At 60.3% G+C, this 56711-nt stretch carries 53 protein-coding genes (2 of these 53 only partly in view); 35 read left to right on the top strand and 18 right to left on the bottom strand.

Annotation, left to right across the window (positions count from 1 at the left end; all coding sequences use genetic code 11):
- The 7 genes from pepP to gcvH form a co-directional block, all read left to right on the top strand.
- Positions 1-125: the 3' portion of a Xaa-Pro aminopeptidase gene (pepP, locus tag JFT66_RS08745; RefSeq protein WP_198859113.1), read on the top strand. 1198 nt of this gene lie to the left of the window's left edge; the window shows 125 of its 1323 coding nt (coding positions 1199-1323); its start codon lies off the left edge, out of view; its stop codon occupies positions 123-125.
- A complete protein-coding gene (gene ubiH, locus JFT66_RS08740; RefSeq protein ID WP_034116331.1) occupies positions 122-1309 on the top strand; it encodes a 2-octaprenyl-6-methoxyphenyl hydroxylase in 1188 nt (395 codons plus the stop codon). The genes pepP and ubiH overlap by 4 nt, the downstream gene beginning before the upstream one ends.
- Before the next feature lie 61 nt (positions 1310-1370).
- Complete coding sequence (locus tag JFT66_RS08735; protein ID WP_198859119.1) at positions 1371-2588, top strand: 2-octaprenyl-3-methyl-6-methoxy-1,4-benzoquinol hydroxylase; 1218 nt, start codon at positions 1371-1373, stop codon at positions 2586-2588.
- Positions 2589-2747: 159 nt separating this feature from the next.
- Positions 2748-3752 carry an extracellular solute-binding protein gene (locus tag JFT66_RS08730; protein ID WP_198859112.1) on the top strand — a complete coding sequence of 335 codons (1005 nt, stop codon included), beginning with the start codon at positions 2748-2750 and terminating at the stop codon, positions 3750-3752.
- Positions 3753-3914: 162 nt separating this feature from the next.
- Positions 3915-5531 (top strand): ABC transporter permease, encoded by a 1617-nt coding sequence (locus tag JFT66_RS08725; protein ID WP_198859111.1) that lies wholly within the window; start codon positions 3915-3917, stop codon positions 5529-5531.
- A 156-nt stretch (positions 5532-5687) separates the two neighbouring features.
- Entirely contained in the window at positions 5688-6770 is a 1083-nt protein-coding gene (gene gcvT / locus JFT66_RS08720; protein ID WP_034116327.1) for a glycine cleavage system aminomethyltransferase GcvT, read from the top strand.
- Between the two features lie 52 nt (positions 6771-6822).
- Positions 6823-7206, top strand: coding sequence for a glycine cleavage system protein GcvH (gcvH, locus tag JFT66_RS08715; protein WP_153837399.1), 384 nt, complete (start codon positions 6823-6825; stop codon positions 7204-7206).
- 45 nt (positions 7207-7251) lie between these two features.
- On the opposite strand, the gene JFT66_RS08710 is transcribed toward gcvH, so the two are convergent.
- From JFT66_RS08710 to JFT66_RS08685, 6 genes are all read right to left on the bottom strand, one after another.
- On the bottom strand, positions 7252-8394 hold the full coding sequence (locus tag JFT66_RS08710; protein WP_034116325.1) for a DegT/DnrJ/EryC1/StrS family aminotransferase: 1143 nt from the start codon (positions 8392-8394) through the stop codon (positions 7252-7254).
- 161 nt (positions 8395-8555) lie between these two features.
- Positions 8556-8870 carry a DUF2388 domain-containing protein gene (locus tag JFT66_RS08705; protein ID WP_034116324.1) on the bottom strand — a complete coding sequence of 105 codons (315 nt, stop codon included), beginning with the start codon at positions 8868-8870 and terminating at the stop codon, positions 8556-8558.
- Between the two features lie 68 nt (positions 8871-8938).
- Entirely contained in the window at positions 8939-9385 is a 447-nt protein-coding gene (locus tag JFT66_RS08700) for an NfeD family protein (protein ID WP_034116323.1), read from the bottom strand.
- A 10-nt stretch (positions 9386-9395) separates the two neighbouring features.
- Positions 9396-10316, bottom strand: coding sequence for an SPFH domain-containing protein (locus JFT66_RS08695; protein WP_003195285.1), 921 nt, complete (start codon positions 10314-10316; stop codon positions 9396-9398).
- Positions 10317-10392: 76 nt separating this feature from the next.
- Positions 10393-12087 carry a GspE/PulE family protein gene (locus JFT66_RS08690; protein ID WP_034116322.1) on the bottom strand — a complete coding sequence of 565 codons (1695 nt, stop codon included), beginning with the start codon at positions 12085-12087 and terminating at the stop codon, positions 10393-10395.
- Between the two features lie 84 nt (positions 12088-12171).
- Positions 12172-12510: a hypothetical protein gene (locus JFT66_RS08685; RefSeq protein ID WP_034116321.1), complete on the bottom strand. Its 339-nt coding sequence runs from the start codon at positions 12508-12510 to the stop codon at positions 12172-12174.
- Positions 12511-12637: 127 nt separating this feature from the next.
- Between JFT66_RS08685 and JFT66_RS08680 the strand changes: the two genes are divergently transcribed.
- Positions 12638-13108 (top strand): Lrp/AsnC family transcriptional regulator, encoded by a 471-nt coding sequence (locus JFT66_RS08680; protein WP_003195279.1) that lies wholly within the window; start codon positions 12638-12640, stop codon positions 13106-13108.
- Positions 13109-13207: 99 nt separating this feature from the next.
- On the opposite strand, the gene JFT66_RS08675 is transcribed toward JFT66_RS08680, so the two are convergent.
- Entirely contained in the window at positions 13208-14575 is a 1368-nt protein-coding gene (locus tag JFT66_RS08675; protein WP_153837403.1) for a CYTH domain-containing protein, read from the bottom strand.
- Positions 14576-14733: 158 nt separating this feature from the next.
- Between JFT66_RS08675 and argE the strand changes: the two genes are divergently transcribed.
- Together argE and argA are read left to right on the top strand one after the other, a co-directional pair.
- Positions 14734-15882: an acetylornithine deacetylase gene (gene argE, locus JFT66_RS08670; protein WP_198859110.1), complete on the top strand. Its 1149-nt coding sequence runs from the start codon at positions 14734-14736 to the stop codon at positions 15880-15882.
- A 133-nt stretch (positions 15883-16015) separates the two neighbouring features.
- Positions 16016-17314 carry an amino-acid N-acetyltransferase gene (argA, locus tag JFT66_RS08665; RefSeq protein WP_034116318.1) on the top strand — a complete coding sequence of 433 codons (1299 nt, stop codon included), beginning with the start codon at positions 16016-16018 and terminating at the stop codon, positions 17312-17314.
- Positions 17315-17383: 69 nt separating this feature from the next.
- On the opposite strand, the gene tauA is transcribed toward argA, so the two are convergent.
- Positions 17384-18370 carry a taurine ABC transporter substrate-binding protein gene (gene tauA, locus JFT66_RS08660; protein WP_198859109.1) on the bottom strand — a complete coding sequence of 329 codons (987 nt, stop codon included), beginning with the start codon at positions 18368-18370 and terminating at the stop codon, positions 17384-17386.
- Between the two features lie 370 nt (positions 18371-18740).
- Between tauA and JFT66_RS08655 the strand changes: the two genes are divergently transcribed.
- The 8 genes from JFT66_RS08655 to JFT66_RS08620 all read left to right on the top strand — a co-directional run bounded on the left by JFT66_RS08655 (position 18741) and on the right by JFT66_RS08620 (position 26007).
- Complete coding sequence (locus tag JFT66_RS08655; RefSeq protein ID WP_034116316.1) at positions 18741-20084, top strand: OprD family porin; 1344 nt, start codon at positions 18741-18743, stop codon at positions 20082-20084.
- 272 nt (positions 20085-20356) lie between these two features.
- Positions 20357-20995, top strand: coding sequence for a peroxiredoxin (locus tag JFT66_RS08650; protein WP_198859108.1), 639 nt, complete (start codon positions 20357-20359; stop codon positions 20993-20995).
- Positions 20996-21331: 336 nt separating this feature from the next.
- Positions 21332-21925, top strand: coding sequence for an NADPH-dependent FMN reductase (gene ssuE / locus JFT66_RS08645; protein ID WP_034116315.1), 594 nt, complete (start codon positions 21332-21334; stop codon positions 21923-21925).
- A gap of 94 nt (positions 21926-22019) precedes the next feature.
- Positions 22020-22988 (top strand): sulfonate ABC transporter substrate-binding protein, encoded by a 969-nt coding sequence (locus tag JFT66_RS08640; RefSeq protein ID WP_198859107.1) that lies wholly within the window; start codon positions 22020-22022, stop codon positions 22986-22988.
- Between the two features lie 25 nt (positions 22989-23013).
- Positions 23014-24162, top strand: a complete 1149-nt coding sequence (gene ssuD / locus JFT66_RS08635) for an FMNH2-dependent alkanesulfonate monooxygenase (RefSeq protein WP_034116313.1) — start codon at positions 23014-23016, stop codon at positions 24160-24162.
- Between the two features lie 9 nt (positions 24163-24171).
- The gene (gene ssuC, locus JFT66_RS08630) at positions 24172-24960 is read left to right on the top strand and encodes an aliphatic sulfonate ABC transporter permease SsuC (RefSeq protein ID WP_198859106.1); all 789 of its coding nucleotides are present in this window, start codon (positions 24172-24174) and stop codon (positions 24958-24960) included.
- Positions 24957-25763: an aliphatic sulfonates ABC transporter ATP-binding protein gene (gene ssuB, locus JFT66_RS08625; protein WP_198859105.1), complete on the top strand. Its 807-nt coding sequence runs from the start codon at positions 24957-24959 to the stop codon at positions 25761-25763. The genes ssuC and ssuB overlap by 4 nt, the downstream gene beginning before the upstream one ends.
- 28 nt (positions 25764-25791) lie before the next feature.
- Positions 25792-26007, top strand: a complete 216-nt coding sequence (locus JFT66_RS08620) for a TOBE domain-containing protein (protein ID WP_003176783.1) — start codon at positions 25792-25794, stop codon at positions 26005-26007.
- A 121-nt stretch (positions 26008-26128) separates the two neighbouring features.
- Here JFT66_RS08620 and JFT66_RS08615 read toward each other — a convergent pair whose 3' ends face one another.
- Together JFT66_RS08615 and JFT66_RS08610 are read right to left on the bottom strand one after the other, a co-directional pair.
- A complete protein-coding gene (locus tag JFT66_RS08615) occupies positions 26129-26758 on the bottom strand; it encodes a TetR/AcrR family transcriptional regulator (protein ID WP_153837409.1) in 630 nt (209 codons plus the stop codon).
- A 222-nt stretch (positions 26759-26980) separates the two neighbouring features.
- Entirely contained in the window at positions 26981-28357 is a 1377-nt protein-coding gene (locus JFT66_RS08610) for a glutamine synthetase family protein (RefSeq protein WP_003213894.1), read from the bottom strand.
- Positions 28358-28965: 608 nt separating this feature from the next.
- Here JFT66_RS08610 and JFT66_RS08605 point away from each other — a divergent pair.
- The 7 genes from JFT66_RS08605 (at position 28966) to JFT66_RS08575 (ending at position 37297) form a co-directional block, all read left to right on the top strand.
- Complete coding sequence (locus JFT66_RS08605; RefSeq protein ID WP_034116308.1) at positions 28966-30324, top strand: glutamine synthetase family protein; 1359 nt, start codon at positions 28966-28968, stop codon at positions 30322-30324.
- A 58-nt stretch (positions 30325-30382) separates the two neighbouring features.
- The gene (locus JFT66_RS08600; protein ID WP_153837410.1) at positions 30383-31747 is read left to right on the top strand and encodes an aspartate aminotransferase family protein; all 1365 of its coding nucleotides are present in this window, start codon (positions 30383-30385) and stop codon (positions 31745-31747) included.
- Between the two features lie 209 nt (positions 31748-31956).
- A complete protein-coding gene (locus JFT66_RS08595) occupies positions 31957-33051 on the top strand; it encodes a polyamine ABC transporter substrate-binding protein (protein ID WP_034116690.1) in 1095 nt (364 codons plus the stop codon).
- Positions 33052-33196: 145 nt separating this feature from the next.
- Positions 33197-34291: a polyamine ABC transporter substrate-binding protein gene (locus tag JFT66_RS08590; RefSeq protein WP_034116306.1), complete on the top strand. Its 1095-nt coding sequence runs from the start codon at positions 33197-33199 to the stop codon at positions 34289-34291.
- Between the two features lie 65 nt (positions 34292-34356).
- Positions 34357-35499: an ABC transporter ATP-binding protein gene (locus tag JFT66_RS08585; protein ID WP_034116305.1), complete on the top strand. Its 1143-nt coding sequence runs from the start codon at positions 34357-34359 to the stop codon at positions 35497-35499.
- Positions 35496-36416, top strand: a complete 921-nt coding sequence (locus tag JFT66_RS08580) for an ABC transporter permease subunit (RefSeq protein WP_034116304.1) — start codon at positions 35496-35498, stop codon at positions 36414-36416. Before JFT66_RS08585 ends, JFT66_RS08580 begins: the two co-directional genes overlap by 4 nt.
- Positions 36413-37297: an ABC transporter permease subunit gene (locus JFT66_RS08575; RefSeq protein ID WP_034116303.1), complete on the top strand. Its 885-nt coding sequence runs from the start codon at positions 36413-36415 to the stop codon at positions 37295-37297. Before JFT66_RS08580 ends, JFT66_RS08575 begins: the two co-directional genes overlap by 4 nt.
- Before the next feature lie 141 nt (positions 37298-37438).
- Here JFT66_RS08575 and JFT66_RS08570 read toward each other — a convergent pair whose 3' ends face one another.
- Positions 37439-38080, bottom strand: coding sequence for an HD domain-containing protein (locus JFT66_RS08570; RefSeq protein WP_153871333.1), 642 nt, complete (start codon positions 38078-38080; stop codon positions 37439-37441).
- 159 nt (positions 38081-38239) lie between these two features.
- On the opposite strand from JFT66_RS08570, the gene JFT66_RS08565 reads away from it, so the two are divergent.
- On the top strand, positions 38240-39205 hold the full coding sequence (locus JFT66_RS08565) for a GlxA family transcriptional regulator (RefSeq protein ID WP_198859104.1): 966 nt from the start codon (positions 38240-38242) through the stop codon (positions 39203-39205).
- Positions 39206-39214: 9 nt separating this feature from the next.
- Here the strand turns inward: JFT66_RS08565 and JFT66_RS08560 are convergent, their stop codons facing one another.
- Complete coding sequence (locus tag JFT66_RS08560) at positions 39215-41569, bottom strand: penicillin acylase family protein (protein ID WP_198859103.1); 2355 nt, start codon at positions 41567-41569, stop codon at positions 39215-39217.
- Positions 41570-41596: 27 nt separating this feature from the next.
- A complete protein-coding gene (locus tag JFT66_RS08555; RefSeq protein ID WP_034116299.1) occupies positions 41597-42172 on the bottom strand; it encodes a DUF6436 domain-containing protein in 576 nt (191 codons plus the stop codon).
- 99 nt (positions 42173-42271) lie between these two features.
- Here JFT66_RS08555 and JFT66_RS08550 point away from each other — a divergent pair, with 99 nt between their 5' ends.
- Positions 42272-43213 carry an alpha/beta hydrolase gene (locus tag JFT66_RS08550; RefSeq protein ID WP_198859102.1) on the top strand — a complete coding sequence of 314 codons (942 nt, stop codon included), beginning with the start codon at positions 42272-42274 and terminating at the stop codon, positions 43211-43213.
- A 107-nt stretch (positions 43214-43320) separates the two neighbouring features.
- On the opposite strand, the gene JFT66_RS08545 is transcribed toward JFT66_RS08550, so the two are convergent.
- Positions 43321-44073, bottom strand: coding sequence for a DUF2059 domain-containing protein (locus tag JFT66_RS08545; protein ID WP_153837415.1), 753 nt, complete (start codon positions 44071-44073; stop codon positions 43321-43323).
- A 131-nt stretch (positions 44074-44204) separates the two neighbouring features.
- Here JFT66_RS08545 and JFT66_RS08540 point away from each other — a divergent pair, with 131 nt between their 5' ends.
- The gene (locus JFT66_RS08540) at positions 44205-44837 is read left to right on the top strand and encodes a 2OG-Fe(II) oxygenase (protein WP_034116296.1); all 633 of its coding nucleotides are present in this window, start codon (positions 44205-44207) and stop codon (positions 44835-44837) included.
- Between the two features lie 2 nt (positions 44838-44839).
- On the top strand, positions 44840-45334 hold the full coding sequence (locus JFT66_RS08535) for a DUF523 domain-containing protein (protein WP_034116295.1): 495 nt from the start codon (positions 44840-44842) through the stop codon (positions 45332-45334).
- A gap of 103 nt (positions 45335-45437) precedes the next feature.
- On the opposite strand, the gene JFT66_RS08530 is transcribed toward JFT66_RS08535, so the two are convergent.
- Positions 45438-45932, bottom strand: a complete 495-nt coding sequence (locus JFT66_RS08530) for a transporter substrate-binding domain-containing protein (protein WP_153837416.1) — start codon at positions 45930-45932, stop codon at positions 45438-45440.
- A 134-nt stretch (positions 45933-46066) separates the two neighbouring features.
- Between JFT66_RS08530 and JFT66_RS08525 the strand changes: the two genes are divergently transcribed.
- Positions 46067-46507: a DUF4399 domain-containing protein gene (locus JFT66_RS08525; protein WP_034116293.1), complete on the top strand. Its 441-nt coding sequence runs from the start codon at positions 46067-46069 to the stop codon at positions 46505-46507.
- A 67-nt stretch (positions 46508-46574) separates the two neighbouring features.
- Here the strand turns inward: JFT66_RS08525 and serA are convergent, their stop codons facing one another.
- Positions 46575-47804 (bottom strand): phosphoglycerate dehydrogenase, encoded by a 1230-nt coding sequence (gene serA / locus JFT66_RS08520; RefSeq protein WP_034116292.1) that lies wholly within the window; start codon positions 47802-47804, stop codon positions 46575-46577.
- A 204-nt stretch (positions 47805-48008) separates the two neighbouring features.
- Between serA and JFT66_RS08515 the strand changes: the two genes are divergently transcribed.
- The 4 genes from JFT66_RS08515 (at position 48009) to JFT66_RS08500 (ending at position 52280) form a co-directional block, all read left to right on the top strand.
- Positions 48009-49403, top strand: a complete 1395-nt coding sequence (locus JFT66_RS08515) for an FAD-binding oxidoreductase (protein WP_034116291.1) — start codon at positions 48009-48011, stop codon at positions 49401-49403.
- Positions 49404-49425: 22 nt separating this feature from the next.
- Positions 49426-50091, top strand: a complete 666-nt coding sequence (locus tag JFT66_RS08510; protein ID WP_198859101.1) for a fumarylacetoacetate hydrolase family protein — start codon at positions 49426-49428, stop codon at positions 50089-50091.
- A 232-nt stretch (positions 50092-50323) separates the two neighbouring features.
- Positions 50324-51250: an SdiA-regulated domain-containing protein gene (locus JFT66_RS08505; protein WP_034116289.1), complete on the top strand. Its 927-nt coding sequence runs from the start codon at positions 50324-50326 to the stop codon at positions 51248-51250.
- Between the two features lie 121 nt (positions 51251-51371).
- Positions 51372-52280, top strand: a complete 909-nt coding sequence (locus JFT66_RS08500) for an SdiA-regulated domain-containing protein (protein WP_034116288.1) — start codon at positions 51372-51374, stop codon at positions 52278-52280.
- Here JFT66_RS08500 and JFT66_RS08495 read toward each other — a convergent pair whose 3' ends face one another.
- Complete coding sequence (locus tag JFT66_RS08495) at positions 52281-54227, bottom strand: autotransporter domain-containing protein (RefSeq protein WP_162524795.1); 1947 nt, start codon at positions 54225-54227, stop codon at positions 52281-52283.
- Positions 54228-54544: 317 nt separating this feature from the next.
- Positions 54545-55216, bottom strand: a complete 672-nt coding sequence (rpiA, locus tag JFT66_RS08490) for a ribose-5-phosphate isomerase RpiA (protein WP_005792336.1) — start codon at positions 55214-55216, stop codon at positions 54545-54547.
- A 138-nt stretch (positions 55217-55354) separates the two neighbouring features.
- Between rpiA and ilvA the strand changes: the two genes are divergently transcribed.
- Positions 55355-56711, top strand: the 5' portion of a protein-coding gene (ilvA, locus tag JFT66_RS08485) for a threonine ammonia-lyase, biosynthetic (protein ID WP_034116286.1). It continues 158 nt past the right edge of the window; 1357 of the gene's 1515 nt are visible here — the first part of the coding sequence; the start codon lies at positions 55355-55357; its stop codon lies beyond the right edge, outside the window.

The raw sequence follows: 56711 nt of genomic DNA, 5'->3' as shown, positions 1-56711 counted from the left end.
GGCGTGGCATTGGCGTACGCATCGAGGATGACGTGATAGTGACCAAGCAAGGCTGTGAAATCCTGACCGGCGGCGCGCCCAAGACTGTCGCCGAGATCGAAGCACTGATGGCGGCTGCCCGATGAGCCGGGTCAACCTGGCGATTATCGGCGGCGGCCTGGTGGGCGCCAGCCTGGCATTGGCGTTGCAGGCCGGGGCCAAGGCGCGGGGCTGGAAAATCGTACTGATCGAACCCTTTGCACCGGGTGACAGCTACCAGCCGAGCTACGATGCGCGTTCTTCCGCGCTGTCGTTTGGCGCACGGCAGATCTATCAGCGCCTGGGCCTGTGGCAGGCCATCTCCCCGCGTGCCGAGCCGATCAAGCAGATCCATGTGTCGGACCGCGGGCGTTTCTCCACTGCACGTTTGTCTGCCATGGAAGAGGGCGTTCCGGCCCTGGGCTATGTGGTGGAAAACGCCTGGCTCGGCCAATGCCTGTGGCAAGGCTTGGACAAGGATGTGGTGAGCTGGCGCTGCCCTGCGGAAGTCACGCGCATGGAGCCGCTGCCCGATGGCTATCGCCTGACCCTCAACGATGAAACCGTGCTGGAGTGCGACCTTGCAGTACTGGCCGATGGCGGCCGCTCCGGTTTGCGTGAGCAACTGGGCATTGGCGTGAAAACCCGGCCCTACAACCAGAGCGCGCTGATCGCCAACATCACCCCAAGCGAAGCCCACAATGGCGAAGCGTTCGAGCGCTTTACCGATGAAGGGCCGATGGCCTTGTTGCCGCTGCCGGACAACCGTTGTGCGCTGGTCTGGACCCGCATCGGCATGGACGCCCAGCGCTTGGCCAACCTTGACGAGCGCAGCTTCCTGAGCGAATTGCAGGGTGTGTTCGGTTATCGCCTGGGTACCCTCAAGCAAGTGGGCGCCCGTCACCTGTATCCGTTGACTCTGGTGGAAGCTGAAGAGCAAGTGCGCTCCCACCTGGCGGTCCTCGGCAATGCCGCCCACAGCCTTCACCCGATTGCCGGGCAGGGTTTCAACCTGTCCCTGCGCGATGCCAATGCCTTGGCCGAAGCCTTGCTGGCTGGCCCTGCAGTGCCGGGCGACCTGGCGACCTTGCAAGGCTATCGCGATCGCCAGCGCCTGGACCAGCAACTCACCGTAGGTTTCTCCGACCAGGTCACGCGCCTGTTTGGCAGCGGCCAGCCGTTAATGGCGCTGGGCCGCAACCTGGGCTTGCTCGGCCTGGACCTTTTGCCACCGGCCAAACGCTGGTTCGCCCGCCAGGCCATGGGCCTGGGCACGCGCTCTGATGTTTGAACCGGCCCACTACTTTATTTGCGGCCTGTGCCGCACACGAGACAAGGCTTAAAGCATGGACATGCGCGCAGATGTGCTGATTGTCGGGGCCGGAATGGTCGGAAGCGCCCTGGCGCTGGCGTTACAGGGCAGTGGCTTGCAGGTGCTACTGCTCGATGGCAGCCCGTTGAGCGTCAAGCCGTTTGACCCGAATGCAGCGTTTGAACCGCGGGTGAGCGCTTTGTCAGCGGCCAGCCAGCGCATTCTTGAACGCCTGGGCGTGTGGGACGGCATCGTCGAGCGTCGCGCCAGCCCCTACGGCGAGATGCAAGTATGGGACGGCAGCGGCACCGGGCAGATCCACTTCTCGGCGGCCAGCGTGCATGCCGAAGTGCTCGGGCATATCGTCGAAAACCGTGTGGTACAGGATGCCTTGCTGGATCGCCTGCACGACTGCGACCTCGGCCTGCTGGCCAATGCGCGCCTGGAGCAGATGCGCCGCTCCGGCGATGACTGGCTGCTGACCCTGGCCGATGGCCGCAAGCTGCGTGCGCCGCTGGTGGTAGCCGCCGATGGCGCCAACTCCGCGGTGCGCCGCCTGACGGGCACCGCGACCCGCGAGTGGGATTATCTGCATAACGCCATCGTCACCAGCGTGCGCAGCAGCCAGCCGCACCAGCGCACGGCGTGGCAACGCTTTACCGATACAGGCCCACTGGCGTTCCTGCCGCTGGTGCGCGATGGGCAGGAGGATTGGTGTTCGATCGTCTGGTCGACCACGCCGGCTGAGTCCGAACGCCTGATGGCCCTGGATGATGAAAGCTTCTGCCGGGAACTGGAGCGGGCCTTTGAAGGGCGCTTGGGCACTGTGGTCAGCGCAGACCCACGCGTCTGCGTACCTTTGCGTCAGCGCCATGCCAAACGTTATGTGGCTGAAGGGCTGGCGCTGATCGGCGACGCGGCCCACGTGATTCATCCCCTGGCGGGTCAGGGCGTGAACCTGGGCTTCCTCGATGCAGCGGTGCTAGCTGAAGTATTGCTGGCAGCGACCGAGCGCGGCGAGCGCCTGGCGGATGTGAAGGTGCTGAGCCGTTACGAACGGCGGCGCATGCCGCACAACCTGGCGTTGATGGCGGCAATGGAAGGCTTTGAACGCCTGTTCCAGGCTGATCAACTGCCACTGCGCTGGCTGCGTAATGCCGGTTTGAAAATCGTCGACCAGATGCCCGAGGCCAAGGCGGTGTTTGTACGCCAGGCATTGGGTTTGACGGGTGACCTCCCAGAGCTCGCTAAACCTTGAACTGAAATGCAATCCCTGTGGGAGGGGGCTTGCCCCCGATGAGGCCATTGGCCCTCGCGCATATTCTGGCTATGCAACATCTGGTAACGCCTCCGCCGAGCGTTACCAAATGTGAGTCCTTATCATTTGCTCTCAATTTTCAAATGAGAGACCGCACCCATGTTGGCACCCAAGCGCCTCCTGACTGCCCTGGCACTCACCTTGTTCGGCAGCACCATCGTGCAGGCGGCCGACGAAGTGGTGGTCTACTCCTCGCGTATCGACGAACTGATCAAGCCGGTATTCGACGCCTACACCAAGAAGACCGGCGTGCAGGTCAAGTTCATTACCGACAAGGAAGCGCCGCTGATGCAGCGCATCAAGGCCGAGGGCGAGAACGCCACCGCCGACCTGCTGCTCACCGTCGACGCCGGCAACCTGTGGCAGGCCGAACAGATGGGCATCCTGCAACCCTTCACCTCCGCCGTCATCGACAAGAATATTCCGCTGCAATATCGCTCATCGGCCCATGCCTGGACCGGTTTGAGCCTGCGTGCGCGGACTATCGCCTATTCCACTGACCGGGTAAAACCGGGCGAGCTGACCACCTACGAAGCCTTGGCCGACAAGCAGTGGGAAGGACGCCTGTGCCTGCGCACGGCGAAAAAGGTCTACAACCAGTCGCTGACCGCCACGTTGATCGAAACCCATGGCGCGGCCAAGACCGAAGAGATCGTCAAGGGTTGGGTCAACAACCTGTCCACTGACGTGTTCTCCGACGACATTGCCGTGCTGGAGGCTATCAACGCCGGGCAGTGCGACGTGGGTATCGTCAATACCTACTACTACGGCCGCCTGCACAAGCAGAAGCCCGACCTGGCAGTGAAACTGTTCTGGCCGAACCAGGGCGACCGTGGCGTGCATGTGAACCTGTCAGGTATCGGCCTGACCAAGCACGCGCCGCACCCGGAAGCGGCCAAGGCACTGGTGGAGTGGATGACTACGCCTGAGGCGCAGAAGATCTTTGCCGACGTGAACCAGGAGTTCCCGGCCAACCCAGCGGTACCGCCATCGGCGGAAGTGGCGAGCTGGGGCAAGTTCGTAGCCGATACCTTGCCGGTGGAAGTGGCGGGCAAGCGCCAGGCTGAAGCCATCCGCCTGATGGATCGCGCTGGCTGGAACTGAATGTGTAAATTGCCACAGATCTAAATGTGGGAGGGGGCTTGCTCCCGATAGCGGGGTATCAGTCTAATCATCATTGACTGGCACTCCGCCATCGGGAGCAAGCCCCCTCCCACACTGTTTTGTGTCTTACCTTTAGATAACCCGTTCACAGAGAGTTTGCTCTTGGCCCACCCCGCCCAACGCCGCTGGTACCTGCCGGTCTTCACCGTCGCCGCCCTGGTGCTGCTGCCGCTGAGCGTGCTGTTGCTGTCCTGGCAAAGCATCGATCAACAGATCTGGTCCCACCTTTGGGATACCCAGATGCCCCGTTTGCTGGGCAACACCTTGACCCTGGTACTCGGCGTCGGTCTTGGTGTGACACTGTTGGGCGTCAGCCTGGCCTGGCTGACCAGCCTCTGCGAGTTCCCCGGGCGACGCTGGCTTGATTGGGCCTTGATGTTGCCGTTTGCGATTCCGGCCTACGTGCTCGCCTTTGTGTTCGTCGGCCTGCTGGATTTTGCGGGGCCAGTGCAAACCCTGCTGCGCGATTGGTTTGGAACAGGGCTGCGTTTACCGCGGGTGCGCTCCACCAGCGGCGTAGTCATCGTGTTGGTTCTGGTGTTCTATCCCTACGTCTACCTGTTGGCGCGCACGGCGTTTCTGGCCCAGGGCAAGGGCTTGATGGAAGCGGCGCGGGTGCTGGGGCAGTCGCCCTGGCAAGCGTTCTGGCGCGTGGCCTTGCCGATGGCGCGCCCCGCGATTGGTGCCGGCGTGGCCCTGGCCTTGATGGAGACCCTGGCGGATTTCGGCGCCGTCTCGGTATTCAATTTCGACACCTTCACCACCGCTATCTACAAGACCTGGTACGGCTTTTTCAGTCTTTCCAGTGCCGCTCAACTGGCCAGCCTGTTGCTGCTGGTGGTGATGCTGGTGCTGTATGGCGAACGGCGCGCCCGCGGGGCCAGCCGGCCGAGCAATGAGCGACCGCGAGGCAAGGCGTTGTACCACCTGCGCGGGTTCAAGGCGGCGGCGGCCAGTACTTGGTGCGGCCTGGTATTCGCCTGCGCGTTTGTGATCCCGATGCTGCAACTGGTGGCCTGGTTCTGGCAGCGCGGTCGCTTCGACCTGGATGAGCGCTACACGGGCCTGATCATCCACACCCTCTACCTGGGCGGTATTGCAGCGCTGATTACCGTCAGCGTGGCGCTGATACTGGCCTTTGCCAACCGCTTGGCGCCGACTCGGGCGATTCGCTCCGGCATCAGCCTGGCCAATGTCGGCTATGCCTTGCCGGGTTCGGTGCTGGCGGTGTCGATCATGCTGGCGTTCAGCTACTTGGATCGCGAGCTGGTGGTGCCACTGTCCGGCTGGCTGGGCGGTGCGGGCAAGCCCTTGCTGCTGGGCAGCCTGTCAGCGCTGGTGCTGGCGTATTTGGTGCGGTTCCTGGCAGTGGCCTACGGGCCTTTGGAAAACAGCCTGGCACGCATTCGCCCGTCATTGCCCGAAGCTGCACGCAGCCTTGGAGTGAGCGGCCCGCGACTGTTTTGCAAAGTGTATCTGCCGTTATTGTTGCCGGGCACCTTGAGCGCGGCGCTGCTGGTGTTCGTCGATGTGCTCAAGGAAATGCCTGCGACCCTGCTGATGCGCCCGTTCGGCTGGGACACCCTGGCGGTGCGGATCTTTGAAATGACCAGTGAAGGCGAATGGGCGCGGGCTTCTTTGCCGGCGCTGACCCTGGTGCTAGTCGGGTTGTTGCCGGTCATCGGGCTGATTCGGCGCTCTGCCCGACAAATCGGTTAGGTGCCAGTCCTACGGCTTGAGGCTACAATGCGCGGCATTCGGTGCGCTCCGTCTTTCGGATCGACCTGCTGTATGTGGCTGCGGGCCTTGTAATCCAGGGTGTTCAGCGCATGTGGCAGCCCTGCGCACCTTCGCCAAGCCCGGAAGGAGAAACCCATGGGACAGCGTACGCCTCTGTATGACCTGCATCTCGCCCTCGGCGCGAAAATGGTCGATTTTGGCGGTTGGGATATGCCTTTGCATTACGGCTCGCAAGTTGAGGAGCACCATCAGGTGCGACGCGACTGTGGGGTCTTCGATGTATCTCATATGACCGTAATCGATGTCACCGGCCCTCAGGCCAAGGAATGGCTCCAGCGCTTGCTGGCCAATGATGTCGATCGATTGCACGGCTGCGGCCGTGCGTTGTACAGCGCCATGCTCAACGAGCAGGGTGGGGTGGTGGACGACATGATCGTCTACCGCACAGAGAGCGGCTACCGGCTGGTGGTCAACGCCGCCACCCGCGACCAGGACATGGCCTGGATGCAGGCGCAACTGGGCGACTATCAGGTGCAACTGCATGAGCGATCCGAGCTGGCCATGCTCGCTATCCAGGGCCCCCATGCCAGGCAGAAAATCGCCGAACTGGTGACCCAGTCCCGTGGCACCCTGATCCAGCAACTCAAGCCCTTCGAGGGCCAGGCCGACGGCGACTGGTTTATCGCCCGCACCGGCTATACCGGTGAAGATGGCCTGGAAATTGTCCTGCCTGCCGATCAGGCGCCAGGCTTCTTCAACGATCTGGTGGGTGCCGGCATTTCCCCCATTGGTCTCGGCGCCCGCGATACCTTGCGCCTGGAGGCCGGCATGAACCTGTATGGCCAGGATATCCACCAGGATGTTTCGCCCCTGGCGGCCAATATGGCCTGGAGCATTGCCTGGGAGCCTGTCGGGCGCAATTTCATCGGTCGCACTGCGCTGGAAGCGGAAAAAACTGCCGGCGTGCAATTCAAACTGGTGGGGCTGGTACTGGAAGAGCGCGGGGTTTTACGTGCTCACCAGGTGGTTCGTATCGCCAATGTTGGCGAAGGAGAGATCACCAGTGGTAGTTTCTCGCCTACGCTAAGCAAATCCATTGCCTTGGCGCGTGTGCCGACGGCGACTGCCGACCGGGCCGAAGTGGAAATCCGCGGTAAGTGGTACCCGGTTCGAGTGGTCAAGCCGACCTTCGTGCGCCATGGCAAAACCTTGATCTAACTATTTCCGGCAGGCCAATGGCCGCTGACATTTCTTCTTGAGGACACAGACTATGAGCAATATCCCTGCCGACCTGCGTTTTGCCGAAAGTCACGAATGGGCCCGTCTGGAAGCCGACGGCACCGTGACAGTCGGGATCTCCGACCATGCACAGGAAGCTTTGGGTGATGTGGTGTTTGTTGAGCTGGCTGAAGTTGGCGCCACGTTTGAAGCGCAAGGCCAGGCGGGTGTGGTTGAGTCGGTGAAGGCCGCCTCGGACATCTACTCGCCGGTTGCTGGCGAAGTTATTGAGGTCAACGAAGCCCTGAGCAGCGAGCCGGAGCTACTGAACTCAGCCCCTTACGACGCCTGGATTTTCAAGCTCAAGCCAAGCAACCCGGCCGATCTGGAAAAACTGCTGGACGCTGCCGGCTACAAAGCCGCTATCGGCGAGTAAACGCTTTTCAATGTGGGAGAGGGCAACCCCTCCCACAGTGTGTGATCAGCCTGCTTTCAATACCGCTTTAACCGCCGCCACAGCCCGCTCCACATCCGCCTCTGTCATCGCCGTAAACATCGGCAACGACACGATCAAACGCCCAACACGCTCCGCCACCGGGAACATACCTTCCTTGAAACCCTGCGCCCGATACAGGCTCAGCAGGTGGATCGGCGGATAGTGATAGCCAATGCCGACGCCGTGGGCCTGCATCTGCTCCATGAACGTCGCTCGGGCCGGCAGGCCATCCTGGCGCTCCGGCAGCACCAGTTGGAACAGGTGCCAGTTGCTGTTTTCGAAGTCTGCCGGCGGCAGTTGCGCACCATACTGTTCTTCAAAATCACTGCCGAAGCACTTGAAGTAGTGTCGTGCCAGGTTCTGGCGGTGGGCGGTGATCTTCTCGATATGCGCAAACTGCCCCAGCCCGATGGCTGCGGCAATGTCGGTCATGTTGAACTTGCCGCCCAATACGTCCACATCCAGGCCGTCGAAACCGGTGCGGGTCACGCCCTGCAGGCGATATTTCTCTGCCAGGCGGGCTTCCTCGGCGTTATGCAACACCAGGCAGCCACCTTCGGACGAAGTGATGTTCTTGTTCGCCTGGAAACTGAATGACACGAAGTCGCCGGTGGCGCCAATCCGCTCTCCATCCCAACTGGACCCCAGTGCCTGGGCAGCATCTTCCACGATACGCAGGTTGTACTTGTTGGCCAGCGCGTAAAGCATCGGCATATCCAGGGGTAAACCGGCCAGGTAAACCGGGATGATCGCCTTGGTACGCGGAGTGATCGCTGCTTCAACCTGGGTCAGGTCAATGTTACGGGTGACGGGATCGATATCGGCAAATACGGGAGTGGCGCCCACCTCGAGAATGACGTTGGCCGTTGCAACCCAGGAAATCGGCGTGGTGATGACTTCATCCCCTGGCCCGATACCGGCGATGCGAAGGGCAATCTCCATGGTGCAGGTGCCCGAGTTGAAGGTGCGCACCGGGCGCCCGCCAAAGTACTCCGACAACTGCGCTTCAAATGCCTGCACCTTAGGCCCGCTGGTGATCCAGCCGGAACGCAGGACATCGCCGACTGCCGAGATAGTGGCTTCATCGATGGTAGGTTTGGAAAACGGCAGGAAGGGCAGCTGGCTCATGACGAAGAAGGCATCCGTTTCGGTAGGTGATGAGTAATAGAGGTATCAGTAGCGCATGGTTGCATGGCTCGACTGAATATAGCCTGTCGCGCGTGAACGATTCGTCAGGTTGCAGGCAAAAAAATGCCGCTTGAAAAAGCGGCATTTTTTATCGGGCTTGGTTATTCGGCGACGGCATTCTTCGCGAGGATGGCGTTAGCCAGTTCCATGTCCGTGGCCTTGAGGCCAGGGTTGTCGGCGCGGACTTTCTGCATGGCGGCTTCCAGGTATGGGCCGCGAATGCCGCCGTCGCTGGCAACGAAGCTGCCAGCGTCATCCTGGGCGGCAACGACCAGCTTGTGGTCTTTGAACGTCAGGTACGTCGAGCCGGTGGTGGCGCCCGACGAGATGACATTGCGCCAGAAACTGTCGGCCATGGCTGAACCGACAGGAAGGGAAAGCACAGCGAGGGTGGCGACAGCATATTTGAGACGCATGATGGGTGACTCCGGTGGGTTATCTGTACGTTTTGATTGTAGTTAAGTCAGTCGAGTTCCATGACTGACTAAACAGTTTCAACTTTTAAAATCACTCCCTCCAGGCCAATCACGCGCACTTGAGCGCCTGCGGGTGTGTCGGCACCGGTGACCATCCATACCCCATCGCCGACTTTGACCTTGCCCCGGCCTTCCACAATCGCCTGATGCACCACGAAGGTGCGCCCGACCAGCTCTGTACCACGCTCGTTCAAGCCCGGTTGATCGCTGGTTTTACCGCTGCTGCGTTGGCGTTTCCACCAGTACACGGCGGTCAGTATCGACAACACGGCAAACAGCAGCAGTTGCCATTCCAGCCCGAGCGGCGGCACCAGGAACTTGATTACGCCCACGGCAGCAGCGGCGATGCCCATCCACAGCAGGTAGCCGCCGGCACCGAACACCTCGAGTATCAACAGCACGGTGCCCAGCGCCAACCAATCCCAGAACGACAAATGCAGCAGGAAATCCCACATGGTGATGGCCTCAGCCTTTCTGGTTGCCGAAAGTCGCCTTGACGATCTCGCCGATACCGCCCACGGCGCCAATCACCTGGCTGGCTTCCAGCGGCATCAGGATGACTTTGCTGTTGTTGGCCGACGCCAGCTTGCCCAGGGCATCGATGTATTTTTGCGCGACGAAGTAATTGACCGCCTGCACGTTGCCCGACGCGATGGCTTCGGACACTACTTGTGTCGCCCGGGCTTCGGCTTCGGCCTGACGCTCACGCGCTTCGGATTCCAGGAACGCAGCCTGGCGGCTACCTTCGGCTTCGAGGATCTGCGCCTGCTTCTTGCCTTCGGCCGTCAGGATCGCCGACGCCCGCAGGCCCTCGGCTTCGAGGATCTGTGCACGCTTGATCCGCTCGGCTTTCATCTGGCCAGACATGGCGGCCATCAGGTCGGCGGGCGGGCTGATGTCCTTGATCTCGATACGGGTGATCTTGATGCCCCACGGCGCAGTGGCTTCATCCACGGTGCGCAGCAGCTTTTCGTTAATGCCGTCTCGCTGGCTCAGCATGGCGTCCAGTTCCATCGAGCCGAGTACCGTACGGATATTGGTTTGCAGCAGGTTGCGAATGGCGTGTTCGAGGTTGTTGACCTCGTAGGCGGCCTGGGCGGTGTTGACCACCTGGAAGAAGCACACGGCATCGATCTGCACGGTGGCGTTGTCGGCGGTGATAACTTCCTGGGGCGGGATATCCAGTACGCTTTCCATCACGTTGATCTTGCGACCAATACGGTCCATGACCGGGATGATGATGTTCAGGCCGGGCTTGAGGGTGTTGGTGTAGCGGCCGAAGCGTTCGACGGTCCACTGGTAGCCTTGGGGCACCACTTTAAAACCCATGAACAGGATGGCGATGGCCAAGCCCACGAAAAGAAGCAGTACGGTTCCGATCTGCATAGCGATTCCCTATCTGAAGGTGTCAGTGAACGACGTTAGTCCGATTGTAACGGTCTGGTCACGAATAAAGACGGTTTCACTGCCCAACAAACAAAGCATTTGTTTCTGAATCCCCAGGCGTGACTCGCATTACCTCCGTCATCGTGGTCAGGCCGGCCTTCACTTTATCGATGCCGGCCATACGCAGGTTGTTCATGCCTTGTGCCAGCGCCCCACGGCGCAGCGCCTGTACGTCTGCGTCGGGGGTGACCAGCGCCTTGAGCGCTGGGTCCAATACCATTATTTCGTAGAGCCCGGCCCGGCCCCGATAACCGCTGTCACGACATTCCACACAGCCGACGGCTTCGTAGCCGCCAACGCTTTCCACCTCCGCCGGGCGCTTGCAGTGGGTGCACAGGACTCGCACCAGGCGCTGGGCCATGACCCCTATGAGCGTAGCCTTGATCAAATAATGAGCAATGCCCAACTCCTGCAGTCGGCTGATAGCGCTGGGCGCATCGTTGGTATGCAGGGTCGATAGCACCAGGTGCCCGGTCAACGCGGCCTGGATCGCCATCTCTGCGGTTTCCTGGTCACGGATTTCGCCGATCATGATGATGTCCGGGTCCTGGCGCAGCAGGGCGCGGATGCCGCTGGCAAATGTGAGATCAATGTTGTGTTGGACCTGCATCTGATTAAAAGCCGGCTCGACCATTTCAATCGGATCTTCCACCGTACACAGGTTGACCTCACGGGTCGCCAGTTGCTTGAGGGTGGTGTAGAGGGTGCTGGTCTTGCCCGAGCCGGTCGGGCCTGTGACCAGGATGATGCCATTGGCTTGCCGGGTCATGGCGTGCCAGCGTTGCTGGTCAGCGCTCGACAACCCCAACTGGTCAAAATCCTTGAGCAGCACCTGTGGGTCAAAAATCCGCATCACCAGCTTTTCGCCAAACGCCGTCGGCAGGGTCGAAAGGCGCAGCTCCACCTCGACGCCTGTCGGGTTCCTGGTCTTGACTCGGCCGTCCTGGGGTTTGCGTTTCTCGGCCACATTCATTCGCCCGAGGCTTTTCAAACGACTGACCACTGCCGTGGTGACCTGAGGCGGGAATTGATACACGTCCTGCAACAGCCCATCGATGCGAAAGCGCACCCGGCCCTGGTCGCCGCTGGGTTCAATGTGTATGTCGCTGGCCCGTTGGGCAAAGGCGTATTGCAACAGCCAGTCGACGATGTTGACGATATGCGCGTCATTGGCATCCGGTTCCTTGTCGCTGGCGCCGAGGCTGAGCAGTTCGACGTTGCCGGGTGTCGTCATCTTTTGATCGGCGCTACGGACTGACTTGGCCAGCCGGTAAAACTCGTTGATGCAGCGCTGGATATCCCGGGGGTTGGCAACCACGCGCCTGATCGAGCGCTTGAGCACTTGGGAGAGCCCGGCTTCCCAGGCGCTGACATGGGGCTGGGCGCTGGCGACCGTGACACTCTGCGCATCTACCGCCACTGCAAGGATGCCGTGGCGCTGGGCGAAGGCATGAGACATCAACGGCACCACTGCCGCCACATCGATTTTCAACGGGTCGATGCGCAAGTAAGTCTGGCCGGCATGTCGGGCCAGCCATTGGGTCAAGGTCTCAAGGCAAGGGCCTTCGGCCGCGATGCACTCCAAGGGATGTTGGTTGCAGGGTGCTGCCGAAATTTTCTGCGCCGCCTGCGCCGTGATCAACCCTTGCTCGATTAACGCCGGCAACAACTGATGCAGTTCCAAGGGGTGATCGTGGGAGGCGACGGACATGCAGGGTTTCCTGGGAAGCTGGGAGGTGTAATCCCAGGCTAGCCAGCCTCTGAAAATCCTCCTCCCCGTGTGTTTTACAGGCTGTTACCCCGCGGTTGCCGCCAGCGCTTGAAGCCGCTCGGAATCAGCTGGCCAAAGCTCCAGGTCGCATACGCTGATCAGGTTTCGAATCTTTTCACCGATCACTTGGGCGCGGTGCCAGCTCAGGCCATGCATCACGATATCGATGTTCATCAGGTCGGCGTCCCGGCTCGCACTGACCTGGGCAGGTGTCAGCGATTGCAGCGCGAAATAGTTCAGCACCCGGCACAGCACGTCCGGCTCAGCTTCGGCGACGATGCGATAGTGCGCCTGGCAGTGGGCGCTGGTGACGGCCCACGCATCGGCGCGGGTGACAGGGTGGGCGGTTTCAACGACATGCATGCTGACTCTCCAGATTTGACTGGAGAAATTTTTACATTCGACTCGGGAGATTTCTTATCTATGATGAGCTGATTTTGCGATTATTCGAATCAATCAATTCAAAATAAGCCTATCAGCAGGTATTTCTATGCACAGTGAGTTGGACGCCTACGACCGCCGCATCCTGGCCCTGCTGCAAGAGGATGCCTCGCTCTCCAGCGCACAGATCGCCGAGCAGGTTGGCCTATCACAGTCACCGTGTTGGCGGCGCATTCAGCGGCTCAAGGAAGAGGGCGTGATCCGTGGCCAGGTCACCCTGCTGGACCGCAAGAAAATCGGGCTCAACACGCAGATTTTCGCCGAGGTCAAACTCAACGCCCATGGTCGCTCCAACTTCACCGAGTTCACCGAAGCGATTCGCGGGTTCCCGGAAGTGTTGGAGTGTTATGTGCTGATGGGGGCGGTGGATTTTCTGTTGCGCATCGTCACCTCGGATATCGAGGCGTATGAGCGGTTTTTCTTCGAGAAGTTGTCGATGGTGCCGGGGATCCAGGAGGTCAACTCGATTGTGGCGTTGTCCGAGATCAAGTCCACCACCAGCCTGCCAGTATTGCGCTGACAGGAAGGGCCTCATCGGGGGCAAGTCGAATCGTCGCACCGCCCCTCCCACATTGGAACGCATTCCCCTGTGGGAGGGAGCTTGCTCCCGATGGCGATATTACAGGCGCAGAAGCGTCTTCCAGGCCCGATTCTGATACACCGCAATCGCCTGATGCATACGCGCATCCAGCGACTCATCGGTAATCGGCTGGTTAGCCAGGTGCGCCAGCTTGTTCAGCTCGCCGTACAAGCGGTCCAGCTCGGGAATATCCACCACGTGACGCGCATGGTGCAGCCAGGCCTGGATGCGTTCGATGCGCGGCAGTTGCTCGGCCAGGTCTTCCGGCTGTTGCTGGTAGCGCGACAGTTGCAGGGCTACGGCGTCGTCGGCCAGCAGGCGCGGCAGCCAGTTGGTGATTTGCGCAGCGCCCTGGCGGTTGCCGCGCACGTTGCGCTCGGCGGTCCAGGTACGGGCCAGCAGCCAGCGCGAGGTGTTCAGTGAGAACAGGCCCCAACGCACGTCTTGCAGCTCTTCGACGAACTGCTCCGGCGCGGCTTTGCGAATGTCTTCATCGTCGTCACCGGCCTGGACCAGCGGGCGCCAGTCTTCCAGCAGTGCATCCAGCGCGCTGCGCAGCTCGCTGGTGGATTGACGCGGTGCGGCCTGGCCGAGGCTGCCGATCAGGGCACGCAGCTCGCCGAGGTTTTCGACCCAGTCCTGCAGCAGGCGCCAGTGGCCGTTGAAACGGTATTGTTCGGCCAGGCGCTGGCTGCTGCCCAGCAGGTGCCACATGATCGCAGCGAAGGCATCGTCCAATGGCATTTCTGCGTGGATCTGCGGGGCGGGCAGGCTCAGGGAGTAGCTGCTGGCGTCGTACAGGCGGTAGCCACGCTCGGCCTTGCTGATATCACAGGGCATCAGCGCCAGGGTCGCGGCCAGCTCGGCGGCCAGTTCCAGCAGGGCAGCCGGTTCGCCTTCGCGCAGCTCCAGTTCCAGCTCGCAGATTTCTTCCTTCTGCTTGCCGACCACTACATGGCCCAGGTCCAGGGCGGCTTCGATCACCACCTTGGCTTTGCCGCGGCCCCAGGCGATTTCGGCGCGCTCGCGGACGAAATCGGTGGTGAAGATCGGCTTGAGGGTTTTCTTGTCCAGCTCGGCCAGTTGCTCAGGCCAGCATTCGCCGTCTAGTTTCTTCACGTCGAGCTTGGCTTTGGGCAGTTCCCAGTTGTACTCGTTGCGTTCCGACAAGCCGGCGACGCTTTGGCCACGGGTCTTGAGGGTCTGGATAATGTCGTCACCGTCCTTGCGCAGGCGCAGGGCAACTTTGGCCTGGGCCAGGTCACGCTCGGGGGTGTCGAAGTACTGGTTCATCAACTCACGGCGTTCCCAGCCACTTTTGTTGCGTTTTTTCAGTAGCGGGTGCTCACGCAGCGCGGCGAGTGTTTCGCGGCTGACGCGGAGCTTGATTTCGGTTTCTTTCTGCATGGCCGGAAAATCCAGGATCGGGAGCGCAGCCGGGGAAAAGTGTGGCTGCCAAGGTCGTGCAGTGTACAGGACTGAGCCCGGCAACGTGCCGCAACGGTTTATTGTGTCGTGCAGATGCCTCTATAGTGAGGTTCATCCGGGAAGTTGGGAGACCGCGCATGCCGTTACCGTCCATGAAAGAGCAGTTCGCCGCCTTGATCGCCGCACCGTCGGTGAGTTGTACCCAAGCGTCTCTCGACCAGACCAACCGCCCGGTGATCGATTTGCTCGCCGCTTGGCTGGGTGACCTGGGCTTTGCTATCGATATCCAGCAAGTCAGCCCTGGCAAGTTCAACCTGTTGGCCAGCTTCGGCAGCGGCCCCGGTGGTTTGGTGCTGGCGGGCCATAGCGATACCGTTCCTTATGACGCGGCGCTGTGGAAGACCGATCCGCTCAAGCTGACGGAAGTCGACGGCCGCTGGGTAGGACTGGGCAGTTGCGACATGAAGGGCTTTTTCGCCCTGATCATAGAAGCTGTGTTGCCGCTGCTGGACCAGCCGTTCAAGCAACCGCTGCTGGTCCTCGCCACCTGTGACGAGGAAAGCTCCATGTCCGGTGCCCGTGCGCTGGCCGAGGCCGGGCGCCCGCTGGGCCGGGCGGCGGTGATCGGCGAGCCGACGGGCCTCAAGCCGATTCGCCTGCACAAAGGCGTGATGATGGAGCGCATCGATATCCTCGGCCGCAGCGGTCACTCGTCGGACCCCAGCCTGGGCCACAGCGCCCTTGAAGCCATGCACGATGCCATCGGCGAACTGCGCGGCCTGCGTCTGGCCTGGCAGCGCGAGTACCGCAACCCACAATTCAGCGTGCCGCAGCCGACCATGAACTTCGGCTGCATCCACGGCGGCGACAACCCTAACCGCATCTGCGGCCAGTGTTCACTGGAGTTCGATCTGCGACCTTTGCCGGGCATGGATCCCGAGGTGCTGCGTGCGGCTATTCGGCAGAAGCTCGAACCCCTGGCCGAGCGCCACAAGGTCAAGATCGATTACGCGCCATTGTTCCCCGAAGTCCCGCCTTTCGAGCAGCCCGAAGACGCTGAGTTGGTGCGGGTGGCGGAACGATTGACCGGTCATCGTGCCGAAGCAGTAGCGTTCGGCACCGAAGCGCCTTATCTTCAGCGCCTTGGTTGTGAAACCCTGGTGCTTGGCCCCGGCGATATTGCCTGCGCCCATCAGCCGGGCGAGTACCTCGAAATGTCACGCTTGACGCCTACAGTGCTTCTATTGCGGGAACTGATCGAACACTACTGCCTGAAACCTGCATAAATTAACCCCTGCCCATTCGTACATAAGGAGAGCGAGCGTGTCGCCAAGCCTGTTCCGACGATAACCATCAGCCCGCTGTGCGTTTTTTCGACTCATCCTTTTTCGGCTGCTTTTTATTACAGGCCCAGGTTCCATGCCCGAATACGTCAATTGGCTTCGTCACGCTTCGCCCTACATCAACGCCCACCGCGACTGCACCTTTGTGGTCATGCTGCCCGGCGACGGTGTGGAACACCCGAACTTCGGCAATATCGTCCACGACCTGGTGCTGCTCCATAGCCTGGGTGTGCGGCTGGTGCTGGTACATGGTTCGCGCCCACAGATTGAAACCCGCCTGCAGGCACGCGGCCTGACCCCGGCTTACCACGAAGGCTTGCGCATCACCGATGCCGCGACGCTGGAGTGTGTGATCGACGCGGTGGGCCACCTGCGTATCGCCATTGAAGCGCGCCTGTCCATGGACATGGCCTCGTCACCGATGCAAGGCTCGCGCCTGCGGGTGGCCAGCGGCAACCTGGTGACCGCGCGTCCGATCGGTGTACTTGAGGGCGTGGACTACCACCACACCGGCGAAGTGCGCCGCGTCGATCGCAAGGGCATCAACCGCCTGTTGGACGAACGCTCCATCGTGCTGCTGTCGCCGTTGGGTTATTCGCCCACCGGTGAAATCTTCAACCTGGCCTGTGAAGACGTCGCCACCCGCGCTGCCATTGACCTGGGCGCCGACAAGTTGCTGTTGTTTGGTGCCGACCTGGGCCTGATCGATGAAAACGGTCGCCTGGTGCGAGAGTTGCGCCCGCAGCAAGTGCCTGCGCACCTGCAACGCCTGGGCAGCAACTATCAAGCCGAGCTGCTCGATGCCGCCGCGCAAGCCTGCCGGGGTGGAGTAGGGCGCAGCCATATCGTCAGCTACGCCGAAGACGGCGCCTTGCTCACCGAACTGTTCACCCGGGACGGCGGCGGTACGCTGGTGGCCCAGGAACAATTCGAATTGGTGCGCGAAGCGGCGATTGAAGACGTCGGCGGTTTGCTCGACCTGATCAGCCCGCTGGAAGAGCAAGGCATTCTGGTACGCCGTTCGCGGGAAGTGCTGGAACGTGAGATCGAACAGTTCAGCGTGGTCGAACGCGAGGGCATGATCATCGCTTGCGCGGCGCTGTATCAGATCGCGGATTCGGATGCAGGTGAGTTGGCGTGCCTGGCAGTGAACCCGGAGTATCGCCACGGCGGGCGCGGTGATGAACTGCTGGAACGCATTGAGACTCGGGCGCGGGCTCAAGGGTTGAAGACGTTGTTCGTGCTCACCACCCGCACCGCGCACTGGTTCCGGGAGCGTGGGTTTGTGCCGAGCAGCGTGGATCGCCTGCCGTCGGCACGGGCCTCGCTGTACAACTATCAGCGTAATTCGAAAATTTTCGAGAAAGCGTTGTAAACCCGACCCAGCAAACAATACATATCCAAATGTGGGAGGGGGCTTGCTCCCTCCCACATTTGATGGTGTTCAGTCTTGGATAAATTTGTCGGTCACATACGCCGAATAGTCAGGCAACACTGTCTCCACCTTGCCCTGCTCTTTCAAGAACTTCGCCGTCTCCCCAATCGCCTTCGCCGTGCCGCCTTTAAGCAGCGCCTCGGTTTGCTGCGCTTGTGCATCCGGAAACGTCGTACCGGCCAATAGCTCTGGAATATCGTCGGCGTTGGAGCCTGTCAATTTAGCGATTTTCTGCACCGGCTCGGAGTCCACCGTCCAGCTGTCTTTATGGGCGGCATAGTCAGCAAAGGCGTCCAGGGTGACCTTGGCAAACTTGGCCACTACGTCAGGATGTTTTTCCGCGAAATCCTTGCGCGCTACCCACACTTCAAACGTCGGTGCACCCCACTGGCCCACCTGCGCCGCATCTGTCAGGGTTTTGCCGGTCTTGTGGATTTCGCCCAAAGCCGGTGACCACACGAAGGCACCGTCGATATCGCCGCGTTTCCAGGCGGCGGCGATCTCGGCCGGTTGCAGGTTAACCACCTTGACCTGCTGGGTGTTCAGCCCCCAATGCTTGAGCGCGCCGAGCAGGCTGTAATGGGAGGTTGAGACGAATGGCGTGGCGATGGTTTTGCCGATCAGGTCTTCGGGCTTGTCGATGCCACTGCCATTACGCACCACCAAGGCTTCAGAAGCGTTGATCTGTGCCGATACGATAAACGCCACGATCGGTAGATTGCGCGAAGCCGCCGCTGCAAGCGGGCTGGAGCCGAGGTTGCCGATTTGTACATCACCCGAAGCGATGGCCGTGACCACCTCCGGCCCGCTGTTGAACCGGCGCCAGGCAATTTTCTCGCCAATGGTTTTTTCGTACAGACCGTCGGCCTGGGGGACTTTGCTGGGGTCGATGCCGGTTTGATAGCCGACGGTTAGATCGGCCGCATTGACACCAAAAGAAAGTATTAGCGATACAAAAACTGTAACAAATTGACGGGAGGATGTGCGTTTGGCCATGATGGCGTCGCCTTTTTGATCGTGAGTGACGTATGTAACCTTGCGGGCACACTAAACGATCTAAAAAAGCACTGGTAAATACCCTTTAGGAATTAGCTTATGGAGCGGTGCGTCTATGCTGAGCAGCCCGCTGCATGGAAAGTCTTATTCCTGGATCGTATGAAAAAGAATGAAATAATTCTTTTTGGGTGTATGAAAAACTCATTACCCTGCAGGGACCAAATCAACTGCGATTAGACCAAGGTAGTAGACACACAAGGTTACGATTGACTTGGTAGTCACTATCTGGCGCTAATCGCGCATCTGTGGATCCAGGGCGTCAGACCCGGGACCAAAGAAATACAAAAATTAGAAATGAGAGGAGCGGTACATGAATAAGTCCACCTTGGCATTGGCTGTAGCCCTGGGCGCGGTTGCCCAGCAAGCAGGCGCTGCTGGTTTCATCGAAGACAGCAAGGCCACACTGGGCCTGCGTAACTTCTACATCAACACGGATAACCGTGAAGGTACCGCCAACCCGAGCAAGAACGAAGAATGGGGCCAAGGCTTCGATCTGCGCTTCATCTCCGGTTATACCCAAGGCACCGTTGGCTTCGGTCTCGACGCTATCGGCCTGTTGGGTGTTCGCCTGGATTCCGGCGGCGGCACCAACGGCGCCACTGCCAGCTCCTACGGCGGCACCATCTTCCCGAGCAAGTCCAATGGCGAAGCCGTTGATAACTACTCGAGCCTGGGCCTGACCGCCAAAGCGAAGATCTCCCAGACTGAACTGAAACTGGGTACCTTGCAGCCTAAGCTGCCGGTCATCGTCACCAACGATGGTCGTATGCTGCCGCAGACCTTCCAGGGCGGCCAGATCACCTCCAGCGACATCAAGGACCTGACCCTGGTTGCCGGCCAGATCGAAAAAGCCAAGGGCCGTAACTCCAGCAACAACGAAAGCCTGTCCATCTCCGGCGCCAACAGCCGCGGTGTGAACTGGCGTTCGAGCAACAAGTTCTACTACGCCGGTGGCGACTACAAGATCACCAAGGATCTGACCGCCCAGTACTACTACGGCAACCTGGAAGATTTTTACAAGCAGCACTTCCTGGGCCTGACCCACAACTGGGCCATCGGTCCTGGCGTGCTGAAGTCTGACCTGCGCTACTTCAACAGCTCCGACGACGGTAACAATGGCAACCAGTCTGCCTACTTCTCGTCCGGTAACTACGGCGGCGTCAACTCCGGCCGTGGCAAGGTGGATAACAACCTGTACAGCGGCCTGTTCCTGTACTCCGTTGCCGGTCACACCTTCGGTGGCGGTTACCAGGTCAGCAACGGCAGCAGCGACTTCCCTTGGTTGAACCAGGGTGACGGCTCGTCGGCTTACATCACCACCGACATGCAGATCCAGAAGTTCGCCCGTGCCGGCGAGCGCACCTGGCAAGCTCGCTACTCCTACGATTTCGCCAAGGTTGGCGTACCTGGCCTGACCGCTGGCGTCGTGTACCTCAAGGGCGATCATATCGACACCGTTGCCAGCAACCGTGCCGAGTTCACCGGTCAGTCCGAGTGGGAACGTGACATCACTGTTGCCTACGTCGTACCGGAAGGTCCGCTGAAAAACGTCGGCGTGGCGTGGAAAAATGCTATGTGGCGCAGCGATATCGCCAGCGCGCGTAACCAGGACGAAAACCGTGTAATCGTCAGCTACTCGATCCCGCTGTTGTAAGACCGTAAAACCTTGCCCGGCGCGATGCCGGGCAAGGTGTCTTGCTTTTCAAGTCGGGCTCAACCCCCGCAAGCCCTTCCTGAACCCTCTTTTTACAGCGTCTCAAGGCCTTCTCGAACCTTGGAAGCAATGGTGCTCCTCGCCCGTTGACGCGTCCAATGAACACATTTTTAATATTCCTTTATCGTCTAGATAAATCGATATTTATTCTTTTTAAATAATCCAAGATCCATGCACAGTGGGCTCCATAAGCACTCACCAGGAGCCACACCATGAGCCTAAGACTGGGCGACATCGCCCCCGACTTCGAACAGGATTCCAGCGCCGGCAAGATTCGTTTCCACGAATGGCTGGGAGATAGCTGGGGTGTGTTGTTTTCCCACCCGGCGGACTTCACGCCGGTGTGCACCACCGAGTTGGGTTTTACCGCCAAGCTCAAGGACGAATTCGCACAGCGTGGCGTCAAGGCCATCGCCCTGTCGGTAGACCCGGTGGACTCGCACCACAAGTGGATCGAAGACATCAACGAAACCCAGAACACAATCGTCAACTTTCCGATCCTGGCCGACGCCGACCGCAAGGTCTCGGACCTCTACGATCTGATCCACCCGAACGCCAGTGACACCCTTACCGTGCGCTCCTTGTTCGTGATCGACCCGAACAAGAAGATCCGCCTGACCATCACCTACCCGGCCAGTACCGGGCGCAACTTTCATGAAATCCTGCGGGTAATCGACTCGCTGCAACTAACCGACAACCACAAGGTTGCCACCCCGGCCAACTGGCAGGATGGGGATGAAGTAGTGATCGTGCCGTCGCTTAAGGATGAGGAAGAGATCAAGCAACGCTTTCCGAAGGGTTACCGCGCCGTGAAGCCTTACTTGCGCCTCACCCCACAACCCAATCGTTAACACAGGTCAAATGTGATACAGGACCAGTGTGGGAGGGGGCTTGCTCCCGATAGCGGTGAATCAGTCACCGAATGCATTGACTGGCACTCCGTCATCGGGAGCAAGCCCCCTCCCACATGTTTAAGCGCATTTTCAACGCTCACAATGCAGGGGTTTTCAGGCCGTTTCCACGGCCTTTTTTTTCGCCTGGCGATTGATAAAACTCTTATGTGTTTATGGAATAAACAAATGAATAAATAAGATTTATAGATATATAAATCTGCTGTTAAGGTCTGTTCCATCTTGGCGCCATCGCCACACAGCGAACCGCCGACACTTGCCCAAGGAATTCCCTACATGCTGGTCGTAACACTTGGAGGCAGTCCCAGCCAGCGTTCGCGCTCCGGGGTGTTGCTGGATAAAACCCGTCAATGGCTGCAACAGCAGGGCGTGGAAGTGGTGAGTTACCAAATACGGGACTTCCCGGCAGAAGATTTACTGCACGCCCGGTTCGACAGCCCCAAGGTCATCGACCTGCTGCAGCAAGTTGCCAATGCCGACGGCCTGGTGATTGCCACGCCGGTGTACAAGGCGTCGTTTTCCGGCGCGTTGAAAACCGTGTTGGACCTGCTGCCCGAACGCGCCCTGGCGCATAAGGTGGTACTGCCAATAGCAACCGGCGGCAGCATCGCCCACATGCTGGCAGTGGACTACGCCTTGAAGCCGGTGTTGTCAGCCCTCAAGGCCCAGGAATTGCTTCACGGCATTTTTGCCGAAGACAGCCAGATCGCGTATGGCGAAGGCAGCGCCCAGGCGCAACTGGTGCCGGTGCTCGAACAGCGTTTGCACGAGGCCCTGGAGCAGCTCTACAGCGCCATGGCTCGGCGCCCGAAACCGCTGGACCCTGATGTGTTGAATGAACGTTTGTTGAGTGCTCGCTGGAGCATCTGAGCCTTACCCGGATATCGAGAAACACTCACCTTACTCAGCCGCCAACGGCCAAGCAGGTGCAGCCAAAACCCTAATCGCAAATGTGGAGAGCGCCATGCGCACTGTCATCTTGCGTCGTGGTCTGGTCGCACTGTTTGCTGCGGCTGTGTCCTTCGGCGCCATTGTTCAAGCCCAAGCCGCCGAGACCCTGCGGATCGGATATCAGAAATACGGCACCCTGGTGCTGCTCAAAGCCAAGGGCACCCTGGAAAAACGCCTGGCCGCCCAAGGCGTGCAGGTGCAGTGGACCGAGTTCCCCGGCGGCCCCCAGTTGCTCGAGGGCTTGAACGTCGGCTCTATCGACTTCGGCGTCACCGGTGAAACCCCACCGGTCTTCGCCCAGGCTGCCGGCGCCGATCTGCTCTATGTCGCCTACGAACCGCCCGCGCCTACCAGTGAAGCGATCCTGGTGCCCAAAGACTCGCCGATCAAATCGGTGGCTGAGCTCAAAGGCAAGAAGGTGGTGCTCAACAAAGGCTCCAACGTGCACTACCTGCTGGTGCGTGCCCTGGAAGATGCCGGCCTCAAATACACCGACGTGACGACGGTGTTTCTGCCACCCGCCGATGCCCGTGCCGCGTTCGAGCGCGGCAGCGTGGACGCTTGGGTGATCTGGGACCCGTACCAGGCCGCCGCCGAGAAACAACTGCAAGCCCGCGCCCTGCGTGACGGCACCGGCATTGCCGACAACCATCAGTTCTACCTGGCCACCAAGCCCTACGCCGAAAAGCATCCGCAAGTGATCGAGGCATTGGTGGACGAAGTGCGCGCTGCGGGTGAATGGGCCAAGGCCAATCCTGAGCAAGTCACCGCACAGGTCGCGCCGCTGCTGGGGCTGCCCGCTGATGTCACCCTCACCTCCATGAAGCGCCAAGGCTTCGGCGCGCTATTCCTGACGCCAGAGGTGGTCGCGGCCCAGCAGAAAATCGCCGACAGCTTCTACCAACTCAAATTGATCCCCAAGCCCTTGAGCATCAAGGACGTGATCTGGACGCCACCCGCCGCTGTTGCCAAAGCGCCGTAACCCGACTTCTTCAGGAGACAACTCCATGAGCCTCAATATTTTCTGGTTCCTGCCTACCCACGGCGACGGTCATTACCTTGGCACCGCCGAAGGCGCTCGCGCCGTCGATCACGGTTACCTGCAACAAGTGGCCCAGGCCGCTGACCGGCTGGGTTTTGGTGGGGTGTTGATCCCTACCGGCCGCTCCTGCGAAGACTCGTGGCTGGTGGCCGCCTCGCTGATTCCAGTGACCCAGCGTCTGAAATTCCTTGTCGCGCTGCGCCCCGGGATTATTTCCCCGACGGTGGCCGCACGCCAGGCCGCAACCCTGGACCGCCTGTCCGGTGGCCGTGCGTTGTTCAACCTGGTGACCGGCGGTGACCCCGAAGAGCTGGCCGGCGACGGCCTGTTTCTCAGTCATGAAGAGCGCTACCAGGCCTCCGTGGAATTCACCCGCATCTGGCGCCGCGTGCTGGAAGGCGAAACCGTGGATTACGACGGCCAGCACATCAGCGTCAAAGGCGCCAAGTTGCTCTACCCACCGATCCAGCAACCGCGCCCGCCGCTGTACTTCGGTGGTTCCTCCGAAGCCGCCCAGGATCTGGCAGCCGAACAGGTGGAAATGGTCCTGACCTGGGGCGAGCCGCCGGCTGCGGTTGCGGAAAAAATCGCACAGGTTCGCGCCAAGGCCGAGAAACTCGGGCGTACCCTGCGCTTTGGCATTCGCCTGCATGTGATCGTGCGCGAGACCAACGAAGAGGCATGGAAAGCCGCCGACAAACTGATCTCCCATCTGGACGACGACACCATCGCGCGTGCCCAGGCGTCCCTGGCGCGCTTCGATTCGGTCGGCCAGCAGCGCATGGCAGCCTTGCACGGCGGTAGCCGTGACAACCTGGAAGTCAGCCCTAACCTGTGGGCCGGCGTCGGCCTGGTGCGCGGCGGTGCAGGGACTGCGCTGGTCGGCGATGGGCCAACGGTTGCGGCGCGGGTCAAGGAATACGCGGACCTGGGTATCGACACCTTTATCTTCTCCGGTTATCCGCACCTGGAAGAGTCGTATCGGGTCGCTGAGCTGCTGTTCCCGCACCTGGATATCGAGCGTCCCGAGCTGCCGAAAAGCGCCGGTTACGTCAGCCCGTTTGGCGAGATGGTCGCCAACGACATCCTTCCCAAAGCTGCGTCACAGAGTTGAGGCGCCGTTATGGACGTTGAAAAAATCAGCCATCGCGTGGCGCCATGGGTGCTGCCGATTTTGTTACTGGCGGTGTGGCAGTTGTCGGTGTCGGCGGGTTGGTTGTCGACGCGTATTCTGCCGGCGCCGAGTGCGGTGATTGCAGCCGGGGTCAACTTGGTGGTCAGCGGCGAAATCTGGACCCACCTGGCCATCAGCGGCTGGCGTGCCGGACTGGGCTTTGTGATCGGTGGCAGCATCGGTTTGGCCCTGGGCTTTATCACCGGCTTGTCGACGTGGGGCGAGCGCCTGCTGGACAGCTCGGTGCAGATGATCCGCAACGTGCCGCATTTGGCGCTGATTCCGCTGGTGATCCTGTGGTTCGGTATTGACGAGACCGCTAAGATTTTTCTGGTGGCCTTGGGCACGTTGTTCCCGATCTACCTGAATACCTACCACGGCATCCGCAATGTCGACCCGGCGCTGGTGGAAATGTCGCGCAGTTACGGCTTGTCCGGGTTCAACCTGTTCTGGCAGGTGATCCTGCCGGGCGCGCTGCCGTCGATCTTGGTGGGCGTGAGGTTTGCCCTGGGCTTTATGTGGCTGACGCTGATCGTGGCGGAAACCATCTCGGCCAGCTCCGGCATCGGCTACCTGGCGATGAATGCCCGTGAGTTTCTGCAAACCGACGTGGTTGTATTGGCCATCGTCATGTACGCCATCCTCGGCAAACTGGCCGACCTGGCCGCCCGTGGGCTGGAGCGTGTGTGGCTGCGCTGGCACCCGGCCTATCAAGTGAATAAAGGAGGTGCGGCATGACCGCTCAACAACCTCCACGCCTGTTGAAGGGCATCCCACTGGCGGTGCGCAAGTTGCGCAAGGCCTTTGGTGCGCGGGAAGTGCTCAAGGAAATCGACCTGCATATTCCGGCGGGGCAGTTCGTGGCCGTGGTCGGTCGCAGTGGTTGCGGTAAAAGTACCTTGCTGCGCCTGCTGGCCGGTCTGGACAAAGCCAGCGGCGGCGAGCTGCTGGCCGGCTCCGCGCCGCTGCACGAGGCAATTGAAGACACGCGATTGATGTTTCAGGAAGCGCGTTTGCTGCCGTGGAAAAAGATCATCGACAACGTGGGCCTTGGCCTCACGGGCAACTGGCGCCCCCGAGCACTGGAAGCCCTGGAAGCCGTCGGCCTGGCCGAGCGCGCCAATGAATGGCCGGCGGCATTGTCCGGTGGCCAGAAGCAGCGCGTGGCGCTGGCCCGTGCGTTGATCCACCAGCCGCGCCTGCTGCTACTCGACGAGCCGCTGGGTGCACTGGATGCACTGACCCGCATCGAGATGCAGCAACTGATCGAAAACCTCTGGCGCAAGCACGGCTTCACCGTGTTGCTGGTGACCCATGACGTCAGCGAAGCCGTGGCGATTGCCGACCGGGTGATTTTGATTGAGGACGGCGAAGTCGGCCTCGACCTGACCGTCGACCTGCCACGCCCACGGGCGCGCGGTTCACACCGCCTGGCTGCGCTGGAAGCCGAAGTACTCAACCGTGTGCTGTCGCTGCCCGGCTCACCGCCGGAACCCGAACCTGTTTCACCGTTGCCGACGCAATTGCGTTGGGCGCAATAACTCACTTGTCCTTAGAAGGAACAACACCATGACTATCAAAGCCATCAACGTGCGTAACCAGTTCAAAGGCACCATCAAGGAAATCGTGGTCGGTGACGTGCTGTCTGAAATCGATGTACAGACGGCGTCGGGCATTGTCACTTCGGTGATCACCACTCGCTCGGTCAAGGAGCTGGAGTTGGTGATTGGCAGTGAGGTGATCGCCTTTGTGAAGTCTACTGAGGTGTCGATTGCCAAGTTGTGAGGTGCGTCGTTCTTGAGGTCGCCTTCGCGAGCACGCCCGCTCCCACATTTAGAATGTGTTCACAAATCAAAATGTGGGAGCGGGCTTGCTCGCGAAGAGGCCTGCCCAGTCACCACAAGACTTATCGCTTGGGCAGGTAGGCAGGTAAATAAAGCCCCACATAGGCATCAAACACCCGCATCCCTTCCTCCGCCATACGCGGGGTAATCAGCCCATGCTGATGCACTGAACGCGCATACACGCGGTCGCTCAGCTCCAGTGCCAGGGCAAATACATCCACATCCTTGGGCAAGCTCGTTACTTCGAAGTGGCGGTTGAACACTTCCAGCATCAAGTCCCCCAGCTCCAGATCATGCTGACGATCCGCCTGGGTGACTTCGGTCAGCCCGTGCTGGGCCAGGATCAACTGGCGTGCAGCGGCGTCCTGATCGTAAACGCTGAGCATGCGCTGTTCGACGATGCAGGACAGGTCGCGCCAATGCTTGAGTGACTCGTGCTCGATGGGCGCCTGGATGGCGGCGCGGAAGGCTGCGTGAACGTCAGCGGTCAACGCCTCCAGCAACGCCGGCACACTGGCGAAGAAGTGATACACCGACGACGGTGGAATCTGCGCCCGCTCGGCCACGCTGTAGATCGACAAACTGGCCACGCCTTCGGCGGCCAGCAAGGTGCGGGCGGCGTCGAGGATCGCGTCGATCCGGGCCTGGCTGCGGGCGCGAGGTTTGCGAGGGGCGGCGGGGCGGGTGGGCATGGAAGTCTCCTACAAGGCAGCGGGCATTGTATGAGCAGGGAGGTGTGTTGTCTGCCAGGCCGCCATCGGGAGCAAGCCCCCTCCCACATTTGGATCTGTGAATACATTCAAAATGTGGGAGGGGGCTTGCTCCCGATGAGGCCAACTCGGTCCCCCAAAAGCAACCCATAAAAAAACGCCACTGACCAAAGCCAGCGGCGTTCCTTCAACAGCTGCAACCGCTTACACGGTATGCAGGTACCAGTTGTACTCAAGGTCGGAGATGGAGTGTTCGAACTCTTCCAGCTCACTTTCCTTACAGGCGACGAAGATATCGATGTATTTAGGATCGATGTACTTGGCCATCACCTCGCTGTCGTCCAACTCACGCAGGGCATCGCGCAGGTTGTTCGGCAGGCTTTGCTCGTTCTGCTCGTAGCTGTTGCCTTCCACCGGCGCGCCTGGCTCGATCTTGTTGGTCAGGCCGTGGTGCACACCTGCCAGGACCGAAGCCATCAGCAGGTAAGGGTTGGCATCGGCGCCGGCTACTCGGTGTTCGATACGTACCGCATCGGATGAGCCGGTGGGTACGCGAATCGCTACAGTACGGTTATCCAGGCCCCAGCACGGCGAGTTCGGCACGTAGAACTGTGCGCCGAAACGACGGTAGGAGTTCACGTTAGGGCACAGGAACGCCATTTGAGCGGGTAGGGTCTCGAGCACACCGCCGATCGCGTGACGCAATGCGGCGTTCTGCTCGGGATCCTCGCTGGCAAAGATGTTCTTGCCGTCTTTGTCCAGGATCGAAATGTGTACGTGCAAACCGTTGCCTGCCTGGCCTGGGTAAGGCTTGGCCATGAAGGTGGTGTCCATCTCATGGTCGTAGGCGATGTTCTTGATCAGGCGCTTGAGCAGTACCGCGTAATCGCAGGCCTTGATCGGGTCAGCGACGTGGTGCAGGTTCACTTCGAACTGCGCCGGGGCGCTTTCCTTGACGATGGCGTCGGCCGGAATGCCTTGCTCCTTGGCACCTTCCAGGATGTCCTGGAGGCAGTCGACGTATTCGTCGAGGTCGTCGATCAGGTAGACCTGTGTCGAGTGCGGGCGTTTGCCGGAGATCGGCGAGCGGGGCGGTTGCGGGCGGCCGTTCACGTTCTCCTGGTCGATCAGGTAGAACTCAAGCTCGAAGGCAGCGCAGATGGTCAGGCCGAGGTCGTCAAATTTGCTTACAACTTGGCGGAGCACTTCGCGCGGATCGGCGAAGAAAGGTTCACCTTCAAGTTCGTGCATGGTCATCAGCAGTTGCGCGGTAGGGCGCTTTTGCCAGGGTTCATTGCACAGGGTGTCGGGGATTGGATAACAGATTCGGTCAGCATCACCGATGTCCAGGCCCAGGCCGGTGCTTTCCACCGTCGAGCCGTTGATATCCAAGGCAAATAAAGAGGCAGGCAGGTTAATGCCCTTCTCGTAAACCTTGTGGAGGCTGGTGCGTTCGATGCGCTTACCGCGCACCACACCATTCATATCCGCAATTAGAAGGTCTACGTACAGAACCTCAGGATGATCCTTAAGGAACGCGTTCGCTTCGTTAAGCTGAACGGCACGCGGGGGTACCGACATGATGCAACACCTTTGTTGTTAAAAATATCAATCATTGATCTTTTCTGGTTTCAGTCAACCCGAACGGCATGCCGAAGTCAAGCGAGGGCTTTTTTGCCCTAAAAAAGCGCCGCGAAGGCTTTTTTGCGGTGTTTTGGGGCGGTTTTATGGGTTTCATGTGCTTGGGACTCGCAGGCTTGAGCGGGCCGTGTAGGATTTTTTACGGGGGTGTTGTGTAAAAAAATGAACAAGGCTAAGCTCGATTCAAACCCATAACAGCAATAATACCGGGGTGCTTCATGTTTTTCCTGCCGCCACTTGGCGTCTTGGCCTGCTCCAGACGGGCTTTTTCATCCGTTCATGCGTTCTGCGTGAACGCCTGCGCCCCGGCCAATATTCTTGACGCCCAGGCCGACCTCTTCTTTGCACAATCACTGCCCTCGAAATTGCCTCTCAATGGCTGGCGCCTGCGGGGCTGCTCATGATTCTGCACAAGTTTGGCCTGAGGAATGCAACCCTTGGGCAAATGGCAGGTAAGCTCCTACCCTGAATGAAAAACGACGCGGATGCTGCGTCAACCAACGCCTGGCCTTTTAATGGATGCCAGGAAACCCAGCCCAGAGGCATTTATGAGTAACAACCTCGACCAGCTCACCGATTGGTTGAAAGACCACAAGATCACAGAAGTCGAATGCATGATTGGCGACCTCACCGGTATCACCCGTGGCAAGATCTCGCCGACCAACAAGTTCATCGCCGAAAAAGGCATGCGCCTGCCCGAGAGCGTTCTGTTGCAGACCGTGACCGGCGACTATGTCGAAGACGACATCTATTACGAATTGCTCGACCCGGCCGACATCGACATGATCTGCCGCCCCGACCAGAACGCGGTATTCCTGGTGCCGTGGGCCATCGAACCGACCGCTCAGGTAATCCACGACACCTACGACAAACAAGGCAACCCGATCGAGCTGTCGCCGCGCAACGTGCTCAAGAAAGTCCTCAAGCTCTACGCCGACAGAGGCTGGCAGCCCATCGTGGCGCCGGAGATGGAGTTCTACCTGACCAAGCGCTGCGAAGACCCGGACTTCCCATTGCAACCGCCGATTGGCCGTTCCGGCCGCCCGGAAACCGGTCGCCAGTCCTTCTCTATAGAAGCGGCCAACGAATTCGACCCATTGTTCGAAGACGTCTACGACTGGTGCGAACTGCAGGAACTGGACCTCGACACCCTGATCCACGAGGACGGCACGGCGCAGATGGAAATCAACTTCCGTCATGGCGATGCCTTGTCCCTGGCCGACCAGATCCTGGTGTTCAAGCGCACCATGCGTGAAGCCGCGCTCAAGCACAACGTGGCCGCCACCTTCATGGCCAAGCCGATGACCGGCGAGCCCGGCAGCGCGATGCACCTGCACCAGAGCATCATCGACATCGCCACCGGCAAAAACGTCTTCTCCAATGAAGACGGGACCATGAGCCAGTTGTTCCTCAACCACATTGGCGGCCTGCAGAAATTCATCCCCGAATTGCTGCCGCTGTTTGCGCCTAACGTGAACTCCTTCCGCCGCTTCCTGCCCGACACCTCGGCGCCGGTAAACGTGGAGTGGGGCGAAGAAAACCGCACCGTCGGCCTGCGCGTACCGGATGCCGGCCCGCAGAACCGCCGCGTGGAAAACCGCCTGCCGGGCGCCGACGCCAACCCGTACCTGGCAATTGCCGCCAGCCTGCTGTGCGGCTACATCGGCATGGTCGAAGGCCATACCCCGAGCGCGCCGGTGGTGGGCCGCGGCTACGAGCGCCGCAACCTGCGCCTGCCGTTGACCATCGAGGACGCCCTGGAGCGCATGGAAAACAGCAAGACCATCGAGAAATACCTGGGGCAAAAATTCATCACAGGCTACGTCGCGGTCAAGCGGGCCGAGCATGAAAACTTCAAGCGCGTGATCAGTTCGTGGGAGCGGGAATTCCTGCTCTTCGCCGTCTGATGCGCCGGGCGCGTCGTAGGAAAGGCGCGCCCTCACCTGAAAAGTCTAGGAGATTGGTATGTCCAGCAACAACCCGCAAACCCGTGAATGGCAAGCCTTGAGCAATGATCACCACCTGGCGCCGTTCAGCGACTTCAAGCAATTGAAAGAGAAAGGCCCTCGGATCATCACCAAAGCCCACGGCGTTTACCTGTGGGACAGCGAAGGCAACAAGATCCTCGACGGCATGGCCGGCCTGTGGTGCGTGGCGATCGGTTACGGTCGCGATGAACTGGCAGACGCCGCCGCCAAGCAGATGAAAGAACTGCCGTACTACAACCTGTTCTTCCAGACCGCGCACCCACCAGTGCTGGAATTGGCCAAGGCGATTTCCGATATCGCACCGGCCGGCATGAACCACGTGTTCTTCACCGGTTCCGGCTCCGAAGGCAACGACACCATGCTGCGTATGGTGCGCCACTACTGGGCGATCAAGGGCCAGCCGAACAAGAAAACCATTATTGCCCGCAAGAATGGCTACCACGGTTCTACCGTGGCCGGCGCCAGCCTGGGTGGCATGACCTATATGCACGAGCAGGGCGACTTGCCGATTCCGGGCATCACCCACATCGCCCAGCCGTACTGGTTTGGCGAAGGCGGCGACATGAGCCCCGAGGAATTCGGCGTGTGGGCGGCCAACCAGTTGGAAGAGAAGATCCTCGAACTGGGCGTGGACAACGTCGGTGCCTTTATTGCCGAACCGATCCAGGGTGCCGGTGGCGTGATCGTACCGCCCGCCACCTACTGGCCGCGCATCAAGGAAATCCTCGCCAAGTACGACATCCTGTTTGTTGCCGACGAAGTGATCTGCGGCTTTGGCCGTACCGGTGAGTGGTTCGGTAGCGATTTCTACGATCTCAAGCCGCACATGATGACCATCGCCAAGGGCCTGACCTCGGGCTACATCCCTATGGGTGGCCTGATCGTACGTGACGAAGTGGTCGACGTGCTGAATGAAGGGGGCGATTTCAACCATGGCTTTACCTACTCCGGTCACCCGGTAGCCGCGGCTGTGGCCCTGGAAAACATCCGCATCCTGCGCGATGAAAAAATCGTTAACCGCGTTCACGATGAAACGGCACCGTATTTGCAGAAACGCCTGAGGGAACTGGGCGATCACCCGCTGGTGGGCGAAGTGCGCGGCGTGGGCATGCTCGGTGCGATCGAGCTGGTCCAGGACAAGGCCACGCGCAAGCGTTACGAAGGCAAAGGCGTAGGCATGATTTGCCGAACCTTCTGCTTCGAGAATGGCCTGATCATGCGCGCCGTGGGCGACACCATGATCATTTCGCCGCCACTGGTGATCAGCAAGGCTGAGATTGACGAGTTGGTCAGCAAGGCTCGCCAGTGCCTGGACATGACTTTGGCGGCATTGCAGGGCTAAGTGCTAGGCTCAGCGCGCAGCGGCTTCGTGCGCTGCGTCTGAGCAGGTAAATGAGACACCGATAAATAGAGTGCTTTGGTTGAAAGCCGGCACTAGAACTTGCCAGACTGTCGCCCTGTTTTGTTGCCCTTCGGTTGGGCCGTAGAACATACAAAGCTTGTGGCCCAAAAAAGAAAAAATTGGAGCATCACCAAATGAAGGCATTAGGTTTGAAGAACGCTGGCAAGACCCTCCTCGCCTTGTCCCTGATGGGCGCAATGGCGGGCGCGGCCCAGGCAGACAATAAAGTGCTGCACGTCTACAACTGGTCCGACTACATTGCACCGGACACCATCGCCAACTTTGAAAAAGAGTCGGGCATTAAAGTGGTGTACGACGTTTTTGACAGCAACGAAACCCTGGAAGCCAAGTTGCTGGCAGGCAAGTCCGGTTACGACATCGTCGTGCCGTCGAACAGCTTCCTTGCCAAGCAGATCAAGGCCGGTGTCTACCAGGAGCTGGACAAGTCCAAGCTGCCCAATTACGCCAACCTGAACAAATCCCTGCTCAAAGCCGTGGCGGTCAGCGACCCGGACAACAAGCACGCCTTCCCGTACATGTGGGGCTCGATGGGCATCGGCTACAACCCGGAGAAGGTCAAGGCCGCACTGGGCGTGGACAAGATCGATTCATGGGATGTGCTGATGAAGCCGGAAAACATCGCCAAGCTGAAAAGCTGCGGTGTGAGCTTCCTCGACTCGCCGACCGAAATGTTGCCAGTGGCGCTGCACTACCTGGGCCTGCCGACCGACACCCAGAAGAAGGCTGATCTGAAACAGGCCGAAGACCTGTTCATGAAAATCCGACCTTCGATCGGCTACTTCCACTCGTCCAAGTACATTTCTGACCTGGCTAACGGCAACATCTGCGTGGCTGTAGGTTACTCGGGTGATATTGAACAGGCCAAAACCCGCGCGGCTGAAGCCGGTGGCAAGGTCAAGATCGCCTACGACATTCCGAAAGAAGGCGCTGGCAGCTTCTTCGACATGGTCGCCATCCCTAAGGATGCCGAAAACGTCGAGGCCGCCTACGCGTTCATGAACTACCTGCTCAAGCCGGAAGTCATGGCCGCGATCACCAACAGTGTGCGTTTCCCGAACGGCAATGAGAAAGCCACCCCACTGGTTGATAAAGACATCACCAGCGACCCGGGCATCTACCCATCAGCGGACGTGCAGGCCAAGCTTTACGCCATCGCTGACATGCCGGCTGCGACCCAGCGTGAAATGACACGCAGTTGGACCAAGATCAAGTCGGGTAAATAATCCTTGAACCTGTGGGAGGGCTTGCCCCCTCCCACAAATTAAATGACAGAAAGTTTTGCCGGATCGGTTTATCGAGGGTAAGTTGCGCGCCGGTTTTGTTGTCGGGCAACAACTTTAAGGCCCAACTATTTAAGAGGACCTCCACTTGCCAATTTCTTTATTTCGCAAAGCCATGCTGGTGGGTGCAGGTATCACGCTGGCTGCCAGCGTGCAGGCCGCACCGACGGTGCATATTTATAACTGGTCGGACTACATCGGCCCCGACACCCTGGTCAACTTCGAAAAGGCCAGTGGCATCAAGCCCGTGTATGACGTGTTTGATTCCAACGAAACCCTGGAAGGCAAATTGCTCGCCGGGCGTACCGGCTACGACGTGGTGGTGCCGTCCAACCATTTCCTCGGCAAGCAGATCAAGGCCGGGGCGTTCCAGAAGCTCGACAAGTCATTGCTGACGAACTATGCCAACCTCGACCCGGTACTGCTCAAGCGCCTGGAAAAGAACGACCCGGGCAACCAGTACGCGGTGCCGTACCTGTGGGGCACCAATGGCATCGGCTACAACGTCGATAAAGTGAAGGAAGTACTGGGCGTCGACCATATCGACTCCTGGGCGGTGTTGTTCGAGCCGGAAAACATGAAGAAGCTTGCCACTTGCGGCGTTTCCTTCATGGACTCCGCGGATGAAATGCTGCCAGCGGTGCTCAACTACATGGGCCTGGACCCTAACAGCACCAACCCGGCTGACTACAAGAAGGCCGAGGAAAAACTGCTGAAAGTGCGCCCCTACGTGACCTACTTCCACTCTTCCAAATACATCTCCGACTTGGCCAACGGCAATATCTGCGTGGCGGCCGGCTTCTCCGGCGATGTGTTCCAGGCCAAGGCCCGTGCGGCTGAGGCCGGTAAAGGCGTAAACATCGCCTACGCGATTCCGAAAGAAGGCGGCAACCTGTGGTTTGACGTATTGGCGATCCCCAAGGATGCCAGCAACGTCAAAGAGGCCCACGCCTTCATCAACTATTTGCTGCAACCTGAGGTGATCGCTCAGGTCAGTGATCAGGTCGGTTATGCCAACCCTAACCCAGGGGCGGACAAGCTGATGGAACAATCGATACGCACTGACGCAGCGGTTTACCCACCGCAGGCGGTTCTCGAGCGGACATTCGTCAACTTTGAGTTACCCCCGAAAGTGCAGCGTTTAATGACCCGTAGCTGGACCAAGGTCAAGACGGGCAAGTAAGGCTCAAACTATCCAAGGCTGGCCCGTATTGGGTGAGCTGCACTCTTTTTTTGGGAGTTTCGTAAATGGCAGTTGCCTCCGGCGCCTATAAGAAAGCCCTCGAGGGCGACCAGACACCGAAAAAGGTGCTGGTCAAAATCGACCGGGTCACGAAGAAGTTCGACGAGACGATTGCCGTGGACGATGTGTCCCTGGAAATCAAGAAAGGCGAAATCTTCGCCTTGCTCGGCGGTTCGGGTTCGGGCAAATCCACCTTGCTGCGCATGCTTGCGGGTTTCGAGCGCCCAACCGAAGGTCGCATCTACCTCGATGGGGTGGACATCACCGACATGCCGCCCTACGAGCGGCCGATCAACATGATGTTCCAGTCCTACGCCTTGTTCCCGCACATGACCGTGGCGCAGAACATCGCGTTCGGCCTGCAACAGGACAAGATCCCCAAGGCCGAAGTCGACGCCCGCGTGGCCGAGATGCTCAAGCTGGTGCAGATGAGCCAGTACGCCAAGCGCAAGCCGCACCAGTTGTCCGGTGGCCAGCGCCAGCGTGTGGCGTTGGCGCGGTCCTTGGCCAAGCGCCCGAAACTGCTGCTGCTCGATGAGCCGATGGGCGCGCTGGACAAGAAACTGCGCTCGCAGATGCAGCTCGAGCTGGTGGAAATCATCGAGCGCGTCGGCGTGACCTGCGTGATGGTGACCCACGACCAGGAAGAGGCCATGACCATGGCCGAGCGCATTGCGATCATGCACCTGGGCTGGATCGCCCAGATCGGCAGCCCGATCGATATCTACGAAACCCCTACCAGCCGCCTGGTGTGCGAGTTCATCGGCAACGTCAACATCTTCGACACCCAGGTGGTAGACGACGCCGAAGGCCACGCAGTGCTCAAGTGCGCTGACCTGGACCGCGATATCTATGTGGGCTACGGCATCGCCACCTCGGTGGAAGACAAATCGGTGACCTACGCCATTCGCCCGGAAAAACTGCTGGTCACCACCGAAATGCCGACCTGCGAGCACAACTGGTCCAGCGGCAAGGTGCACGACATCGCCTACCTGGGCGGCCACTCGGTGTTCTACGTGGAGCTGCCGAGCGGCAAGCTGGTGCAGTCCTTCGTCGCCAACGCCGAACGCCGCGGCCAGCGCCCAACCTGGGGTGACCAGGTGTACGTCTGGTGGGAAGACGACAGCGGCGTGGTGCTTCGCTCATGAATATGAAGAAATTCAAGCGGCGCTTGGATCGCATCGTCCCCAATGGCAAGCAGGTGGTCATCGGGATTCCCTTCCTGTGGCTGTTTCTGTTTTTCGCACTGCCGTTTTTCATCGTATTGAAAATCAGCTTTGCCGAAGCCGATGTGGCGATCCCGCCCTATACCGAGATCTACACCTACGTTGAGCAAAAGCTACAAGTGGTGCTGAACCTGGCCAACTACAGCTTGCTGGCGGGCGACGAGTTGTACATCGCCGCGTACCTGGGCTCGCTGAAAATGGCGTTTTTCAGCACGCTGCTGTGCCTGCTGATCGGCTACCCGATGGCCTACGCCATCGCCAGTGCGCGCAAAGAGATGCAGACCGTGCTGGTGCTGCTGATCATGATGCCGACCTGGACCGCGATCCTGATCCGCGTGTATGCGTGGATGGGCATCCTCAGCAACAACGGCCTGCTCAACGGCTTCCTGATGTCCATCGGCTTGATCAACGAGCCGCTGCAGATCCTCAACACCAACATCGCGGTGTATATCGGCGTGGTCTATTCGTACCTGCCGTTCATGATCCTGCCGCTGTACGCCAACCTGGTGAAGCACGATCAAAGCCTGCTGGAAGCCGCCTCCGACCTGGGGTCGAGCACCTTCAACAGCTTCTGGAAAATCACCGTACCGCTGTCCAAGAACGGCATCATTGCCGGTTGCATGTTGGTGTTCATCCCGGTGGTGGGCGAGTTCGTGATCCCTGAACTGCTCGGCGGCCCGGAAACCCTGATGATCGGTAAAGTATTGTGGCAAGAGTTCTTCAACAACCGTGACTGGCCGGTGGCGTCTGCCCTGGCGGTGGTGATGCTGGCGATCCTGATCGTGCCGATCATCCTGTTCAACCGCAGCCAAGCCAAAGAGATGGAGGGCAAGATATGAAGCGCTTCAGTTTCTCGAGTTTCATGCTGGTGGCGGGGTTGCTGTTCATCTACCTGCCGATGCTGATCCTGGTGATCTACTCGTTCAACGAATCCAAGCTGGTGACGGTGTGGGGCGGGTGGTCGATCAAGTGGTACGTGGGCCTTCTGGATAACACCCAGTTGATGGGTTCGGTGGCGCGCTCCCTGGAGATCGCCTGCTACACGGCGGTAGCCGCGGTGGCGTTAGGCACCCTGGCGGCATTCGTGCTGACGCGCATCAGCCAGTTCAAGGGCCGCACGTTGTTCGGCGGCCTGGTGACGGCGCCGTTGGTGATGCCGGAAGTGATCACGGGTCTGTCGCTTTTGCTGCTGTTCGTAGCCATGGCGCAGATGATCGGCTGGCCTCAGGAGCGTGGCATCGTCACCATCTGGATCGCCCACACCACCTTCTGCGCCGCCTATGTGGCGGTGGTCGTGTCGGCGCGCTTGCGTGAACTGGACCTGTCGATCGAAGAAGCTGCGATGGATTTGGGCGCACGGCCATGGAAGGTGTTTTTCCTGATTACCATCCCGATGATCGCGCCATCGCTGGCGGCGGGCGGCATGATGTCTTTCGCGCTGTCTCTGGATGACCTGGTACTGGCCAGCTTCGTGTCGGGCCCGGGTTCGACGACCTTGCCGATGGAAGTGTTCTCGGCGGTGCGTCTGGGGGTCAAGCCCGAGATCAATGCCGTGGCCAGCCTGATTCTGTTGGCGGTATCGCTGGTGACCTTCCTGGTGTGGTTCTTCAGCCGCCGTGCCGAAGAACACCGCAAGAAAGCCATCCAGCAAGCGATTGAAGAAGCTGCGGCGGACGGCTGGCAACAGCCGGACAAGCGCCGGGCGCCTGCGCCGGTTTAATCAGGTTTGCCTGAAGAAACCGGATCAAAATGTGGGAGCGGGCTTGCTCGCGAATGCGGAGTGTCAGTCACCAGATGTCTAGACTGATCCACCGCATTCGCGAGCAAGCCCGCTCCCACATTTGATTGCATTTCAGGCTGATTACGCAGCCCACGGCGACTTACGAATCACCTCGACAAAATTCATCGGCTTGAACCCCGGCTCCTGATCCACCAGCACATCCGTCTTCACGTTGCCAAACGTGGTCTGCGGGCGATGACGCAAGCCGTCGGCGAACGCGCAGATGATGCACTCCTTGAACCCTTCACCGCGTGGATGCGCATGCACCACCGCTTCGCGCTGTACGCTGCTGAATGCGGCGTAGTCCATGCCCAGCACGTCCATTTCCACACCGGCAGTCACCAGTGCCACGGTGGGGCGCAGGTGCCGCGGCACGCCAGGCGTGGTGTGCAGTGCGATGGATAGCCACACTTGTTCGATATCGTCATCGCTCAGCCCATAAGGTTTGAGGAACGCAGCGGCGGCGTTGGCCCCGTCCACTTCGAAACGCTCGTTGTCACTGCGATGGCCCTCCACCAGGCCGAGGTCATGGAACATTGCGCCCACGTACAGCAACTCCGGGTTGTAGGTCAGTTGCTTGCGCTCACCGCTCAGGGCACCGAACAGGAATACCCGGCGTGAGTGGTGGTAGAGCAGGTCTGATTCGACGTCGCGGATGTATTCGGTGGTGGCCTTGGCCAAGGCGCTGTCGGGGATCTGGATGCCGGCGATGGTGGTGCTCATGGTGGTTCTCCTCTGGAAAGCATCCAGTCTGGTCGCGCGGGCGCGACGCAGCTATCGCGGCGAGGGAGCGTTCTCGGCCAATGTGCCGGCACATCGCGCCAAGGCTGCACCCTCCCACAGGGGATTTGCGTTTTTCCAGTTATAAAAAGGTGTGTCTTCATGAGCAAAACCGTCGCGATCCTGATCTTCCCCGGCGTCCAGTCACTGGATGTGACCGGGCCGATGGATGTGTTCTGCGAGGCCAACCGCTTCCTGGCGCCCGAAGACCACTATCACCTGGAAGTCATCGGCTTCGGTCACGGCACTATGGCTGCCTCCAACGGCCTGTCCTTGCAGGCTCACAAACACTACAGCGAAGCCCTGCAACCCTACGACCTGCTGCTGGTCGCCGGTGGCCCGCTATTGCCTTTCGAAGACTTCGGCCCCCAGTTTGATGACTGGCTGCGCGCTGCCGCCGCCAAGGCAAAACGCTTTGGTTCGATCTGCAACGGCGCCTTCATGCTCGCCCGCGCCGGCCTGCTGGATGGGAAAACGGTCACCACCCATTGGGGCGATGCCGCCGACCTGGCGCGCCGGTGTCCTACGGCCAAGGTCGAAGCCGACCGTCTCTACATGCAGGACGGCAACCTCTACACCTCGGCTGGGGTCACGGCGGGTATCGACCTGTCGCTGTACCTGTTGGCCCAGGATCACGGCCCGGAAGTCGCATTGAGCGTGGCCAAGCGCCTGGTGGTGTTCACCCAGCGCTCGGGCGGGCAATCGCAGTTCAGCCCGTTCCTTACGCCCCATGCCGAAACCACCTCGGCGGTGGCGCTGGTGCAGTTGTACGTGCTGGCGAACCTGACGGGGGACTTGACCATTGCCGACCTGGCCAAGGCAGCCAATATGAGTGCGCGCAACTTCTCCCGGGTGTTCGCCCGTGAAGCGCGGATTACGCCGGCGGAATTCGTCGAGCGGGCGCGGGTGGATGCGGCGCGGGTGATGCTCGAAAGCGGCCATGCGCCGCTCAAAACTGTGGCCTATCAATGCGGGTTCCGCGATGCTCAGCACATGCGCAGCGTGTTCAACCGACGGCTGGGCGTCACGCCGCAACAGTTCAGGCTTAACTTTGCGGCGCCGGTGTAGCCATCATGTCTATCTGGCAGGCAGCAGCTTGAGGGTGCCGCGCGTATTGGCCGTGACTTCCTCGTCACTGAAATGCGCCTGCTCGTAGCCGCCTTCGATATAGGTTTGCGCCTGATCGCCATAGTGGGTGTCAAACGGCACGCCGCTTTGCCCCACGGGGTTGATGGTCAGGGCATGGGTCGGGTCGGCGAAATCGATCAAGCGCCGCGTTGACGGCCCGTAGGTCACCGCCCAGGGTGCCGGGCCGATCGGGGCGGTCTGGTTGTTCGGCACTTCGTGGCTGCCGGGTGCCGGGAACGGGCCGACGTTGAAGACCTTATCCAACGGCTTTTGCGTGCCCAGCGGGTGGCCGTGGGTCAGGGTGTGCGCCATGCCCCATTGCCACTGCGCCGGATCATCGCCGAAGGTGGTCTTGAGGTGCGTGAGGCTGTTGTCCCAGGCGAGCTTGACGATATCGGCGCGCTTGCCGTTCCACCAGGGCGAATCCGCCGAGGCGGCCAGGCGCGGTAGCGCGGCGTCGATCACACGGGTACCGAGCAGGGTCTTGAACAGTGCGTCGCCCAGTTTGGGGTGGAAGGTCGCGTCGGCGAGGCTGAACAGAAACTGGTTGAACAGCGTGGCGCTGGTGGAATCTAGCGGGTAGTCACCTTTCCAGTTGGCCAGTTGCTCCACCAGCTTCAATTGCGCCGGGTCCTTGACCACCTCGCGCAGCACCGGCAACAGCGGCGCCAGCAGGCGTGGGCCATAGGCGGTGGTGGTGCCCAGTTGCAGGGCCTGGCTGTTGGTCACATCCCACTTCACGCTCTTGTCGCTCAACTGCGCGTTCAACTGTTGGCCACGGTCAGCCAGGTTGTAATAACCGGGAATTTCCATGCCGGTAGGCGAGGCCGGCTGGGCATTGGCGGACACCACATAGCCGCGTGCCGGGTTTTCTTCCTGGGGGTTGGCACTGAACGGGTAGAAACCCAGTTTGTCGGCCTGGGCGGTACTGCCATCGAGGATGAACGCCGGGTTGACGCCGGCGGGGCGGATTGGCAACTGCGCCGCCGCCCACCAGCCGATATCGCCCTTGGCGTTCGCCCACACGATGTTCAGGCCCGGCGCCGAGACCTTGGCGGCCGCGGCACGCGCCTTGGCCAGGGTATCGGCACGGTTGAGCTGGTAGAAGCCTTCGAGGATCGGGTTCTCGGTGTCCAGGAACGCCCACCACATGGCAATCGGCGTACTGCCGGCGTTCTCGCCGAGCACGTCATTGATGATCGGGCCATGGGGTGATCGGCGCAGGGTGAAGGTTACCGGCGTCTGGCCCTTGACCTGGATCTGTTGCTCGCTGCGAGTCATGTCGACCCATTGGCCGTGATACCACACCTGGTTGGGGTTGTCCGGGTTGACCTTCTCGGCAACCAGGTCGAGGTCGTCGTTCTGGAACATGGTCAGGCTCCAGCCGAAGTCCAGGTTGTGCCCCAGGAACGCCACCGGCACCAGCGCGTTGTGATAGCCGTACAACTCAAAACCGGGCGCCGACAGCTGCGCCTCGTACCACACCGATGGCACCGAGAAGCGGATATGCGGGTCACCCGCCAGCAACGGCTTGCCGCTTTGGGTATGACTACCGCTGACGGCCCAGGCATTGCTGCCTTCGAACTGCGGCAGGCCGTTGTCGGCCAGGGCTTGTTCGCTCAGGGCGGCGATGGCGCCGAGTGCCTGCCAATCGCTGGCCGCCAGGTTAAGCGCGCCCTTGGGTTGCCAATCGAGGTCGAAGACTTTCAGATAGTCACTGCCCAACCGGTCGCGCACGTAGGTCAGCACCGGCTCGGTACGAAACGCCGCGGCAAAGCTGTAGGCCATGAACCCGGCGACGCTGATGCTGTCCTCGGCGGTAAAGGCGCGCTTGGGGATGCCCAGCACGTCAAACTCCATGGGGCTGGCGTGGTTGGCCTGATATTGGTTGATCCCGTCCAGATAGGCTTGCAGGGCTTTTGAGGCGGCTGAGTCAGGGGCCATGTGCTCGGCGTAGCTTGAGGCGCGTTCGCGAATACGCAGGCTGCGAAACAGCTTGTCGGTCTCGAGCATTTTCGGCCCCAGCACTTCGGCCAGCTCGCCACGGGCCAGGCGCCGCATGATCTCCATCTGGAACAGCCGGTCCTGGGCATGTACATAGCCCAGCGCGCGATACAGGTCGGCCTCGTTTTCGGCGCGGATATGCGGCACGCCACGGTCGTCGTAGCGCACCGTGACCGAGCCCTGCAGGTGGGCCAGGGTAACCGTGCCCTGGCGCGTGGGTTGCTTGCTGTAGACATACCAGCCGGCGCCCAGGGCGCCGAGCACAATCAGAACCGCGAAAACCTGCAAGACGCGCTTCATGAACATTCCTTAGCAAAAGTGGACGGGCTACAGATCCTTAGGCCACGAACAATAGCAGCCTACCGCGAGGGTGTGAGTGGCATTCAGTTCGCGTCCGGTTCCAAGTGCCTTGAGAATTGGCTCGATAAAACTGTTGCTGGCGTTGCATGTCAGCCCTTCGCTGTAGGGGCCGAAATACGCCAGCTTGCCCGTGCGATCCCAGATGCCCACGGCTGGGCTGGCGGGTATCTGGTCGGCGCCGGGCAGGGCGTCGAGGATTTTCATGTGGCGCAGGTTATCCGGCAACTGGCCGTGGCTGCCCGATTTTTGCAGGGCATAGAACTCCACGCCTTGGGGCGCGTACTGCTCGATCAACTCGCCCAGGTGTTGCTGGTTACCGACATTGCACGGGCAGGCCGGGTCCCAGAAATGCACCAGGCGAATCGGGCCAGGGCCGCTGAGGGCGGCGGGCAGTTGCAACGCATCGCCGGAGAACACCGCCGTGTGTTCGCTGAAGGCGCGCAGGTAGCGGCCCTGGAACCAGTCATACGCGGCCCACAGCACGCCGGCGCAGATAACCAGGATCAGGCTGGCGAACAAGGCGTTTCGGTAGGGCGGTCGCATTCAGAGGTATCCTCGCAGGTCGCGTAGCTTGCCATGCTTGTCCTGACAGATGAATATCGCAGCTCGATATTCATCTTCACCGCAAGTCTGGAAGCCTTTATGCCCGTTACCTTTGACCCTGATCATCTGCGCGAAAGCTTGCGACCCTTGGTGGATGCGCAACCGCTTTGCGCCGAGGCGAGGGTCTATCAACGTTTCTATGGGCTCGACCTGGCCGCCCGCAAGGTGCCGGCCGTGAGCCGCCTGGGGCGCTTGGAGGTGGATGGCTTTGAAGTGGTGGCCCAGGTGTGGTGGCCGCCTGTGCCTGTGGCGACGATGTTTATGTTCCACGGCTTCTACGACCACATGGGGCTGTACCGCCATGTGGTGGACTGGGCGCTGGACCAGGGCTTCGTGGTGATCGCCTGCGACCTGCCGGGGCATGGCTTGTCCAGCGGCGCGCGCGCCAGCATTGATGAGTTTGCGGTGTATCAGGACGTGGTGCAGGCGTTGTTCGCCGAGGCCAAGGCGCTGCAATTGCCACAACCCTGGCACCTGTTCGGGCAAAGCACCGGCGGCGCCATTGTGGTGGATCACCTGCTCAACCACGGCGCCGACAGCCCGGCGCAGGGCCAGACCTTCCTGCTGTCGCCCCTGGTGCGGCCGCGTGCCTGGGGTTGGTCGCAGGTCAGCTACTACCTGCTGCGCCTGTTCGTCAAAGGCATCGCCCGGCGCTTCAGCGATAACTCCAACGACCCCGCGTTCAAACCGTTCCTTGAGGCCGACCCGCTCCAGCCTCGTCAACTGCCGACCGCCTGGGTGGGGGCCCTGGCGCGCTGGATCAAGCGCATCGAAGCCGCACCGCGCAGCCCCCGGCGGCCGGTGATCGTGCAGGGTGAGGAAGATATGACGGTGGATTGGCAGCACAACCTGCAGGTGCTGCGGGGCAAGTTCGACCGGCCCGAGGTGCTGATGCTGCCGCGGGGCAGGCATCACTTGGCCAATGAGATTCCAGAGATTCGTAAGGAGTACTTCAGTTTTCTCACGGATCAACTGAAGTAACACAGGCCAAATGTGGGAGCGGGCTTGCTCGCGAATGCGCAGTACCAGTCACCTGATTTGCTGACTGACACACTGCATTCGCGAGCAAGCCCGCTCCCACATTTTTGCTACTGCGCCAGGCTGGATGTGCTTTGGCCTACTGCAAGCCCTGCGCGAATGGCTGCAAGGGCCGCCTGGTAATACGCCTTTCCCTCCGGCGACTCGGCAAACGTCGCGAACTCTTCCAGCTCCGGGTCGGACAACTCCCGATAGACGTACAGCAGCGTGTTATTCAGATCCTTATCGATCTGCTGCATCAGCCGCTCGCGCTGGCCATTCAACATGCCCTGGGCCTGGCCGCCGCCGAGCAGGCCGGGGATCATCTGGCTCAAGCTGTCGGCCGCCACGCCGGCAATCGCCAGGCTGACCTCCGCGCCGGCTTCACGAGCGGGCAGGGCCTGGGCCAGGTGGCCGATGATCAGGCTGCGGGTGGCTTCGGCCTGGATTTTCGGCAGGCCCTGGGCGTTTTTTGCCAATTGGTCGCGGCGCGTGGCCAGCAACTCGGCGGCGACAATCTTGCGGCCCAGGGGCGATTGGAAAAACGCCAGGGCCGGTTTCGGGTCTGTCAGGTGCTTGCGCAGTTGCGCCTCGGCACGTTGGTCCATGGCCTGGGCGGCAAAGCGTTTATTGCTGTTGTCCACCAGCGCCTGGTACACCACCGGCGGCAGGCTGTTGCGGTAGCGTTGCTGCGCGGCACTGAGGGCGTCATTGAAATGCGCACGTTGCTCGGCCCAGCCGGCGACCTTGTACAGCTGGTCATGGCCGTCTGCCCAAGCGGGCAAAACGCAGAACATCAACACGGAAAAAAACAAACGACGCATATGGACTCCTGTCAGTCGGCCACTATTGTCCGTGTCGGGCGTAGGATTTGTCGAGAAGTCCTATCAGCCACCTGACTAAAGTGTATTCAGACGCTCAGCGGCTCTGTCGGATTCATAGGCGTATGGATACTATGCGCGCCATGCAAATACCCCTCGATCACCCGCTGCTGCAACGCATCGTTGACGACCTGGCCGAAAAAGGCTGGTCGCAGCAGAATGGCTTCCTGCCCCAGGCTCTGACCCTGGAACTCGCTGCTGAGTGCCATAAACGTGCGGCAGAGGGTGAACTGGCACCCGCGGCGGTGGGGCGCGGGCCGGCCCAGGAGATCCGCGAGGGCATTCGCGGTGACCATATCCAGTGGTTGGAGGCGGGTGACGCGGCTGTCTGCGACACTTACATGGCGATCATGGACAGCCTGCGCCTGGCGATGAACCGCAGTCTGTTCCTCGGCCTGGAAGATTTCGAAAGCCACTTCGCGATGTACCCGCCCGGCGCGTTTTACCTCAAGCATGTGGACCGTTTTCGCGACGATGACCGGCGGATGGTCTCGGCGGTGATCTACTTGAACGACGCCTGGCTGCCCGAGCATGGCGGCCAGTTGCGCATGTACCTCAAGGGCGGCGTCGAATACGATGTGGTGCCCACCGGTGGTTGCCTGGTGGTGTTCCTGTCGGGCGAGGTGCCCCACGAAGTCCTGCCTGCCACGCGAGAGCGCCTGTCGTTGACCGGCTGGTTTCGCCGGCGGGGTAACGAGCCGTTTTAACCATGGAAAAGATTCTGGTCAGCCGCTGCCTGCTCGGGCACAAGGTGCGTTATGACGGCGGGGCCAGCGGCCCGTTCGATCAACTGGCGGCGTGGCAGGCCGAAGGCCGGGTGGTTGCGGTGTGCCCGGAGGTGGCGGGTGGTTTGCCGACGCCCAGGCCCTCGGCTGAAATCCCTGGCGGCCAAGGTATCGATGTGTGGGAAGGCCGCGCCCAGGTGCTCACCGCCGAAGGCGAAGACTTCAGCGCCGCATTCCTCGATGGCGCGCGCCAGGCGCTGGCATTGGTGCAGCGCCACGCAATCCGCATCGCCATCCTCAAGGCCAACAGCCCGTCCTGTGGCAATGTGCTGACTTATGACGGCACCTTCAGCGGCGTGAAGGTGAGCGGCGAAGGTGTCACGGCAGCACTGCTCAAGCGCCATGGGGTGCAGGTGTTCAGTGAGCTGCAATTGCCTGAGGCGGCGTTGGCGCTGGCCCATCTCTCAAGCCATACCTAGAACAAAATGTGGGAGCGGGCTTGCTCGCGAACGCGGAGTGTCAGTCAACTAATTTGCTAGCTGACACACCGTATTCGCGAGCAAGCCCGCTCCCACAGGTGATCTAGGGTGCCTTGACTACCGGTGTGTCACCCTCAAACCACTTCTGCGCCAGTGCCTTCAAGCGACCATCCGCCTTCACCCGCTCCAGCGCCTTATCCAGGCTGCTCTTGAACGCTGGATTGCCTTTCTGGAATGGAATCGCCAAGTCCGGCTTCACGCGATAAGGCTCGCTGAAATCGAACCGATCCCGCAGCTCGGCAGTCATAGCGATATGGTTGATAGCCACGTCGTACTTGCCGGTTTCCACGCCTGGCAACAGGTCGCTGTCGTCAGTGGTGATAAATGAGGGGCGTACGTCCATCTCCTTGGCCAGTTGCTCGCCCAACTCCACTTCAAAACCGGTGAGTTTCTCGCCGTCCTTGAAGTTGAAGGGAGGCGTGTTGGCTTCCAGTGCAATGCGCAGTTCGCCGCGATCATTGACGTCATCGATCAGTTCGGCATGAGCCAAGGGGCTCAGGAGGGACAGCAACAGTACAAGGCCAGGCGAAAAGCGCATGGTCACTCCTAAAGAATTCGTGTGAGCGAGGCGCTGTTGAGCATCGCTTTGCTATGGTGTTGAGTGCCTTGGACCGCGATTTGTCGCGAAGTTGTCATAACCCTACAAATTTCACAGAAAAACTGGAGAAACGAATGAAAGCCCTTTTGTCCCGTGCCACCCTGGCCAGCCTGTTGCTGGGTGCTTCGATGTTGGCCACAGCCGCCGACGGTATCCCTCGCAGCGCTCCACCTGAAGGTGCCAAGGTGTTTATCGTCTCGCCGAAAGATGGCGCCACCGTCGATAAAACCTTCACTGTAAAATTCGGCATGGAAGGCCTGAAGCTGGCCCCGGCCACCGACCAGGCGCCAGGCACCGGCCATCACCACCTGCTGATTGACCAAAAAGAATTGCCGGATGCGAAACTGCCGATCCCGGCCACCGACACTGTGATCCATTACGGCAAGGCCCAGACCGAGACCGAAGTGACCCTGACGCCCGGTAAACACACCTTGCAACTGGTGGCTGGCGACAAGCTGCACATGCAGTTCAACCCGACTGTAGCCTCCAAAGTCATCACGATTACCGTCAAGTAAGATTTGTTCAGACAAAAAAATGGGAGACCCCTGCGGGTCTCCCATTTTTTGTGCGGCGTTTAAAGCGTTAGAACAACACGCGGCTACGGATAGTGCCGTTGATGTGCTGCAGCTTCTCTTGCGCCAGGTCCGAGTACTCGGCGTCGACGTCGATCACCACGTAGCCGACCTTCTCGTTGGTTTGCAGGAACTGACCGGAGATGTTGATGCCGTTTTCCGCGAAGACTTTGTTGATCTCCATCATCACGCCCGGGATGTTCTGGTGGATGTGCAGCAGGCGGTGCTTGCCCGGGTGAGCCGGCAGGGCCACTTCCGGGAAGTTGACCGACGACACCGAGGTGCCGTTGTCGCTGTACTTGACCAGCTTTTCAGAGACTTCCAGGCCGATGTTGGCTTGGGCTTCAGCGGTGGAGCCGCCGATGTGCGGGGTCAGGATCACGTTGTCCAGGCCACGCAGCGGGCTTTCGAAGATGTCGTCGTTGGAGCGCGGCTCCACCGGGAACACGTCGATGGCGGCGCCGATCAGGTGCTTGTCCTTGATCGCCTCGGCCAGGGCGTCCAGCTCGACCACGGTGCCGCGTGCCGCGTTGATCAGGATGCCGCCTTTCTTGATCGCGCGGATTTCCTTCTCGCCGATCATCCACTGGGTTTCAGCGGTCTCTGGAACGTGCAGGGTGACGATGTCGGACATACCCAACAGCTCGGTCAGGCTCGACACCTGAGTGGCGTTGCCCAATGGCAGCTTGGTCAGGGTGTCGTAGAAGAACACCTGCATGCCCAGGCCTTCGGCCAGGACCGACAATTGAGTGCCAATCGAACCGTAACCGACGATACCCAGCTTCTTGCCGCGGATTTCGAAGGAGTTGGCCGCGCTTTTGATCCAGCCGCCACGGTGGCAGGAAGCGTTTTTCTCAGGGATACCGCGCAACAGCAGGATGGCCTCGGCCAAGACCAGCTCCGCAACGGAACGGGTGTTGGAATACGGTGCGTTGAACACCGCGATGCCGCGCTCGCGCGCTGCGTTGAGGTCGACCTGGTTGGTGCCGATGCAGAAACAGCCGACGGCCACGAGTTTCTTGGCGTGGTCGAAGATCTCTTCGGTCAGCTGAGTGCGGGAGCGAATGCCGATAAAGTGCGCGTCGGCGATCTTTTCCTTGAGCTGGGCTTCCGGCAGAGAACTGGTGATGTACTCAATGCTGGTGTACCCGGCGGCTTTCAGAACGTCGACAGCCGATGGGTGGACGCCTTCCAGAAGAAGGAACTTGATCTTGCTCTTATCGAGAGAAGTCTTGCTCATCTGCGTAAACCTGTATCCCGGAGAAAATTGGCAGGGAGTCGAGCAGCGCAAGCTGACCCGGACGGCAGGAAAGCCGTCACCGCAGAACGCCCTTTGGGTCTGTCCTGCGGGGGCGGTATGCTAGCATACGCACCCCGCTAAACACCTATTCCTGCGACGTGAAGCGTTCTCAGGATGACCATGAATTGTTCGAGAGTTCTGTCGATGACCCATCCTGCCCTGATTGATGAGCTGAAGACCCTGGTTGAGCCCGGCAAAGTGCTGACCGATGCAGACTCCCTGGAGGCTTACGGCAAGGATTGGACCAAGCACTTCGCACCCGCACCCACCGCCATCGTGTTCCCCAAGACCACCGAACAGGTACAGGCCATCGTACGTTGGGCCAATGCCCACAAGGTCGCGCTGGTGCCGTCCGGCGGTCGTACCGGCCTGTCGGCAGCGGCGGTGGCGGCCAATGGCGAAGTGGTCGTCTCGTTCGACTATATGAACCAGATCCTCGACGTGAACCTCACCGACCGCACCGCCGTGTGCCAGCCGGGCGTGGTCACCAAGCAATTGCAGAACGTCGCTGAAGAAAACGGCCTGTACTACCCGGTGGACTTCGCTTCGTCTGGTTCCAGTCAGATTGGCGGCAATATCGGCACCAATGCCGGCGGGATCAAAGTCATTCGCTACGGCATGACCCGCAACTGGGTAGCCGGCATGAAGGTGGTTACCGGCAAGGGCGATGTGCTGGAACTGAACCGCGACCTGATCAAGAACGCCACCGGCTATGACATGCGCCAGCTGTTTATCGGCGCTGAAGGCACCCTGGGTTTTGTGGTCGAAGCCACCATGCGCCTGGACCGTGCGCCGAAAAATCTCACGGCAATGGTGCTCGGCACCACCGACTTCGACTCGATCATGCCGGTGCTGCATGCGTTCCAGAGCAAGCTGGACCTGACGGCCTTCGAGTTCTTCTCCGACAAGGCCCTGGCCAAAGTCCTCGGCCGTGGCGATGTGCCGGCGCCGTTTGAGACCGAATGCCCGTTCTACGCCCTGCTGGAATTCGAAGCCACCACCGAAGAGGTAGCCAACCACGCCCTGGAAACCTTTGAACATTGCGTCGAGCAGGGCTGGGTGCTCGATGGCGTGATGAGCCAGAGCGAAACCCAACTGCACAACCTGTGGAAACTGCGCGAGTACATCTCCGAGACCATTTCCCACTGGACGCCGTACAAGAACGACATCTCGGTCACGGTCTCCAAAGTGCCGGCGTTCCTGAAAGAAATCGATGCGATCGTCGGCGAACACTACCCGGATTTCGAAATCGTCTGGTTCGGCCATATCGGCGACGGCAACCTGCACCTGAACATCCTCAAACCGGAAAACCTCAGCAAGGATGAGTTCTTCGCCAAGTGCGCCACGGTGAACAAGTGGGTGTTCGAAACCGTTGAGAAGTACAACGGCTCGATCTCCGCCGAACACGGCGTGGGCATGACCAAGCGCGATTACCTGACTTACAGCCGTTCGCCGGTTGAAATCGAGTACATGAAGGCCGTGAAAGCCGTGTTCGACCCGAACGGAATCATGAACCCTGGCAAGATCTTCGCTGTTTAACCGCACCTGAAGGAGTCGTTCCATGAGCTACCAGCACAAGTATGTCGACGGCACCAATATCCACTTCCCTGTGGGTAAAGTGGTGTGTATCGGGCGTAACTACGCCGAGCACGCCAAGGAGCTGGATAACCCGGTGCCCACCGAACCCTTGCTGTTCATCAAGCCGGGCAGTTGCGTGGTGCCGCTGGAAGGTGGTTTTACTATCCCGACCGAGCGTGGTTCGGTGCATTACGAAGCGGAAATCGCCGTATTGATCGGCAAGCCGTTGTCGACCAAGCCAAGCCGTGAAGAAGTGCTGGACGCTATCTCCGGCTTCGCCCCGGCCCTCGACCTGACCCTGCGTGACAAGCAGGCCGAGCTGAAGTCCAAGGGCTTGCCGTGGGAAATCGCCAAGTGCTTCGATGGCGCGGCGGTGATTGCGCCCTTTGTGGTTAGCAGCACCTTCGCGGACGTGACCGATATCGGCATTCGTTTGAGCATCAACGGCGAACTGCGCCAGGACGGCAACAGCGCTCAGATGCTCAACCCGATCGTTCCGATGATCCAGCACATGGCCGGGTGCTTCTCCCTGCAGGCAGGTGACGTGATTCTTACCGGCACTCCGGCGGGCGTAGGCCCGTTGAATGTGGGGGATGAGCTGGTGTTGGAGCTGGCGGGTGTGAACCGTTTCGAGAGCACCGTGCGCTGATTTCCAAATGTGGGAGGGGGCTTGCTCCCGATAGCGGTAGGTCAGCTACAAATAAGCTGGCAGACAGACCGCAATCGGGAGCAAGCCCCCTCCCACATTTGATTCTGTGCATCTGCAAAGTCCGGTGCTTTTGCATTTTTTTCACACACCATCCGGATAATCCCAGCCTCTTGCGCGCAGGCCGTTGAATCCTGTGCTATCCCATACAGCTGACTTTCTGGAAAAGCGCTCAATGGCCGTGCCTCTACCCACTTCGAAAACCTCGCTTCGCTCTCGCTTGTCCATGCGCTGGTATTCCTGGGTATTTTTGGCCGGGGCGATTCTGTATGGGGTTTCCTGGGCCATGCACTGGGACGATCGTGGTGTGCTGTGGTTGCTGGAGAGTTTCGAGAGCCCGGCTGAACGCCAGGAGAGTGTGTGGCTCCCGGACTACCACGCGGTCATCGACGCCAAGTTGTTGCCCGGTATGGAGAAGGACGAGGCCTCGGACCTGTCCTACAATCCCCAGACCAAAACCCTGTTTTCCGTCATGGGCAAAAACCCGTTTCTCGTTGAGCTGAGCTTGCAAGGTGACGTGCTGCGCAAGATGCCGCTTAACGGCTGGAACAACCCGGAAGGGCTGACCGTGATGGAAAACGGCCTGATGGCGGTGGTCGATGAGCGCCAGCACAGCCTGACCATCGTCAATGTCGACGCCGGTACCACGGCGTTGCACAAGGCCGACTTCCCGAGTTATGACCTTGGCCCGTCTGCGGACCAGAACAAAGCCTTTGAAGCCATTGCCTGGGACAAGCGCAACCAGCAACTGGTGCTGGGTGAAGAGCGGCCGCCGGCGCTGTTTACCTGGAAAAGCGATGGCAGCCAGAACCTGGTTGGCGACAAGCAAAAACTGGTCAGCACCGAACTCGACATGCGCAACCTGTCGGCGTTGGCCGTCGACCCACGAACCGGGCACTTGCTGGTGCTGTCAGCCGACTCCCACCTGTTGCTGGAACTGGACGAGAAGGGCGAGCAAGTCAGCTTCATGACTTTGCTTGGCGGCTTCAACGGCCTGAAAGACACTATCCCTCGCGCCGAAGGGGTCACCATGGACGAAAGCGGCAACCTGTACATGGTCAGTGAGCCAAACCTGTTCTATCGTTTTGAAAAGCAGAAGTAACCGACGAATTACGTCAGACTTTTCTTTATAAACGGCATTCGCCAGACAGTTCGGTGCGTTTAAGTTTAAATTCAGGCGACCTTGATATCTATTCGCCAGTTTTTTCTCTGAGCCCGCCACGATGCGCCGACTTGCCCGCCCCAAACCTGCTTTTTTCATCCTGCTGTTGCTTGCCCTGGTTGCTACCGGGATTGTTGCCCAGCAGTTCCGTCTGTTCGAACGCGCCTGGTTCAACTGGCAAGCGTGGCGCTTGCCCGCCGATGAGCGCTCTATTGGCCTGGCGGAGTACCGCGTCACTTTGGAAGGCCAGGTGATTGACGGGCTCGACGACGATGTCTCGGCCCTCACCTACGACCCGGTGCGCAAAAGCCTGTTTACCGTCACCAATAAAAATGCCGAGCTGGTCGAGCTGTCGCTGGAGGGCAAGATCCTGCGGCGCATTCCTTTGGTGGGCTTCGGCGATGCCGAAGCGGTGGAATTTATCAGCGACAACATCTACGTCATCAGCGATGAGCGACAACAGCGGCTGATCAAGGTGCATGTGGACGATGACACCCAATTCCTCGACGCCGCCGATGCAGAGCAAATGACCTTGGGCGTGCACATCGGTGGCAACAAGGGTTTCGAAGGGTTGGCCTACGACTCAGTAGGCAAGCGCCTGTTCGTGGCCAAGGAGCGCGACCCGATGCTGATCTACGAGGTCCACGGCTTCCCGCATTTCAAACCGGAAAAAACCTACTCGGTACACGTGATCAACAACCCCAAGCGCGATGCCGGATTGTTTGTACGCGACCTGTCGAGCCTGCAATACGACGAACGCAGCGGCCATCTGCTGGCGCTGTCGGATGAGTCGTTCCTGGTATTGGAGCTGGATATCGACGGGCGCCCCTTAAGCAGTTTGTCGTTGCTTAAGGGGCGCCATGGCCTGAGCAAGCGCGTGCCCCAGGCCGAAGGAATCGCTATGGACGACGACGGTACCTTGTATATGGTCAGCGAGCCGAACCTGTTCTACGTGTTCAAGAAGCCCTAATCAGAACATCCATTGCACGCCCAGTGAATAGCCGGTCTGGCTGCCTTCGGCATGCCCCAGGCGGCCATTGACCTCGGCATACACCCCCAGCTGTGGGGTGATCGCCAATTGGCTGCCGACTTGCGCGCGGCCAAAGCTCTTGTCCGGTGAGCCGAGCCGAGCGGTGCGCGCCTGGCCATCAGCGCGTGCGGTCAGTTGCAGGTCGTCCAGGCGGCCGTCGGCCAATTCCTTGACCCAGGCGATGTCGCCATACGGCATCAGGCTCAGGCCATAGGGCAGGGCGACCGCGCCACGCACGCGCCAGCCGAGGCTGGCTTCCAGGGAATCGAAAGACTGTTCTTCATACTCCAGGGCCGTGCGCAGGTTCTGTTTTTCGTGGAACTTGTCGATGCGGTAGTGGCTGTAGTCCAGGCCGGCGAAAGGCCCGCTCTTGAGGGCGCCGAAATCAAAGTCATAGCCGCCCAGGACTCGTGCGCCCAATGCCAGGGCATCGGCCTCGCCGGTCAATTGTTGATTGAGCAGGATCGGCCCGCCATTGGCCTGGATGACCAGGTTGCGCTTGGAGTCGAAGCGCGTGTGGCCGACGCTCAGGTCACCGGCCAACCAGCTTGGCCCGCCATCGTTGAGCAACGCATAGGCGGCTGCCTGCCAAGTGTCGCTGTCCAGTTTGCCGCGATGCTCGAGTTTGTCGCGCCCATTGAGGTAGCTCAGGCTGGCGCCGATATTCAGGCTCGAGGTCAGTTGATAGTCGCCGAGGGCATGCAGGCCCAGGCGCCGGGCTTCGGGGTTGGGAGCGCTGTCGAAGCCACTGTCCGGGTTGTATTCGCCATCCACACCGAGCTCGCCATCAAAGCTGCCGACTTCACGGCTGGCGGCCTGCAGGGTCAGCCAGCGGCGATCATGCAGGCGCACCATGGCCTGATGCTGGCGTTGCAGGTTGTCTTGCATGTTGCGTGCAACGGCACCGCCGGACGCTGTTGAGGCCATCAGGTCGGCGTTGGTCAGTTCCAGTACCAGGCGGCTGAGCAGGCGCGAGTAATCACGCAGGCGCTGGTCGATGCGCGCCTGGCCGAAGGCATCGGTGAGCACGGCTTTGTTGTCTTCTTTAGGGTCGTGCCAGGTGGAGCCGCCGGGGATTTTCGGGTTGTCGGTCTGGGTGTAGCCGTCCAGGTCGCCCAGTTCCCAATTGGTGGCTTCTATATAAAGGATTGGGATGTTGAGCGGTTCAAAGGCCTCGCCATCGCTGCAACAGCCCGTGCCCTTGGGGTATTTCGCGTCCAGGCCAGGGTTGGTGAACAGTGGGATGTTCAATTCCTTGGCGATCTGGAACGTGTGCTCGCGCAAGGAAGTCAAGCCCGGGTTGTCGGTGCTGTTCTGGCCGGCGTGGGCATACATCATGTCGCCGGTGATCAAGCTGTCGAGGTTGATCATCGCGAGCATATTGGCGCGCTGGCTGGCACTGAGTGAGTCGACAAAGGCCCGGGAGCCGCGCAAGCCTTCTTCTTCCGCGCCGAAGCCGACTATTTGCAGGCCATTTTCCAATGGCAGGCCGCCGAGGTTCTTCGCCACCTCGGTCAACACGCTGGCGCCGGAACCATTGTCGTCCAGGCCTTGCAGGGCCGGGCGGCCAAAGTAGGTGTCGAAATGCGCGCCAATCACCACGTACTGCGGCTGGGTGCCGGCGGCGTAGGCCACGACGTTTTGCGAAGCACGGCTGCCGCTGTTCCAGGTGAAGTCCTGGCGGCTGATGGTATAGGCCGTGCCCATCTGGCTTTGCATCCAATCCGCAGCACCGGCGAAATTAGCCGTGCCGCGATAACGACCGGGGTAGTCGTTGATCAGTTTTTCCAGGGTGGTGTTGGCGTGCTGGCCGTAATCGTAGGCGTGGGCTTGCGTGGACAGCAGGGCACCGGCAACGCTGATGGCGAAGGCGAGGGGCTTGATCACAAGGGTCTTCCTTGAGGTGAGGGAGATGTTCAGGCCCAGACCCTTTGCACAATGCGCGCCTCATTCCGTGGGCGGCTGCAAATTGGCGCATTGTTAAACGCGTGGGTCGCGTGGCTGTAATTTGTAACGGATTGGATACCAAGTAGGGCGGGGCGTGCCGTGATCGAGCGCACGGTTTTGGAGAGGAGTGCTGCAAATGTGGGAGGGGGCTTGCTCCCGATTGGGTGTATCAGTACCAGATATTCTGACTGACACACTGCTATCGGGAGCAAGTCGAATCGTCGCACCGCCCCTCCCACATTGGTGTGGTGGTGTTCTTAAGCCTTGAGAGTTTTCACACCTTCGGAGGTACCCAGCAGCAACACATCCGCCGGGCGCGCAGCGAACAGGCCGTTGGTGACCACGCCCACAATGGCGTTGATCTGCGTCTCCAGCTCCACCGGGTTGGTGATCTGCATATTGAACACGTCAATGATGATGTTGCCGTTGTCGGTCAACACACCTTCGCGGTACACCGGGTCGCCGCCCAGTTTCACCAGCTCGCGGGCCACGTGGCTGCGGGCCATGGGGATGACTTCCACCGGCAGCGGGAATGCACCGAGTACCGGCACCAGCTTGCTGGCATCGGCGATGCAGATGAAGGTCTTGGCCACGGCTGCGACGATCTTCTCGCGGGTCAGGGCAGCGCCGCCGCCTTTGATCAGGTTCAGGTGTTCGTCGCTTTCATCGGCGCCATCGACATAGAACTCCAGGTCGCTCACGGTGTTGAGCTCGTACACTGGAATGCCATGGCCTTTAAGGCGGGCGGCGGTGGCTTCGGAGCTGGCCACTGCGCCGTCGAACGCGCCCTTATGCTGGGCCAGTGCGTCGATAAAGCAGTTGGCGGTGGAACCGGTGCCGACGCCGACGATGCTCTTGTCGTCGAGTTTAGGAAGGATTAAATCGACAGCGGCCTGGGCCACTGCCTGTTTGAGTTGATCCTGGGTCATGCGGGCTCCGGAACGGGCGGGGAGTTATCGAGGGCGGCGAGTATAACCCAACAAAACCTCGGGATTCGTGTGGTCGCCCGGCCAAACGCTGGGTTAGACTCCTTGGCCCTGCCCAACCCGTGAAGTAGATGCCTGCCGATGCTTGAACACTACGTCAAAAAAATCCTCACCTCGCGCGTTTACGACGTTGCCGTGGAAACCCCCTTGCAGACTGCCCGCCAGCTCTCCGAGCGGCTGGGTAACAAGATTTGGCTCAAGCGCGAAGACTTGCAGCCGGTGTTCTCGTTCAAGATTCGTGGCGCCTACAACAAGCTGACCCAGTTGACCGCTGAAGAGCGTGCGCGTGGCGTGGTGACGGCTTCGGCGGGCAACCATGCCCAGGGCCTGGCGCTGGCGGCCAAGGTGTTGGGGGTCAAGGCCACTATCGTGATGCCCAAGACTACCCCGGAGATCAAGATCGAAGGCGTGCGCTCCCGTGGCGGCAAGGTGGTGTTGCACGGTGATTCCTTCCCGGAAGCGCTGGCCTACTCGCTCAAGCTGGTCGACGAAAAAGGCTACGTCTACATTCACCCCTACGATGATCCGCACACCATTGCCGGGCAGGGCACCGTGGCGATGGAAATCCTGCGCCAGCACCCTGGGCCGCTGGACGCGATTTTCGTACCGGTGGGCGGCGGCGGCCTGATCGCCGGCATCGCCGCGTATGTGAAGTACCTGCGCCCGGAGATCAAGATCATCGGCGTTGAGCCAGACGACTCCAACTGCCTGCAAGCCGCCATGGCCGCGGGCGAGCGTGTGGTATTGCCGACCGTCGGGATCTTCGCCGATGGCGTGGCGGTGGCGCAGATCGGCCAGCACACCTTCGACATCTGCAAGGACTATGTGGATGAGGTGATCACCGTCAGCACCGACGAAATCTGCGCGGCGATCAAGGACATCTACGACGACACCCGCTCTATCACTGAGCCGGCAGGCGCGTTGGGCGTGGCCGGGATCAAGAAGTACGTCGAGACCCATGGCGTCAGCGGCCAGACCTTTGTCGCCATCGACTCCGGGGCCAACGTCAACTTCGACCGCCTGCGCCATGTGGCCGAGCGTGCCGAGCTGGGTGAAGGCCGCGAAGCGATTATCGCCGTGACCATTCCCGAGCAGCCAGGCAGCTTCAAGGCGTTCTGCGAGGCTGTGGGCAAGCGCCAGATCACCGAATTCAATTACCGCTACCACTCTGGCAGTGAGGCGCACATCTTCGTTGGCGTGCAGACCCACCCGGAAAACGACCCACGCAGTGCCTTGATCGCCAGCCTGACCCGCCAGGGTTTCCCGGTGCTGGACCTGACCGAGAACGAACTGGCCAAGTTGCACATTCGCCATATGGTCGGCGGGCATGCGGCCAAAGTCAGCGACGAGCTGGTGTTTCGCTTCGAATTCCCGGAGCGTCCGGGGGCGTTGTTCAACTTCCTCCACAAGCTGGGCGGGCGCTGGAACATCTCGATGT

This window comes from Pseudomonas sp. MF6755 (assembly GCF_016405635.1).
Taxonomy (GTDB): domain Bacteria; phylum Pseudomonadota; class Gammaproteobacteria; order Pseudomonadales; family Pseudomonadaceae; genus Aquipseudomonas; species Aquipseudomonas haemolytica.
Note: the sequence above shows the minus strand (reverse complement) of the source record. Positions and strands in the feature narration are given on the sequence as shown.

What these genes read in the sequence shown, in the direction of transcription:
- gcvT (WP_034116327.1), top strand. Translation starts at nt 5,688, where the DNA reads ATGGGACAGCGTACGCCTCTGTATGACCTGCATCTCGCCCTCGGCGCG.
- serA (WP_034116292.1), bottom strand. Translation starts at nt 47,804, where the DNA reads ATGAGCAAGACTTCTCTCGATAAGAGCAAGATCAAGTTCCTTCTTCTG.
- ubiH (WP_034116331.1), top strand. Translation starts at nt 122, where the DNA reads ATGAGCCGGGTCAACCTGGCGATTATCGGCGGCGGCCTGGTGGGCGCC.
- JFT66_RS08560 (WP_198859103.1), bottom strand. Translation starts at nt 41,569, where the DNA reads ATGAAGCGCGTCTTGCAGGTTTTCGCGGTTCTGATTGTGCTCGGCGCC.
- JFT66_RS08580 (WP_034116304.1), top strand. Translation starts at nt 35,496, where the DNA reads ATGAATATGAAGAAATTCAAGCGGCGCTTGGATCGCATCGTCCCCAAT.
- argA (WP_034116318.1), top strand. Translation starts at nt 16,016, where the DNA reads ATGCCCGAATACGTCAATTGGCTTCGTCACGCTTCGCCCTACATCAAC.
- JFT66_RS08650 (WP_198859108.1), top strand. Translation starts at nt 20,357, where the DNA reads ATGAGCCTAAGACTGGGCGACATCGCCCCCGACTTCGAACAGGATTCC.
- JFT66_RS08605 (WP_034116308.1), top strand. Translation starts at nt 28,966, where the DNA reads ATGAGTAACAACCTCGACCAGCTCACCGATTGGTTGAAAGACCACAAG.
- JFT66_RS08695 (WP_003195285.1), bottom strand. Translation starts at nt 10,316, where the DNA reads ATGCAGATCGGAACCGTACTGCTTCTTTTCGTGGGCTTGGCCATCGCC.
- JFT66_RS08565 (WP_198859104.1), top strand. Translation starts at nt 38,240, where the DNA reads ATGAGCAAAACCGTCGCGATCCTGATCTTCCCCGGCGTCCAGTCACTG.
- JFT66_RS08705 (WP_034116324.1), bottom strand. Translation starts at nt 8,870, where the DNA reads ATGCGTCTCAAATATGCTGTCGCCACCCTCGCTGTGCTTTCCCTTCCT.
- JFT66_RS08505 (WP_034116289.1), top strand. Translation starts at nt 50,324, where the DNA reads ATGGCCGTGCCTCTACCCACTTCGAAAACCTCGCTTCGCTCTCGCTTG.
- JFT66_RS08550 (WP_198859102.1), top strand. Translation starts at nt 42,272, where the DNA reads ATGCCCGTTACCTTTGACCCTGATCATCTGCGCGAAAGCTTGCGACCC.
- JFT66_RS08655 (WP_034116316.1), top strand. Translation starts at nt 18,741, where the DNA reads ATGAATAAGTCCACCTTGGCATTGGCTGTAGCCCTGGGCGCGGTTGCC.
- argE (WP_198859110.1), top strand. Translation starts at nt 14,734, where the DNA reads ATGCCGTTACCGTCCATGAAAGAGCAGTTCGCCGCCTTGATCGCCGCA.
- JFT66_RS08730 (WP_198859112.1), top strand. Translation starts at nt 2,748, where the DNA reads ATGTTGGCACCCAAGCGCCTCCTGACTGCCCTGGCACTCACCTTGTTC.
- JFT66_RS08710 (WP_034116325.1), bottom strand. Translation starts at nt 8,394, where the DNA reads ATGAGCCAGCTGCCCTTCCTGCCGTTTTCCAAACCTACCATCGATGAA.
- JFT66_RS08555 (WP_034116299.1), bottom strand. Translation starts at nt 42,172, where the DNA reads ATGCGACCGCCCTACCGAAACGCCTTGTTCGCCAGCCTGATCCTGGTT.
- ssuB (WP_198859105.1), top strand. Translation starts at nt 24,957, where the DNA reads ATGACCGCTCAACAACCTCCACGCCTGTTGAAGGGCATCCCACTGGCG.
- JFT66_RS08530 (WP_153837416.1), bottom strand. Translation starts at nt 45,932, where the DNA reads ATGCGCTTTTCGCCTGGCCTTGTACTGTTGCTGTCCCTCCTGAGCCCC.
- JFT66_RS08515 (WP_034116291.1), top strand. Translation starts at nt 48,009, where the DNA reads ATGACCCATCCTGCCCTGATTGATGAGCTGAAGACCCTGGTTGAGCCC.
- JFT66_RS08575 (WP_034116303.1), top strand. Translation starts at nt 36,413, where the DNA reads ATGAAGCGCTTCAGTTTCTCGAGTTTCATGCTGGTGGCGGGGTTGCTG.
- JFT66_RS08535 (WP_034116295.1), top strand. Translation starts at nt 44,840, where the DNA reads ATGGAAAAGATTCTGGTCAGCCGCTGCCTGCTCGGGCACAAGGTGCGT.
- JFT66_RS08570 (WP_153871333.1), bottom strand. Translation starts at nt 38,080, where the DNA reads ATGAGCACCACCATCGCCGGCATCCAGATCCCCGACAGCGCCTTGGCC.
- JFT66_RS08545 (WP_153837415.1), bottom strand. Translation starts at nt 44,073, where the DNA reads ATGCGTCGTTTGTTTTTTTCCGTGTTGATGTTCTGCGTTTTGCCCGCT.
- rpiA (WP_005792336.1), bottom strand. Translation starts at nt 55,216, where the DNA reads ATGACCCAGGATCAACTCAAACAGGCAGTGGCCCAGGCCGCTGTCGAT.
- JFT66_RS08690 (WP_034116322.1), bottom strand. Translation starts at nt 12,087, where the DNA reads ATGTCCGTCGCCTCCCACGATCACCCCTTGGAACTGCATCAGTTGTTG.
- ssuE (WP_034116315.1), top strand. Translation starts at nt 21,332, where the DNA reads ATGCTGGTCGTAACACTTGGAGGCAGTCCCAGCCAGCGTTCGCGCTCC.
- ssuD (WP_034116313.1), top strand. Translation starts at nt 23,014, where the DNA reads ATGAGCCTCAATATTTTCTGGTTCCTGCCTACCCACGGCGACGGTCAT.
- tauA (WP_198859109.1), bottom strand. Translation starts at nt 18,370, where the DNA reads ATGGCCAAACGCACATCCTCCCGTCAATTTGTTACAGTTTTTGTATCG.
- JFT66_RS08525 (WP_034116293.1), top strand. Translation starts at nt 46,067, where the DNA reads ATGAAAGCCCTTTTGTCCCGTGCCACCCTGGCCAGCCTGTTGCTGGGT.
- JFT66_RS08600 (WP_153837410.1), top strand. Translation starts at nt 30,383, where the DNA reads ATGTCCAGCAACAACCCGCAAACCCGTGAATGGCAAGCCTTGAGCAAT.
- JFT66_RS08675 (WP_153837403.1), bottom strand. Translation starts at nt 14,575, where the DNA reads ATGCAGAAAGAAACCGAAATCAAGCTCCGCGTCAGCCGCGAAACACTC.
- JFT66_RS08620 (WP_003176783.1), top strand. Translation starts at nt 25,792, where the DNA reads ATGACTATCAAAGCCATCAACGTGCGTAACCAGTTCAAAGGCACCATC.
- JFT66_RS08685 (WP_034116321.1), bottom strand. Translation starts at nt 12,510, where the DNA reads ATGCATGTCGTTGAAACCGCCCACCCTGTCACCCGCGCCGATGCGTGG.
- JFT66_RS08640 (WP_198859107.1), top strand. Translation starts at nt 22,020, where the DNA reads ATGCGCACTGTCATCTTGCGTCGTGGTCTGGTCGCACTGTTTGCTGCG.
- JFT66_RS08735 (WP_198859119.1), top strand. Translation starts at nt 1,371, where the DNA reads ATGCGCGCAGATGTGCTGATTGTCGGGGCCGGAATGGTCGGAAGCGCC.
- JFT66_RS08540 (WP_034116296.1), top strand. Translation starts at nt 44,205, where the DNA reads ATGCGCGCCATGCAAATACCCCTCGATCACCCGCTGCTGCAACGCATC.
- JFT66_RS08700 (WP_034116323.1), bottom strand. Translation starts at nt 9,385, where the DNA reads ATGTGGGATTTCCTGCTGCATTTGTCGTTCTGGGATTGGTTGGCGCTG.
- JFT66_RS08510 (WP_198859101.1), top strand. Translation starts at nt 49,426, where the DNA reads ATGAGCTACCAGCACAAGTATGTCGACGGCACCAATATCCACTTCCCT.
- JFT66_RS08500 (WP_034116288.1), top strand. Translation starts at nt 51,372, where the DNA reads ATGCGCCGACTTGCCCGCCCCAAACCTGCTTTTTTCATCCTGCTGTTG.
- JFT66_RS08610 (WP_003213894.1), bottom strand. Translation starts at nt 28,357, where the DNA reads ATGTCGGTACCCCCGCGTGCCGTTCAGCTTAACGAAGCGAACGCGTTC.
- JFT66_RS08585 (WP_034116305.1), top strand. Translation starts at nt 34,357, where the DNA reads ATGGCAGTTGCCTCCGGCGCCTATAAGAAAGCCCTCGAGGGCGACCAG.
- JFT66_RS08680 (WP_003195279.1), top strand. Translation starts at nt 12,638, where the DNA reads ATGCACAGTGAGTTGGACGCCTACGACCGCCGCATCCTGGCCCTGCTG.
- ssuC (WP_198859106.1), top strand. Translation starts at nt 24,172, where the DNA reads ATGGACGTTGAAAAAATCAGCCATCGCGTGGCGCCATGGGTGCTGCCG.
- gcvH (WP_153837399.1), top strand. Translation starts at nt 6,823, where the DNA reads ATGAGCAATATCCCTGCCGACCTGCGTTTTGCCGAAAGTCACGAATGG.
- JFT66_RS08615 (WP_153837409.1), bottom strand. Translation starts at nt 26,758, where the DNA reads ATGCCCACCCGCCCCGCCGCCCCTCGCAAACCTCGCGCCCGCAGCCAG.